General features: G+C 39.8%; 44 protein-coding genes, 4 tRNA genes and 1 other RNA gene. 47 read left to right on the top strand and 2 right to left on the bottom strand.

Annotated elements, in window-relative coordinates:
• The 32 genes from EO125_RS07500 to EO125_RS07345 form a co-directional block, all read left to right on the top strand.
• On the top strand, positions 1-603 hold a 603-nt coding region (locus EO125_RS07500), incomplete at its 5' end, for a UPF0236 family transposase-like protein (RefSeq protein ID WP_206168377.1).
• A gap of 146 nt (positions 604-749) precedes the next feature.
• Positions 750-1,733 (top strand): biotin--[acetyl-CoA-carboxylase] ligase, encoded by a 984-nt coding sequence (locus EO125_RS07495; RefSeq protein WP_127148349.1) that lies wholly within the window; start codon positions 750-752, stop codon positions 1,731-1,733.
• Position 1,734: 1 nt separating this feature from the next.
• On the top strand, positions 1,735-2,502 hold the full coding sequence (locus EO125_RS07490; protein ID WP_127148348.1) for a type III pantothenate kinase: 768 nt from the start codon (positions 1,735-1,737) through the stop codon (positions 2,500-2,502).
• Positions 2,486-3,496 (top strand): tRNA dihydrouridine synthase DusB, encoded by a 1,011-nt coding sequence (dusB, locus tag EO125_RS07485; RefSeq protein WP_206168376.1) that lies wholly within the window; start codon positions 2,486-2,488, stop codon positions 3,494-3,496. Before EO125_RS07490 ends, dusB begins: the two co-directional genes overlap by 17 nt.
• Before the next feature lie 266 nt (positions 3,497-3,762).
• Entirely contained in the window at positions 3,763-5,595 is a 1,833-nt protein-coding gene (locus EO125_RS07480; RefSeq protein WP_127148347.1) for a carbon starvation protein A, read from the top strand.
• Positions 5,596-5,778: 183 nt separating this feature from the next.
• Positions 5,779-6,063 (top strand): 30S ribosomal protein S6, encoded by a 285-nt coding sequence (gene rpsF, locus EO125_RS07475; RefSeq protein WP_126938917.1) that lies wholly within the window; start codon positions 5,779-5,781, stop codon positions 6,061-6,063.
• 21 nt (positions 6,064-6,084) lie between these two features.
• Complete coding sequence (locus EO125_RS07470; RefSeq protein WP_127148346.1) at positions 6,085-6,495, top strand: single-stranded DNA-binding protein; 411 nt, start codon at positions 6,085-6,087, stop codon at positions 6,493-6,495.
• 38 nt (positions 6,496-6,533) lie between these two features.
• Positions 6,534-6,764, top strand: coding sequence for a 30S ribosomal protein S18 (gene rpsR, locus EO125_RS07465; protein ID WP_009353119.1), 231 nt, complete (start codon positions 6,534-6,536; stop codon positions 6,762-6,764).
• Between the two features lie 439 nt (positions 6,765-7,203).
• A complete protein-coding gene (locus EO125_RS07460; RefSeq protein ID WP_127148345.1) occupies positions 7,204-8,619 on the top strand; it encodes an aspartate ammonia-lyase in 1,416 nt (471 codons plus the stop codon).
• A gap of 361 nt (positions 8,620-8,980) precedes the next feature.
• Positions 8,981-9,355 (top strand): CrcB family protein, encoded by a 375-nt coding sequence (locus tag EO125_RS07455; protein ID WP_127148344.1) that lies wholly within the window; start codon positions 8,981-8,983, stop codon positions 9,353-9,355.
• Between the two features lie 4 nt (positions 9,356-9,359).
• Positions 9,360-10,340: a molybdopterin-binding protein gene (locus tag EO125_RS07450; RefSeq protein ID WP_127148343.1), complete on the top strand. Its 981-nt coding sequence runs from the start codon at positions 9,360-9,362 to the stop codon at positions 10,338-10,340.
• A gap of 109 nt (positions 10,341-10,449) precedes the next feature.
• Complete coding sequence (locus EO125_RS07445; protein ID WP_127148342.1) at positions 10,450-11,364, top strand: PLP-dependent cysteine synthase family protein; 915 nt, start codon at positions 10,450-10,452, stop codon at positions 11,362-11,364.
• Positions 11,365-11,426: 62 nt separating this feature from the next.
• Positions 11,427-12,053 carry a serine O-acetyltransferase EpsC gene (gene epsC, locus EO125_RS07440; protein WP_127148341.1) on the top strand — a complete coding sequence of 209 codons (627 nt, stop codon included), beginning with the start codon at positions 11,427-11,429 and terminating at the stop codon, positions 12,051-12,053.
• A gap of 8 nt (positions 12,054-12,061) precedes the next feature.
• A complete protein-coding gene (locus tag EO125_RS07435) occupies positions 12,062-12,850 on the top strand; it encodes a carbon-nitrogen family hydrolase (protein WP_127148340.1) in 789 nt (262 codons plus the stop codon).
• A gap of 94 nt (positions 12,851-12,944) precedes the next feature.
• Positions 12,945-13,020, top strand: a tRNA-Asp gene (locus EO125_RS07430).
• A 47-nt stretch (positions 13,021-13,067) separates the two neighbouring features.
• A tRNA-Phe gene (locus EO125_RS07425) sits at positions 13,068-13,143 on the top strand.
• Positions 13,144-13,158: 15 nt separating this feature from the next.
• Positions 13,159-13,244: transfer RNA gene (locus EO125_RS07420), tRNA-Leu, on the top strand.
• A 5-nt stretch (positions 13,245-13,249) separates the two neighbouring features.
• Positions 13,250-13,324: transfer RNA gene (locus EO125_RS07415), tRNA-Ile, on the top strand.
• A 134-nt stretch (positions 13,325-13,458) separates the two neighbouring features.
• A complete protein-coding gene (locus tag EO125_RS07410) occupies positions 13,459-14,142 on the top strand; it encodes a class I SAM-dependent methyltransferase (RefSeq protein ID WP_127148339.1) in 684 nt (227 codons plus the stop codon).
• A gap of 95 nt (positions 14,143-14,237) precedes the next feature.
• Complete coding sequence (locus EO125_RS07405) at positions 14,238-15,347, top strand: Nif3-like dinuclear metal center hexameric protein (protein WP_127148338.1); 1,110 nt, start codon at positions 14,238-14,240, stop codon at positions 15,345-15,347.
• Between the two features lie 66 nt (positions 15,348-15,413).
• An RNA gene (gene rnpB / locus EO125_RS07400) (RNase P RNA component class A) lies at positions 15,414-15,766 on the top strand.
• 41 nt (positions 15,767-15,807) lie between these two features.
• Entirely contained in the window at positions 15,808-16,122 is a 315-nt protein-coding gene (locus tag EO125_RS07395) for a co-chaperone YbbN (protein ID WP_127148337.1), read from the top strand.
• Between the two features lie 133 nt (positions 16,123-16,255).
• Positions 16,256-17,398, top strand: coding sequence for a hydrogenase small subunit (locus EO125_RS07390; RefSeq protein WP_127148336.1), 1,143 nt, complete (start codon positions 16,256-16,258; stop codon positions 17,396-17,398).
• Positions 17,398-19,299 carry a nickel-dependent hydrogenase large subunit gene (locus EO125_RS07385; RefSeq protein ID WP_127148335.1) on the top strand — a complete coding sequence of 634 codons (1,902 nt, stop codon included), beginning with the start codon at positions 17,398-17,400 and terminating at the stop codon, positions 19,297-19,299. The genes EO125_RS07390 and EO125_RS07385 overlap by 1 nt, the downstream gene beginning before the upstream one ends.
• A 14-nt stretch (positions 19,300-19,313) precedes the next feature.
• The gene (gene cybH, locus EO125_RS07380; protein ID WP_127148334.1) at positions 19,314-20,030 is read left to right on the top strand and encodes a Ni/Fe-hydrogenase, b-type cytochrome subunit; all 717 of its coding nucleotides are present in this window, start codon (positions 19,314-19,316) and stop codon (positions 20,028-20,030) included.
• The gene (locus EO125_RS07375; protein WP_127148333.1) at positions 20,011-20,508 is read left to right on the top strand and encodes a HyaD/HybD family hydrogenase maturation endopeptidase; all 498 of its coding nucleotides are present in this window, start codon (positions 20,011-20,013) and stop codon (positions 20,506-20,508) included. The genes cybH and EO125_RS07375 overlap by 20 nt, the downstream gene beginning before the upstream one ends.
• 50 nt (positions 20,509-20,558) lie before the next feature.
• On the top strand, positions 20,559-20,936 hold the full coding sequence (locus EO125_RS07370) for a hydrogenase expression/formation C-terminal domain-containing protein (protein ID WP_127148332.1): 378 nt from the start codon (positions 20,559-20,561) through the stop codon (positions 20,934-20,936).
• Between the two features lie 463 nt (positions 20,937-21,399).
• Positions 21,400-22,242, top strand: coding sequence for a fumarate hydratase (locus EO125_RS07365; RefSeq protein ID WP_127062052.1), 843 nt, complete (start codon positions 21,400-21,402; stop codon positions 22,240-22,242).
• A gap of 14 nt (positions 22,243-22,256) precedes the next feature.
• Positions 22,257-22,817: a Fe-S-containing hydro-lyase gene (locus tag EO125_RS07360; protein ID WP_127148331.1), complete on the top strand. Its 561-nt coding sequence runs from the start codon at positions 22,257-22,259 to the stop codon at positions 22,815-22,817.
• 144 nt (positions 22,818-22,961) lie between these two features.
• Complete coding sequence (locus EO125_RS07355) at positions 22,962-23,426, top strand: NfeD family protein (protein ID WP_127148330.1); 465 nt, start codon at positions 22,962-22,964, stop codon at positions 23,424-23,426.
• Positions 23,427-23,434: 8 nt separating this feature from the next.
• Positions 23,435-24,442 (top strand): flotillin-like protein FloA, encoded by a 1,008-nt coding sequence (floA, locus tag EO125_RS07350; protein ID WP_127148329.1) that lies wholly within the window; start codon positions 23,435-23,437, stop codon positions 24,440-24,442.
• Positions 24,443-24,459: 17 nt separating this feature from the next.
• Positions 24,460-24,957 (top strand): hypothetical protein, encoded by a 498-nt coding sequence (locus EO125_RS07345; RefSeq protein WP_127148328.1) that lies wholly within the window; start codon positions 24,460-24,462, stop codon positions 24,955-24,957.
• 305 nt (positions 24,958-25,262) lie between these two features.
• Here the strand turns inward: EO125_RS07345 and EO125_RS07340 are convergent, their stop codons facing one another.
• On the bottom strand, positions 25,263-26,495 hold the full coding sequence (locus tag EO125_RS07340) for an FprA family A-type flavoprotein (RefSeq protein WP_127148327.1): 1,233 nt from the start codon (positions 26,493-26,495) through the stop codon (positions 25,263-25,265).
• Between the two features lie 235 nt (positions 26,496-26,730).
• Here EO125_RS07340 and EO125_RS07335 point away from each other — a divergent pair, with 235 nt between their 5' ends.
• The 15 genes from EO125_RS07335 to EO125_RS07265 all read left to right on the top strand — a co-directional run bounded on the left by EO125_RS07335 (position 26,731) and on the right by EO125_RS07265 (position 41,175).
• A complete protein-coding gene (locus tag EO125_RS07335; RefSeq protein WP_127148326.1) occupies positions 26,731-27,621 on the top strand; it encodes a LysR family transcriptional regulator in 891 nt (296 codons plus the stop codon).
• Between the two features lie 11 nt (positions 27,622-27,632).
• Complete coding sequence (locus tag EO125_RS07330; protein WP_127148325.1) at positions 27,633-28,214, top strand: xanthine phosphoribosyltransferase; 582 nt, start codon at positions 27,633-27,635, stop codon at positions 28,212-28,214.
• Positions 28,215-28,298: 84 nt separating this feature from the next.
• A complete protein-coding gene (locus tag EO125_RS07325) occupies positions 28,299-28,862 on the top strand; it encodes a hypothetical protein (protein WP_127148324.1) in 564 nt (187 codons plus the stop codon).
• 67 nt (positions 28,863-28,929) lie between these two features.
• A complete protein-coding gene (locus tag EO125_RS07320; RefSeq protein WP_127148323.1) occupies positions 28,930-29,394 on the top strand; it encodes a hypothetical protein in 465 nt (154 codons plus the stop codon).
• A gap of 262 nt (positions 29,395-29,656) precedes the next feature.
• A complete protein-coding gene (locus tag EO125_RS07315) occupies positions 29,657-30,016 on the top strand; it encodes a helix-turn-helix domain-containing protein (protein WP_009353094.1) in 360 nt (119 codons plus the stop codon).
• Between the two features lie 300 nt (positions 30,017-30,316).
• Positions 30,317-31,303 carry a D-glycerate dehydrogenase gene (locus EO125_RS07310; RefSeq protein WP_127148322.1) on the top strand — a complete coding sequence of 329 codons (987 nt, stop codon included), beginning with the start codon at positions 30,317-30,319 and terminating at the stop codon, positions 31,301-31,303.
• Between the two features lie 138 nt (positions 31,304-31,441).
• Positions 31,442-33,142, top strand: coding sequence for a glutamine--tRNA ligase/YqeY domain fusion protein (locus EO125_RS07305; protein ID WP_127148321.1), 1,701 nt, complete (start codon positions 31,442-31,444; stop codon positions 33,140-33,142).
• Positions 33,143-33,151: 9 nt separating this feature from the next.
• Positions 33,152-33,757 carry a hypothetical protein gene (locus EO125_RS07300; RefSeq protein ID WP_127148320.1) on the top strand — a complete coding sequence of 202 codons (606 nt, stop codon included), beginning with the start codon at positions 33,152-33,154 and terminating at the stop codon, positions 33,755-33,757.
• 258 nt (positions 33,758-34,015) lie between these two features.
• A complete protein-coding gene (locus tag EO125_RS07295; protein ID WP_127148319.1) occupies positions 34,016-34,582 on the top strand; it encodes a DUF3793 family protein in 567 nt (188 codons plus the stop codon).
• 11 nt (positions 34,583-34,593) lie between these two features.
• On the top strand, positions 34,594-35,010 hold the full coding sequence (locus EO125_RS07290; protein ID WP_127148318.1) for a flavodoxin domain-containing protein: 417 nt from the start codon (positions 34,594-34,596) through the stop codon (positions 35,008-35,010).
• Positions 35,011-35,201: 191 nt separating this feature from the next.
• Positions 35,202-35,996 (top strand): DUF3100 domain-containing protein, encoded by a 795-nt coding sequence (locus EO125_RS07285; protein WP_127148317.1) that lies wholly within the window; start codon positions 35,202-35,204, stop codon positions 35,994-35,996.
• 1 nt (position 35,997) lies between these two features.
• Positions 35,998-36,459 (top strand): hypothetical protein, encoded by a 462-nt coding sequence (locus tag EO125_RS07280; protein WP_127148316.1) that lies wholly within the window; start codon positions 35,998-36,000, stop codon positions 36,457-36,459.
• Between the two features lie 162 nt (positions 36,460-36,621).
• The gene (locus EO125_RS07275; protein ID WP_127148315.1) at positions 36,622-37,941 is read left to right on the top strand and encodes an amidohydrolase; all 1,320 of its coding nucleotides are present in this window, start codon (positions 36,622-36,624) and stop codon (positions 37,939-37,941) included.
• A gap of 89 nt (positions 37,942-38,030) precedes the next feature.
• Positions 38,031-39,548 (top strand): NAD(P)/FAD-dependent oxidoreductase, encoded by a 1,518-nt coding sequence (locus EO125_RS07270; RefSeq protein WP_127148314.1) that lies wholly within the window; start codon positions 38,031-38,033, stop codon positions 39,546-39,548.
• A 463-nt stretch (positions 39,549-40,011) separates the two neighbouring features.
• The gene (locus EO125_RS07265; protein WP_240630456.1) at positions 40,012-41,175 is read left to right on the top strand and encodes a cation diffusion facilitator family transporter; all 1,164 of its coding nucleotides are present in this window, start codon (positions 40,012-40,014) and stop codon (positions 41,173-41,175) included.
• Between the two features lie 288 nt (positions 41,176-41,463).
• Here the strand turns inward: EO125_RS07265 and sstT are convergent, their stop codons facing one another.
• A complete protein-coding gene (sstT, locus tag EO125_RS07260; RefSeq protein ID WP_127148313.1) occupies positions 41,464-42,684 on the bottom strand; it encodes a serine/threonine transporter SstT in 1,221 nt (406 codons plus the stop codon).
• Positions 42,685-42,875: the final 191 nt, after the last annotated feature.

The raw sequence follows: 42,875 nt of genomic DNA, 5'->3' as shown, positions 1-42,875 counted from the left end.
CTTCCAAATAGTGAGTTTATTTTAGATAGATTTCATCTATTTAAATATATGACAAAGATATGTGGAAAACGAAGCCGAAAAGAGTTATTTGCAAGCTTAGAAACTAATGATAAGGCAAGATTTGAAGCGTATGTGGAGCAAATGAAAGAAACGCATCCACATCGTATGAAACAGATTGTAGCAGGCGCTACGTACATCGAGAACCAATGGGATTACGCGCGGGCTAGCCTACTTAGACCTGATATTCGCAGTAGTACAGAGGCACATGTGAGTCATACTTTATCTGCACGTTTAAGCTCTCGCCCACTTGGTTGGAGTAAAAAAGGGGCTGAAACGATCGCTAAGCTACGTGTACTCGCTGACAACAACGAATCTATCCAAGAGTTCGTCATGAGCGCATACAGAGGCGATACTTTCAATTATTTTAGTGGTGTAGAAACTACAAAAGTTCTATCTTCTGTGAAAGTAACCGCTAAGAAAATGCGCAAGCCATATTCATACATTACGTATTCGCCAACACCTAGAATTGGAATCCCAGGTGTAGAAAAGAAAAGTAACGGATGGTTACAAGCAATTAAACATAGTGGACGCAGGATTCTTTAGTAACGAGGAACCCTCTTTTAAATCTAGGTAATTATTTTTCCAACAAAAACTTGACACCGTCAATGCGTAGAAAAGACTTGCAATTTATGTGGGACCTCTGTACAATCGTATTGTAAACCTCGCTACAGGTAAGGAGGCGACAAGCCGTGAGAGATGAAATACTAGACTTTTTAAAAGAAAACAGAGATCAATTTGTATCAGGACAAGCTATGTCAGAGGCGTGCCATGTATCGCGCACAGCGATTTGGAAACATATAGAGGTGCTACGCAAGCGTGGGTATGTGATTGAATCCTTCACAAAAAAGGGGTATCGATTGCTAGAAGAGCCGAATCTGATTAGTCCTGAAGAGATGGAAGGGGTACTGCAAACAAAATCCTTTGGTCGTTATTACGTGTACGAAGAACGATTAGAATCTACGAATAGTATTGCTAAAGCATTAGCTATGGACGGAGTTCCAGAAGGTACTGTAGTGTGTGCAGAAGAACAATCTTCTGGTCGTGGTCGCTTATCTAGAGGTTGGTATTCACCATATGGAAAAGGGCTTTGGTTTAGCTTAATTCTAAGACCTAAATTTTTACCTATGGAAGCTTCAAAGTGTACATTGATGGCAGGTGTTGCCTTGGTAAAAGCATTCCGTGAGTTGGGACTTTCAGAGGCGGGCATCAAATGGCCTAACGATATATTGGTAGGATCTCGTAAAATGGTAGGCATTTTAACAGAAATGAATGGTACCATGGAAGAGATTAACTACATTGTGTTAGGGATTGGTATCAATACACATACGACTATTGAGGAAGTCAGTGAGGACTTGAAGGATAAGGTTATGTCCTTTGCCATAGCGGGTATAGAGGTGGATCGTAAAGAAGCCTTTGCTGTGATTTTAAAAGCCTTAGAAGAGCAGTATGAAAAGGTATGTAATGAAGGTTTTGATTCTACTTTAGAAGAATGGAAACAGTATAGCGTAACTTTATATAAAGAGGTGTTGGTAAAAGCGCCAGATAAAGATTATATTGGGTACGCAAAAGATTTAGATAGAGATGGAAATCTGATCGTTCAATTAGAGGATGGACGTGAGGAACGTATCATAGCAGGGGATGTGTCTATACGTTCCACTGAAGGAGGATATTAAGATGTTATTAGTGGTAGACGTAGGGAATACGAACATCGTATTAGGCGTGTATAAGGACAAGGAAATTATGGCTCATTGGCGCATTTCCACAGATCGTGGGAGAACCACCGATGAATATGGCATGTTGTTGAGCAATTTATTTCTTCATGATCCAAAAGTGAATAAAGAGGATGTGGAGGCAGTCATCATTTCTTCTGTAGTTCCTCCGTTGAACCCTACGTTAGAGCGTGTGTGTTTACGCTACTTTCATAAGAAACCATTATTTGTAGGACCGGGTATCAAGACGGGGATTTCTATTAAATACGAAAATCCTCGTGAGTTAGGTGCTGATTTAATTGTTGATGCGGTGGCTGCCTATGAAAAATACGGAGGTAATTTAATTATTATCGACTTTGGTACAGCGACGACATATTCTGCGGTATTAGAGGGCGGTATATACTTAGGTGGTGCTATTTCTCCAGGTATTGGCATCTCAGCAGAAGCCCTGTTTGGTCGCACTGCTAAGTTACCAAGAATTGAAATTAAAAACCCTGGTCCTGTCATTGGTCGCAATACAGTTGGTGCTATGCAGGCAGGCGTATTATTTGGATATGTTGGACAAGTGGAAGGCATTGTGGCTCGTATGAAACGAGAAATGCCAGAAGATACAAAGGTAGTGGCTACTGGAGGTTTAGCCCCTCTCATTAGTGCAGAAACCGATGTGATTGACCACATTGATCCAATGATGACATTAGAAGGATTACGACTTATTTATGAAAGAAATCAATAATACATCCTGGCACATAGGACATGTCACAATTCCAGGCCGTATTGGGTTAGCGCCCATGGCAGGATTTAGCGATGTGTCCTATCGCTTATTAGCAAAAGAAATGGGGGCCTCTTTCGTATGTACGGAGATGGTCAGTGCCATGGGGATTAAATACAATAATGAACATACAAAAGAATTGCTTTATATGGAAGAAGTAGAACAGCCAGTTTCCATGCAAATTTTTGGATCAGACCCAGAAGCCATAGGGATTGGAGCAAAAGTAGTAGAGGAAGCAGGAGCACCTATAGTCGATATTAATATGGGCTGCCCTGTGAAAAAAGTAGTATCTTCTGGAGATGGCTCGGCACTTATGAAAACTCCAGAGTTGGCGATGAAGGTGGCGCAAGCAGCTGTAAAAGCAGTACAAATTCCAGTGACTGTTAAACTGCGTCTAGGATGGGATGATACATCCATCAATGTAGTAGATATGGCACAACGCATGGAATCCGTAGGAGTTGCTGCGGTAGCTGTTCATGGCAGAACAAGAGAGCAAATGTACAGCGGCAAGGCGAATTGGGATTACATTAAAGAGGTGAAATCAGCCTTAACTATTCCTGTTATCGGCAATGGTGATGTCAATTCCCCAGAAAGTGCCAAAGCCTTATTAGAGTATACAGATTGTGATGCGCTGTTAGTAGGACGTGCCGCTCAAGGTAATCCATGGCTATTTCGACAAATTAAAGAGTATTTAGAAACGGGACACTATTGTCCCAATCCAACGGGTGTGGAACGAATTACTATGCTATTACGTCATTATGAGTTGCTATGTCACTATAAAGGTGTGGACTTAGCCACACGAGAAATTCGCACGCATGCTAGTTTCTACATTAAAGGTTTGCCAGAAGCAGCTCGTTGGAGAAATGCTTTGAATGTAGCAATGGGGAGGGAATCATTTATCTCTGTAGTAGAAGAGTACAAACAATTTTTATGTGACTACAATATAAGGACAATATAACAGATTCTGTCTACTGTATATGGCCATGAAATATTGGAATATTGAGAATAAAGAATCTTCATATTCACGATAAACCTAGAAAATAAAAGGATAGACGAAATATATCTCCTAATTATTATGAGAATAGTACATTGACACTGATGAATGATATAACTATAATTAAACTGGAAATACCAATTTACTTTTTTGCATAGATCATAGGGTGGTGTCATGTGATACATAGGTATGTGAGTGCATGACTCATCCAACATTTAGGGGGTGTATGTATGGTCATGAATGGTATTTATTTAGTTATTGCCTCAGCGTGTATCTTAATGTTAGGATATCGTTTTTATGGGGCATTCATAGCGGCGAAGGTGTTAACTTTAGACAAGTATCGAATGACGCCGGCTATGGTTCACAATGATGGACACGATTATGTGCCTACTAACAAATGGGTTACATTCGGTCATCACTTTGCAGCGATTGCAGGGGCGGGTCCTTTGGTTGGTCCAGTTATTGCAGCGCAATTCGGGTACTTACCAGGTACTCTATGGATTTTAATCGGTTCCGTATTTGCCGGTGCAGTCCATGATATGGTTATTCTCTTTGCATCTATTCGCTACGATGGCAAATCTATTGCGGATATTACTCGCGAAGAGATTAGCAAAATTGCTGGTTTAGGAGCTATGTTAGCCACATTATTCTTACTTGTTATTACATTAGCAGGTATGGCGGTAGTGGTAGCCAATGCACTTCATAATTCAGCTTGGGCATTTTTCTCAGTATTTGCAACGATTCCTATTGCTATTTTTATCGGTATTTATCTACAATGGTTGCGCCCTGGAAAAATTCAAGAAGCTACAATTATTGGGGTAGCCCTTATCTTTGCAGCTATCATCTATGGTCCAAATGTAGCGGCTAGCGAATATGCATCTTGGTTCATTTATGATTTAAAAACCATCGAAATTATGTTAGCTGTCTATGGTTTCTTTGCAGCAGCATTGCCAGTATGGTTGTTATTAGCGCCTCGTGATTATCTATCCACGTACTTAAAAATTGGTACTATCGGCGCATTGGCATTGGGTATTATCATTGTAATGCCAGAAATTCAAATGCCAGCAGTAACAGATTATATTTGGGGTGGCGGTCCTGTATTAAAAGGTTCTGTATTCCCATATATCTTCATTACCATTGCTTGTGGTGCTTTATCTGGTTTCCATACAGTTATCGCTACAGGTACTACTCCTAAAATGTTAACCAACGAAAGGGAAGTATTACCGATTGGTTATGGTGGTATGTTAACAGAATCCTTTATTTCCATGATGGCTATGATTGCTGCTACAGCATTACATCCAGATGATTATTTTGCGATTAACTCTACTGCGGAATCTTTCAGGGCATTAGGACTTCAAGTTCATGAATTGCCAGTATTATCTGCCCTTGTAGGGGAAGACTTGATGCATCGTCCTGGTGGCGCTGTATCCTTAGCGGTAGGTATGGCACATATCTTCTCTCGCCTTCCTAATATGGATCATTTATTGGGATATTGGTATCACTTCTGTATCATGTTTGAAGCCTTGTTCATCATGACATTGATTGATGCAGGTACTCGTGTAGGTCGTTATTTGTTGCAAGAATTGCTTGGCTTGTACTGGCCTAAATTCAATGACCAACATTGGGCTCCTGGCGTATATGGTTGTGCTGCATTGATTTGTATTATGTGGGGTTATCTAGTATTACAAGGTAACATCGGTACAATTTGGCCATTATTTGGTGTATCTAACCAATTATTAGGTACTATGACATTGGCAGTAAGTACGACGATTATCATGCGTTTAGGTAAAAAACGATACGCATGGGTAACCGGAGTGCCGACCATACTCATGGCGATAGTGGCTGTTGCGGCTGACTATGAAAACGTATTCTTTAACTATGTTCCAGCTGGTAAATGGATCTTAGTAGCTTTCTCCGTAGCTATGTTCATTATGATTTTGGTTGTATTAGTAGAAGCTATCCGTAGCTGGATTCGCTTATCTACATTACCACAAGATATGAGAACGCAAGAAGAAGTAGAAGCGGAAAGTTATGCTAAATTAACAAAACAAGCAGAAGCATAATCTAGCGCATACGATTCCTATTATCATGAGATAGACATGGCTCCATTGGAGCTGTGTCTATTTTCATGTTTTCCTTGCAATTCTAGGTAGAATGGTGTACAATAATAAGGCTTATTGATGGTAAGCATCTTCCTACCCCTATGTGAGATAGGGGCGTTAGTCCGAAAGAGGAGGTGATTTTGTATGAACAAATACGAAGTCATGGTGATTGTGAAACCAGCTGATGAAGAGACAAACAAAGCGACTTTTGACAAAATTGAAGCTTTAATTGCTCGTGTTGGCGGTACAGTTGAGAAAGTTGACGTTTGGGGTAAACGCCGTTTAGCCTATGCAGTAAACAAACATACTGATGGCGTATACGTATTGATTAACTTTGAAGCAGCTCCTGGCGAAATCAAAGAAATCGACCGCGTACTTAAAATCGACGATAACGTTCTTAGACACCTGATTGTAAAACACGAACAATAATAGCCTGAGGAGGTTAGGAATATGAATTCTGTACAACTTTTAGGAAATTTAGCTCGTGACCCTGAGGTGCGATACACAAAAACTGGTCGTGCTGTTGCTACTTTTACAGTGGCTGCATCCAATACCTATGTGGATCAAAACGGTGAGACTAAGGAACAAACTGCGTTTGTAAACTGTGTAGCTTGGGGGAAATTAGGAGAAGCTGCGGGAAATTTGCGTAAAGGTAGCCGTTGTTTTGTGGAAGGTCGTATTACGACTCGTTCTTACGAAGCACAAGATGGCACAAAACGATATGTAACGGAAGTAGTTGCTAATTTCGTAGGCCAAGCCTTGGATACGCAAACATTTGATGCCTTTGGCGGTGGTGCATCTAATTTTGATGATTTTGGTGCAGGTTCCGGAGCAGGTGCAGGTGAAGAAATTCCGTTCTAAGCTAAGAACTCCACAACTATATCAAAGGAGGTTTCTCAATGAGAAGAGATAGAGGCAGAAAACCAAGAAGAAAAGTATGTAACTTCTGTGTTGACCATGCTGATCAAATCGACTACAAAGATATTGCTAAACTTCGTCGTTTTACGACTGAACGTGGCAAAATTCTTCCACGTCGTATTTCTGGTGTTTGTGCTAAACATCAACGTAAATTAACACTTGCTATTAAACGTGCTCGTGCAATTGCGTTGTTGCCATTCACAGCAGAATAATTCAATACAAAATGAAAACCCAGTAACTAGCCTAGTTACTGGGTTTCTTGTTTTCTAAAAGGGAGTTAAAAGGGTATAGTTTGACTTTGTTGGCTCCCGGTTGGCACCACTTTTTCATATTTTTTAACGTGCGGTTGGAAGTATTTTTTATGAAGAGTGATGAAATCTAGATAGTGTAGTTTCGTATTTACTTGTATCGTAGGCATATTAGGAATAGTCAATATTCCTATATAGTCTATAGAAATTATCGAAAATGAATAAAATTAATAACTTCTATGACTTTAAGTTGTTTATTAAGGCGTACAAGGGAGCATTATTCGTAACTAGAAAGTATCTCTCTATTATGTATACAAAATGCATGTTATAATATAAGCACACCACATGAACAAAGGTTATATAAGTGATGATAACAAAGATGGTGTATGAAATGAGGTATACTATGAGAAAAGAACATGATTTTCTAGGTGAATTAGAAGTTGCTGATGAGTTGTACTATGGTGTACAAACATTGCGTGGTATTGAAAACTTTTTTATTACAGGCAAGCAAATCGACTACGACTTTGTGAAAGCTATGGCTATGGTAAAAAAGGCATGTGCCCTAGCGAATATGAGCACAGGTCGATTAGATGAAAAAATTGGTCAAGCCATCAGTCGTGCGGCAGATGAAGTGGTACGGGGTAACTTTAATGATCAATTCCCAGTGGATCCTATCCAAGGGGGAGCAGGAACTTCTTTCAATATGAATATGAACGAAGTATTGGCAAACCGTGCATTGGAAATTTTAGGCTATGAAAAAGGACAATATGACATTGTATCGCCTAATAACCATGTAAACATGGCACAATCCACAAATGATACATTCCCTACAGCCATCAAAGTATGTGCTATCATGAAAAGTAAGCCCTTATTAGCTTCACTTCGTCGTTTAGCAGATGAATTAGATAAAAAAGCAGAAGAGTATAAAGAAATTTTAAAAATGGGTCGAACTCACTTGCAAGATGCTGTGCCAATTACATTAGGTCAAGAAATGGGTGCCTATGCATCTGGCGTGCGTCGTGGTATTCGTCGTATTAAATCTGCCATGTTAGAAGCCCATACAGTTAATATGGGGGCTACTGCTGTGGGTACAGGGTTGAATGCAGAACCTACGTATATCAAAGCTGTTGTAGATGAGTTATCTCGTGTTGTAGGTGAACCGTTTATTACGGCGGATAATCTAATTGATGCGACCAATAATACAGATGTGTTTGCGGATATTTCTTCTGGTCTGAAAGTCACAGCCCTAGTATTGATTAAAATGGCTAACGATTTCCGTTTAATGGCATCTGGTCCTCGTTGTGGCATTGGTGAACTAAAATTACCACCGCGCCAACCAGGTTCTTCCATCATGCCAGGTAAAGTAAACCCAGTTATCGCAGAAGTGTTGAACCAAACTTGTTACCAAGTTATTGGCAATGATTTGACGATTTCCCTAGGTGTAGAAAATGGACAATTTGAGCTGAATGTAATGGAGCCAGTCATTGCGTATAACTTGTTCAACTCCATGTGCTACTTAAAAAATGCGGTGAACACATTTGTAGATAAATTATTGGTTGATCTTGAAGTGGATAAAGAGCAATGCGAATATTGGTTAGAACGTTCTGTTGGTATCGTCACAGCCTTGTTGCCACATATTGGTTATGAAAATGCCTCTGCATTGGCGAAAGAAGCGTTGGAAACTGATCGCAGTGTAAAAGAAATTATTCTAGAACAAGGATTGTTGACAAAAGAAGAAATGGACTATATCCTGTCTCCAAAAGAAATGACACGCCCAGGTATTGCGGGTCAAGATTTAGTAAAACATCCTGGCAACTAAATATGCACACGAAGAACTGCTTAGACATAGGCAGTTCTTTTTTGATGTATAAGAGTAGCAAATCTAGGTCATTCGTGTGGTTGTACTTTAGTATGGCTATTTTAGATAAGAACTCTGTAATGAGTACAAGAAGGGATACTAGTATAGAGAAGGTCTGAGTCTGGTATGTGGGTCAACTAATACTCTGTGAGAGGCTCAATATATATAAGGTTGGTATAACATATAATGAAAAATGTAGCATTTGCTTATAATATAACATATAACTATAACATCTTATATATAAATCGAGAAAGAAATTCTTCTACTTTAGTACATAATCCGCCTAGGGTGGTGTATAATAAAGACATAAAGGAGTTTGATTATGAACGTATATATAGCAGTGGCTATTGGTGGGGCCATTGGTGCCATGACGCGGTATGGCATTGGACAGTACATGGTCACGAAAGGTGCGCTGTATCCTTGGGGGACAGTACTAGTGAATATGATAGGTTCCATGCTAATTGGCTTAGGTATGGCATATATTGAAGGGCAACCCCATGTGTCACCTTGGGTTAAACTGTTATGTATTACAGGTTTTTTAGGTGGGCTTACAACTTTTTCTACCTTTATCTTTGAAGGATATATGCTACAAGAAAAAGGGTTGTGGCATATGCTGTCCTACATGGGTGGACAGGTATTAGTTGGGTATGGCCTATGCGGGCTGGCTTTCACCATTGGTAAAAGAATGTGGGGATAATACGATGAAAGAAATACATGTAAAAGATGCAGTGGGACACGCACTTTGCCACGATATTGTGCGCATCGTTATTGGGGAAGTAAAAGATACACCGTTTAAGCGGGGGCATATCATCCGTGAAGAAGATGTGGCATTGTTGTTGCAATTAGGAAAAGAGCATATTTATGTGATGGAAGAATCCGACTATAATTTGGTTCATGAGGAGCAAGTAGCAGAAGAATTATATCGCTTCTGTGAACATCCATCCATCAGTCCTACTCCTGTACAACAGGGTAAGATTGAAGCGGTAGCGAACCATGACGGTGTATTGACCGTGGATGTGGAAGGACTTTACGGGATTAATAGCATCGGTGAATTGACCATCGTCACGCGCCTCCATGGAACACCTGTGAAAGCAGGACAACCAGTGGCTGGCATGCGATGTATACCATTGTTATTAGAGGTATGGCAGCTTGAGGAAGCAAAACGATTGCGTGAAGGCAAAAAGTCTATCATACAAGTCCACCCATTTGTGCGTAAAAAAATGGGCATTGTTACCACTGGTAGTGAAGTCTATGCAGGGCGTATTCAAGATGCTTTCACAGCGGTGATTCAAGACCGTGTGGCGGACTATGGTGTGGAATTAGTAGCACATGAAATTGTGCCAGATAATACAAATCAAATTGTGGAGGCCATAGACAAAGTAAAGTCCCAAGGGGCAGAGATTATTTTCTGTACGGGTGGCATGAGTATAGATCCTGATGATTTAACGCCAGGTGCTATTGCACGTCGTGCAAAAGAAGTGGTGACCTATGGATTGCCGGTGTTGCCAGGCTCTATGGTGTGTATTGCTTATTTAGAAGACGGTACTCCAGTATTAGGCGTACCAGGAGGGGTGCTATATAATAATCCCAGCGCCTTCGATGTGATTACGCCACGCTTGTTAGCAGATGTGAGGGTGACGAAAGAAGATTGCATCCGCATGGGCCATGGTGGATTTCAATGAAAATAATTGGAATTTTGAGAAAAATATAGTTGACAAAAATAAATCCCATCTATAAAATAGGAATAAATTTAAGTGTTTTATAGTGAAGTCTAAGTAGAGGAGAATCATTATGGCTGTTGTAAAAAATGCAATTGAATTAATTGGAAATACACCAATATATCAAATCCCAGATACTAATGTATATGTAAAGCTTGAAAAATATAATGCTGGTGGTAGTGTCAAAGATCGTGCCGTTCTTGGTATGTTGCAAGATGCAAAAGAAAAGGGCTTAATTAAAAATGATACTATTATTGTGGAAGCTACTAGTGGGAATACAGGTATTGCCTTGGCGATGCTAGGGGCTATGCTGTCTATTAAAACGATTATTATTATGCCTGAAAGCATGAGTAAAGAGCGCCGTGAATTAATTAAAGCTTACGGAGCACAGTTAATTTTGACACCAAAAGAATTAGGTATGAAAGGGGCCCTTGGGAAAGCACAAGAAATTCTTGATAACTATCCAAATGCAGTAACACTAGGTCAATTCGTAAATCCTGCAAATCCAACGGCACATTATGAAACAACGGCAAAAGAAATTTTGCGTGATGTACCGAACGCAGGCATCTTTGTAGCGGGTATCGGTACAGGTGGTACTTTCACAGGTGTTACAAAAGCCTTGAAAGAGCAACATCCGTACATTAAAGCGGTTGCGGTAGAACCAGAAGGGTCTCCTGTTATTTCTCGTGGTACTGGTGGAGTTCATAAAATTCAAGGAATTGGTGCTGGCTTTATTCCAGAAAACTTTGACTCTTCCTTGATGGATGAAGTGCAAACCGTAACGGACGAAGATGCTATTGAAGAAGTAGGTAATTTTATGCGTGAAACTGGCATAGGTATTGGTATTTCTTCAGCAGCAGCTATTGTGGTGGCTCGCCAATACGGTCGTAAATTCCCAGATGTAGATGTCGTTGTTGTAGCTCCAGATGGGGTTGAAAAATATCTATCTATGATTCAATTTGACAGTGTAGATTGGATTCATTCGTAATCGATTGTGATACAAAAGATAGCATGGTCTAGGCCATGCTATCTCTGTATAGGGAGGTATTTATGAGAGAGGTATGGAATTCTATTCGATACAATATACAGCGTGTATTACAATCAGATCCAGCTGCCACCTCTTGGTTTATGGTGGTATGGACATATCCGCATATAACAGCTTTATTTTGGCATTTTTTTGCTCACCGTCTTTATCGAAATGGCTGGTTTACTTTGGCTCGACGAGTGGCATTGCATGCACGTCGTGTAACGGGCATAGAAATTCACCCAGGGGCTCAAATTGGAAAAGGGTTGTTTATTGACCATGGGATGGGTGTTGTTATCGGTGAAACAGCTATTGTAGGAGATAATGTAACTCTCTTTCACGGGGTGACCCTAGGTGGTATGGATTCTCGCAAGGTTAAACGCCATCCTACAGTGGAAGATGATGTGCTCATTGGGGCAGGTACGAAGGTACTGGGAGATATTACGGTAGGCAAAGGTTCTAAGATAGGCTGTAATCTTGTGATCAAACGAGATGTGCCGAAGAATGTGATAATTTTTGAAACGGAGCCAGAACATATTGTATATCGTCGACCTAAGGTGAGCCGGTTTCATACAGATAGTTATGTACCGCGGCGCCATGCTTTGCCATTAGAGCCGAATGAGTTTACAGACCATATGGCGTGGCATATCTAGGAGGGACTATGAAAGAGTTGCGAGTAGGCATTGTTCAATTAGCTACAGAGATTGGGCAAGTGGATAAAAATTTTGAGGTCCTAATAGAGAAGGTGCGAGCTGTGGCTAAGCAGGGTATTGATGTAGTGGTATTGCCAGAAACTTGGAATACAGGTTTTATGACGGGACCAGACTTGCATGCCTTAGCTGATGAAGAGGGGCAACGGAGCCAATCTCTGTTGAGTGAATTGGCGCAATCGGAACATGTGAATATCTTTGGTGGGTCAGTAGCTGTTAAAGAAGGAGACTCTATTTACAATAGAACCTATGTGTATAACCGCAATGGAGAATTGCTCTCTACCTATGATAAGATGCATGGATTTAGTCCCGCCAAAGAAGACAAATTCTTTACCGGAGGTACGGCTATTCATCAATTTGAATTAGAAGGGGTGCTTTGTTCCAGTGCCACATGTTATGATATTCGATTTCCCGAGTTAATTCGTAAATCCGCATTACAAGGAATAGAGCTATTCTTTTTACCTGCTCAATGGCCACTGTTACGATTACATCATTGGAAAATATTGAATCAAGCGAGAGCTATAGAAAATCAAATGTATTTTTGTAGTGCCAATGGTTGTGGAACTATTGGTAAATTACCAATGGCAGGACATTCCATGGTGGTAGATCCGTGGGGTGAAGTGCTGCTAGAATGCGATGAAATACCGCAAATACAAACAGTGACTATCGATATAGATATAGTGAAAGATATCCGTTCTAAAATCAATGTATTTCGTGATCGGAAACCCAATTGCTATTAAAAGTATGTCTATGCATTTTAGGAATATATAAAATTGCCCATAGGTGTTGCCAAGATGTAATACCTATGGTATAGTATATGAGTACTTAGTACACGGCCCCGTGGTGTAGCGGTTAACATGTCGCCCTGTCACGGCGAAGATCGTCGGTTCAAATCCGATCGGGGTCGCCATTTTTTTTACCTATTTTTAAGTACAGGTAACGATGTACAGATATTTTGCCTCGGTAGCTCAGTCGGTAGAGCAACGGACTGAAAATCCGTGTGTCGGCAGTTCGATTCTGCCCTGAGGCACCATATACATATCCTCATGCGGATGTGGTGGAATGGCAGACACGCCATCTTGAGGGGGTGGTGAGCGTACGCTCGTATGGGTTCAAGTCCCATCATCCGCACCAAACGAGGGCCTATAGCTCAGGGGTAGAGCAACCGGCTCATAACCGGTCGGTCCCTGGTTCAAATCCAGGTGGGCCCACCATAGGAGACCATCTCACTTTGTGAGATGGTTTTTTTGTTATCTATAAGGGTTCGTTGTATAATGAAAGCATGAGCTTTATAGTATTTCAAAGTAAGAAACTGCGTAGAAGATGTAATTAGAATGTGAGATAGGCTATGGCACTTTCAAAACGATTAGAACAAGTATTACATATGATTCCACGGTGTCGGACGGTGGCAGATGTGGGTACAGATCATGGATATTTGGCAGTAGCTTGTATAGAAACAGAAGTGGCGCAACGAGTTATCGCCATTGATGTTAATCAAGGACCGTTAGAGTCTGCCAATGGATTCGTGAAAGAACGAAAGTTAGAACAATCTATCGAATGTCGATTAGGAGATGGATTGGGAGCCACAAAACAAGGCGAAGTAGATTGTGCCGTTATTTGTGGCATGGGTGGAGAGTTGATGCAACACATCATCACGGTAGGACCAGAACTGTTGGAAACGTATGTGTTGCAGCCACAAAGTCATCGACGAGAGTTGAAACAATTTTTAGTAGATCAAGGGTATGGCATTGTTCAAGAAGAATGTTTGCTAGAGGGCAATCAGTATTATGATATGTGGCTAGTACAGCGAGGTGTTATTTCCGTGTATGATGAGTTACCGAAAGAATCGGTGTTATGGGAATATGGTGCCTTGCTACAACGAGAGCAATCTGAAGTTTGGAAACAGCACATACAGCGTAGAATTAAAACCTTGCAATCTATTGTGCAACATATGCGGAATACAACGAAGTCTAACGATGTTGTTGAGACGATGGAACAAGAATTGCAAGCCTTACAAGGTATTTTACAATAGGTATTGGTGAGACTTTCACCGTGAAAAAATCTAATCGTCGATGAGTATGAAACTTTCTATAAGGCATACTTTGAGATAGTGGATAGGAGGTATATATGGTTACTATGAAAGATATTGCTGTTGCCATTGAACGACGGGCACCGTTACATTTGCAAGAATCTTGGGATAATTGCGGCTTGCAATTAGGGCATATGGCAAGCGAGGTGCGCCGTGTGTTGACGACCTTAGATGTAACACCAGACGTCGTAGTAGAGGCTATCGAAAAAGAGGTAGACTGTATTCTGTCCCATCATCCTATGATTTTTAAGAAATTACAATCCATTGACTTAGGAACGACGCAAGGAAAAATGATAGGAGACTTGCTGCAACATGGGATTAGTGTATATAGTGCCCACACGAATTTAGATATTACGAAAGAAGGGCTCAATGACGAAGTGGCACAACGGTTGGGCTTAACAGAAATCCGTGGTTTGGTGGAAACAGATCGTGAGGAAGCGTATAAAGTAGCTGTCTATGTACCAGTCACACATAGTGATCAAGTACGTCAAGCTATGGGTGATGCTGGTGCGGGTCATATTGGCAACTACAGTCATTGTAGTTTTTCCGTTACCGGTGAAGGACGTTTCTTGCCACTGGAAGGGACGAATCCTTTTATTGGTCATGTAGGCGCAATCGAAACTGTTCAGGAAGAACGACTGGAAACAGTGGTACCTAAGAAATTACTAAGAACGGTTCTGGCCGCAATGGAAGAGGCTCATCCCTATGAGGAAATCGCTTATGATGTGGTTCCTTTGCACAATGTCTATGAAGCCCATTATATTGGACGCATAGGTGAGTTAGCATCACCCCTATCTTTACAAGCGTTGGCAAAGTTATTACAGACTGTACTTCCTCATAGCCAATTGCGATGGGGGGGAGCTAAGGTAGAACAAGTGCGACGAATTGCTTTATGTACAGGAAGCGGTGCAGAGTTTATTAAAGCTGCAACTAAACAAAAAGCCGATTTATATATTACCAGTGATGTGAAGTACCACGACATGCAAATGGCGAAGGAGCTTGGTATCCTTGTGGTGGATGCAGGCCATTATGGTACGGAATATATGAGTCAAACGATTCTGAAACAATACCTAACAGATGCTTTTACAGAGGAAGAAGTACAAGTCATAGAAAGTGAAGTACAAGAAGATTTTTTCTTTAAAGTCTAGGATATTTCGGGTATAATAAAGAGAAGAGCTATTGACCACTTGGGTGGTCTATGCTAGACTAAAACAGTAAGTATGAAAGGCGATTGCAAGTCCTATGACTTGAGGAAAGTCCGAGCTCCATAGGGCAGGATGCCGGCTAACGGCCGGCGTGGGTGACCATAGGGAATAGTGCCACAGAAAAGTAAACCGCCACCTTCGGGTGGTAAGGGTGGAACGGTCGCGGTAAGAGCGCACCAGGTACATGGTAACATGTATGCTCGGTAAACCCCATCCGGAGCAAGGCCGAATAGGAAAGGGTTAAGGGTTGCCCGCCTACCTTTCGGGTTGTGCCGCTTGAGCGTATAGGTAACTATGCGCCTAGAAAGATAATCGCCACTGCGAAAGCAGGACAGAACTCGGCTTATTGATTGCTTGCTCAGAACCGCTCTTCGGAGCGGTTTTGTTATTGTAGGAGGTATGTATGAAATTAGACTCAGTAACAACATATGAAGAATTAATGGAAATTGTGAATAGTCATGACATCGTATTGGCTTGTTTTGTAGCAGATTGGTGTGAACCGTGTACACCTATGAAAGATGAACTAGACAAACTACAAGAAGAATTGCAAAGTATTGCTAAAATGGTAGCGATTCCTATTGATCAATCGAAAGAAATTGCTTTACGAGAAGATGTGCAAGGGGTACCGACGATTATTTGCTATAAAAAAGGAAAAGAAAAAGATCGTATCGGTGGCTATAAACAAGCAGCCTCCGTACGTAAGTTATTAAAACTATAAATTAGGGGTATAAAATTATTTTTATAAAATAGTGATTTATATTCCATAGAATACAAGTGTTTCGTGGTACACTATACCTATTATAGGATTGTATATAGACGCTATAAAGTTATTGCAAGAAAGGGGCTTTTTTGTGAAAGATAAGTTAAATAGTCTTTGGAACTTATTCCAAGAACGTAAATTAAGCCGACGTACATTTATGAAATCCTGCGTAGCCTTAACGGCTATTTTAGGATTGCCACCAGTGTTGACCAATAAAGTGGTGGCCGCAGCAGAAACAAAAGAATTACCTACAGTCATTTGGCTACATGGTCATGAATGTACAGGATGTGACGAATCTTTCATTCGTTCCACATCGCCTTTCGCATCTGATGTGATTTTAAATATGATTGCCTTAGAGTATGATGATACCTTGGCTGCCGCAGCAGGGGAACCATTTGAACATCATTTACATCACTTGTTAGAAAGTAAAAAGGGTAAGTATGTATTGGCTGTTGAAGGTGGTGTGCCATTGGATGAAAATGGCTCCTACTGCCAAGTGGGCGGACGTCCATTTGTAGATGTATTGAAAGAATGCGCTGAGGGTGCTGCTTTCATCATCGAATATGGCTCTTGTGCAGCTTGGGGCGGTATTCAAGCGGCGAAACCGAACCCAACCAATACAGTATCTGTATCCTCTATTGTAAAAGGTAAAAAAATTATTAAAGTACCTGGATGCCCTCCGATTCCAGAGGTCATGACGGGTGTGATTATGCATTATGCTTTATTTGGTGAAATTCCACCTCTTGACGTAGAAGGAAGACCAAAACAATTCTATGGTAATCGTATTCACGATACATGTTATCGTCGACCTTTCTTTGATTCTGGTTTATTTGTAGAACATTTTGATGATGATGCGTCCAAAGCAGGTTGGTGTTTATACAAAGTAGGTTGTCGTGGACCAGAAACATATAACTCTTGTGGTAACTTGCGTTGGTGGAATGGGTTGTCCTATCCAATTCAATCTGGACATGGTTGTATTGGTTGCTCTGAAAAGGGATTCTGGGACAATGATAACTTTTACCAACGATTGCCACATATTCATACCCCAAATACCATCACTGATGTGGATACATTAGGTACAATTGCTGGATTTGGCGCATTTGGTGCTGTAGTGGCTCATGGTGGTATTACCTTAGCAAAACATAAATATGATTCTATTCAAGAAGAGAAGAAATATTTAGCAGAACAAGAAGCAAAACAAAAAGAAGTGGAACAGAAAGGTAGTGACCAATAATGAAACGAGTTGTAGTCGATCCAGTGACCCGTATTGAAGGTCACTTACGTGTAGAAGTGAGTGTTGATGAGTCCACAGGTAAAGTGCAAGATGCCCTATCCAGTGGTACAGCTTGGCGAGGTATTGAATTAGTAGCTAAAAACCGTGATCCTCGTGATGTATGGGCTTTTGTACAACGGATTTGTGGCGTATGTACATCTACGCACGCCTTAGCATCCCTTCGTGCTGTAGAGGATGCATTGGGCATCCAAATTCCTAAGAATGCAAACTATATTAGAAATATCATGCATAGTTGTTTAGATACACACGATCATATTGTGCATTTCTATCATTTACATGCTCTTGACTGGGTAAGTCCAGTGGAAGCGTTAAAAGCAGATCCTAAGAAAACAGCAGAATTGCAACAGTACGTGTTAGATACCTATAATGTAAGTGGATTACAACCTACAGAATTAGCATCTAGTACATCTGCGTATCCAAAAGAGTTTCCTAAAGGGAATGCAACCTACTATGCAGCAATCCAAACGAAAGTAAAGAAAATTGTAGAAAGTGGTCAATTGGGGATTTTCTCCGCTCAATGGTGGGATCATCCAGATTACCAATTATTGCCACCAGAAGTGCATTTGATGGCCATTTCTCATTATTTGACAATCTTGGATCGTCAACGTGATATTGTAACACCACATGTTATTTTTGGAGGTAAAAACCCACATCCACATTACATCGTAGGTGGTATGCCATGTTCCATTTCCATGGATGATATGAATGCTCCAGTGAATGCAGCACGCTTGGCTAGTGTGGACGAATCTATTTCCTTAGCGAAAGATTTAGTAAACTATTTCTACTTACCTGATTTATTGGCTATTGGTCATTTATATGTGAAAGCTGGCATGGTAGACGGCGGTGGATTGGCGAAAAAACGTGTCCTTGCGTATGGTGGCTATCCAGATGATGCATATACAGGTATAAAAGATGGCGATTTCTTTAAAAAAGCTCTTGTTCGTGCGAATGGTGTAGTAGAAAACTTCGAGCTTGGCTGGGAAAAAGCAACGTTCACAGCCCTAGAAGGAGAAGATTTGATGAATCCTGACTTCTTGTCGGAAGAAATCAATCACTCTTGGTTTGAATATCCAAATGGCGAAATGTCCTTGCATCCAATAGAAGGTGTAACGAAACCAGCTTTCACAGGGCCTAAAACAGGTACCAATAAAAAATGGGAATTCTTGGATGAAGAGAAAAAATATTCTTGGATTAAATCTCCTACATTCAAAGGTAAAGCTTGCGAAGTAGGTCCATTGGCGAAATATATCGTTGTCTATGTAAAAGTAAAACAAGGCATCATCAAGAACCCTACATGGGCAGAGAAAATGATGGTAGACCAAATTGATGCCGTATCCAAGGTGCTAGGCGTACCAGCACATGTGTGGTTATGCTCCACAGTGGGCCGTACAGCGGCTCGTGGTTTAGATGCACAAGTAGCAGCGAATTTGAGCCAACATTTCTACAATCGCTTGGTGGAAAATATTAAAACTGGTGATACTGTGGTAGCAGATACACGGAAGTTTGACCCTAATTCTTGGCCAAAAGAAGCAAAAGGGGTAGGCTTATTAGATGCACCTCGTGGTGGCTTAGGTCACTGGTGCGTTATTAAAGACGGTCGTGTAGATAATTACCAATGTATCGTGCCAACAACTTGGAACGCATGTCCAAAAACAATTGCTGGCGAACATGGTGCATATGAAGCGAACATGATGGATACAAAAGTGAAAATTGCTGATAAACCATTAGAGATTTTGAAAGGTATTCACTCCTTTGACCCTTGCTTGGCATGTGCTACACACTTGTACAATAAAAAGGGCGAAAAAATAGTATCTGTCAATACAGATGCCCTATGTAAATAGGGAGGAGGCTGTCTATGTTACCATTAAATAAAAAGCCTTATCGTGTATTTAGTTTATGGCTCCGCATTTTCCATTGGACCATGGTGCTTTGTGTAACGGCTCTATTTTGGACGGGCCTATACATTGGGAATCCAGGTTTCCAAGCTACACCAGGTAGTGTGGAACCGACTATTGCAGTAGGCGGTTGGTTCTCTATGGAGATGATTCGTAAAATTCACTTTATCGCAGCATTTATCCTAATTGCTGCACTTATATTCCGTATTTATGGTGGAATTCGATATCGTGGCGATAGATTGTTTCCTAGATTTCATAAAAAGTCGTATTGGATTGGTCTGTGGGATACAATTCAGCATTATTTAATGCTACCACAACAACGAGAGCATCGTTTCTTGCGTAATTCTATGGCTCGTACTAGTTATTTAGGAGTATATGTGATGCTGTTCCTAGAAATTTGTACAGGTCTTGCTATGTTTGCACAAGTATATCCTAATACGTGGATTGCACAAATTTTTAATCCTGTGAATCTATTGTTTACAGAATATGAAGTGCATATAATTCACCATTATATTGCTTGGGGATTTTTATTGTTTACAATTATACATGTGTACATGGCATTCCGCGAAGATGTTATGGAAGAATCTGGAGAAGTATCTAGTATGGTTTCAGGGATGAAATTCTACCCTACGGACCCAGAAGATATAGAGGATTTATATGGACCAAATAAAAAGTAATCCCATCGTATTATTAGGGGTAGGCAATATTTTGCTTACTGATGAGGGATTCGGTGTCCATGTGGTGAACCAATTACGGGAGGATTATGTATTTAATCCTCCTATTACCATTTTGGATGGGGGAACCATGGGCATGGAACTGCTTACCTATATGCGAGGTATGACAAAATTGCTATTAGTAGATGCCATTAATGGTGGTGATGCACCAGGCACAGTATACGAATTTCCCCATGAGGAAATGAATACCTATTTTACAGAAGCTATTTCTGTGCACGAAGTGGGGATGCAAGATATTTTACGCATTCGTGCCTTACAAGAAGAACCATTAGAGGATGCGGTTGTTATCGGTGTAGAACCTGAAAGTTTAGAACTAGGGCTCGACTTGAGTGAGACCATACAAGTGGTGGTGAAAGACGTGAAAGAGCGGATTTTAGCTGTCTTAGCCTCTTGGAATGTAACAGCTACTCCCGTTGAATAGACGATGAAATAAGATATAGCTAGTATGACTAGCATATATAAGGAGACGATATGCAAAATGAATTTGGACGAGTGCAAGCAGTCTTTCAAGAGTTGAAAAATGCTATGCAACACTTGCGTCAAACAGGGGAAACCTATACGATTTATGTGGAAAACACGGGGCTCACTATGGAAGAGCAAGTGGAAGTATTGGAAACATTGGGACGTGGTGATGTGACGATCTATCTGAAAGATACAGATCAACCGGTAGAGTGGTATGAGTCTACTATCCGTGGCGTTTGGATTGGTACTTTTCGCAATGGGCGAGATGAAGCCATCCTCTATACCATCGAAGTGTGTCGCTATCCGACCCTAGCAGGTGCCTATGACGAAGATATCATCAGCGGAGAAGAAGAGTTGCAAGAATGGATAGAAGCAGCACAGTTATAGCAGGGTGAACTATTGAAAATAGATGACTCTTTTTATGAAAATTGATGGGTATAGGTATATCAATAAAGCATAATTGACCTTGTTTGTGATAAAAAACACAGGAAAATGAAGTAAAAAAACTCTCTCATTATTATTTAGTGAGAGAGTTTTTCATTTTAAAAAGAACAAAAATGGGAGTTAAATACTAGGAATGGACTTAATTTTGTGAATAGAAAAGTTTAAATATAAGGAATAGATATAGGGTTTGTAAAAGGTGGATATATGTCTAATGCAGTAGGACCTAAGTGTTTTGAAATTAACTATATAGAAATGTATAAATTACTCTATTTATAAAAATGATAATAAATATTATCATAATAAACAGTTATAGAACCTATTCTTAGGGAATTGAAAAAGGTAAGGCAATGGTGATACAATAATACACAAGAGAAAGGTCTCTGTTTTAAGTTGAGGAGGGATTACTTTGCGTAACATTCACGTTGAGAAAGTAACAGAAAAGGTAGCAGAATTATGTATGAATGCAGCATATCATCTTCCAAAAGATATGTACAATGCATTAAAAAAAGGCTATGAGTGTGAGAAATCTCCAGTAGGTAAAGGCGTATTGGATCAAATCATTAAAAATGCGGAAATCGCTGATGCTGAAGATCGTCCAATCTGCCAAGATACTGGTCTTACAATCGTATTCTTAGAAGTTGGTCAAGACGTACATTTCGAAGGTGGCGATCTTGAAGAAGCTATTCAAGCTGGTGTAGCAAAAGGCTACGTAGATGGATACCTTCGTAAATCCGTTGTTGCTGAACCATTGTTCAATCGTGTAAACACTAAAAACAATACTCCAGCAGTGATCTACACAAAAATTGTTCCAGGCGATAAAGTTGACATTAATGTTGAATTAAAAGGCTTTGGTTCTGAAAACAAATCTGGCGTTAAAATGCTAGTACCTGCTGATGGCGTTGAAGGCGTTAAAAAAGCAGTTCTTGAAATCGTAAAAAAAGCTGGCCCTAACCCATGCCCTCCAATGGTACTAGGTATTGGTATCGGTGGTACTATGGACTACGCAGCATTCCTTTCCAAAAAAGCTCTTCTTCGCTCTGTAGAAGAACGCAATGCACATCCTGAGTATGCAAAATTGGAAGAAGAAATCAATGCAATGGTTAACAAAACTGGTATCGGACCTCAATTAGGTGGTTCTACAACAGCAGTTTCCGTTAATATCGAGTGGGCAGCAACACATATCGCTGGTCTTCCTGTAGCAGTAACTATCTGCTGCCACGCTAGCCGTCATGCTCACGGTGAAGTTTAAGAGGGGGAATAACCATGGCAGAACAAATTCGTATTCAAACACCTTTAACAGAAGAACAATCCCGTAAATTAAAAGCTGGTGATATGGTTCTTATCTCTGGTAAAATCTACAGTGCTCGTGACGCTGCACATAAAGTAATGACGGAAGCATTAGCACGTGGCGAAGAATTACCAATCGATTGGAACGAAAAAATCGTTTACTACTTAGGCCCAAGCCCAGCTAAACCAGGAGACCCAATCGGTTCCGCTGGTCCTACAACATCTGGCCGTATGGACGCTTACACACCAACAATGCTCGATCAAGGTATCAAAGGCATGATCGGTAAAGGTTCCCGTAAACCAGAAGTTATCGAATCCATGAAGAAAAACGGCGTAACTTACTTTGCAGCCGTTGGTGGTGCAGCAGCTTTAATTGCTAAATCCATTAAAAAATATGATGTTATCGCATATGAAGACTTAGGTCCAGAAGCGTTGGCAGAATTAACTGTAGAAGATTTCCCAGCAATCGTTGTTATCGATAGCGAAGGAAACGATTTCTACGAAATCGGTCAAGCTCCTTACCGCGAAGACGTTTAATCACTAAACAACTAAGAGGCTCTCTTTGGAGAGTCTCTTTTTTGTATCCTATGGTGGACTAGAGTAGAAGTGGATTTCATCGAATCTACATACAGAGTGTGTTATAATACAAGTAGATAGGTATTTACTAGGAAAGGAGAGACTATGATAGGACTGATTCTAAGTGGTATTATTTTACTCCTCATCGAGATGATGGTTCCAGGATTTGGTATCTTTGGGCTCACCGGCCTATTGCTATTTCTTTGGGGCATCTACGACTGGATGGGTGGTGGCCCTACGGCGGTATTGACAGTGACCGTACTATCGGTACTGGGCGTGCTCTTGTTGTGGTGGATTGTGTCAGTGTTCCCTAAGACACGACTGGGAGAGCGATTAACATTGCGCTTACAATCTACTAAGGAAAAAGGATATGCAAGTCATCCGGATCCTAATCGTTGGTTAGGAAAGATTGGACATACAAAAACGGTATTACGACCAGCAGGGACGGTTATTGTGGAGGATACTTTTCTCGATGCAGTCACTGATGGCGAATTTTATGAACCTGGTACAGAAGTAACTATTGTATCTGTTACAGGTGGTCGTATTGTAGTGAGAGCTACAGAAAGATAGGAGGCATTATGGAAACAATTATTGGAACTGTGGGATTCATTATTTTTCCCATTATTCTCATCATCGGCATTTCTCTATTTTTACATTTTGTCCCATTAGGACTTTGGGTATCTGCCTTAGCAGCGGGCGTTAACGTCAGCATTATGACCCTCATTGGCATGCGTCTGCGCCGTGTATCTCCATCTCAAATCGTTCTCCCTTTGGTGAAAGCCAATAAAGCGGGCTTAGATGTGACGGTAGACCAATTAGAGGCCCATTATTTAGCAGGTGGCGACGTGGACCGTGTAGTTGATGCATTGATTGCCGCAGAACGTGCGACTATGGAGTTAACCTTTGAACGCTCGGCTGCCATCGACTTAGCAGGTCGTGATGTATTAGAAGCTGTACAAATGTCGGTAAATCCAAAGGTCATTGAAACACCGATTATTTCTGCAGTAGCGAAAAACGGTATTGAATTAAAAGTTCGTGCTCGCGTTACAGTACGTGCCAATATTGATCGTTTAGTAGGCGGTGCTGGGGAAGCCACAATTATTGCTCGTGTTGGGGAAGGTATTGTTACGACAGTAGGTTCTTCTGAAGAGCATACGGATGTATTAGAAAATCCAGATCACATTTCTCGCACCGTATTGAACAAAGGATTAGATGCGGGTACAGCCTTTGAAATCTTATCCATAGATATTGCCGACGTGGATGTAGGACGTAACATTGGCGCCCAATTGATGACAGACCAAGCGGAAGCAGATAAAAAAATCGCCCAAGCGCAAGCAGAAAAACGCCGTGCTATGGCGGTGGCCCAAGAACAAGAAATGCGTGCCCATACGCAAGAAATGCAAGCGAAAGTAGTGGAGGCTCAAGCAGAAGTGCCAAAAGCCTTGTCTCAAGCATTGCGTGAAGGTAATTTAGGCGTAATGGACTACTATTCTATGAATAATATTATGGCGGACACTAAAATGCGTGAAAGTATTTCTGAAGGTGACTATGCAGCTACTATTGATGGTAAAGGCACACATGAATAAGGTAGAGGAGGTATCCGATGATGGAACTAGGGATACTCATTCTGATTATTTTAGGATCCTTTATATTTAAAACGGGGAAATCCAACGAAGAGTCCCCACAAAAATCAGTTCCGAGTAAAGATATGACTTGGGAGGAAATGGAAGAGTATTATGGGATTACACTTTCACGGAATCCTGTAGAATCCGTGAAAGTAGATCCTGATGTAACGACGGAGACTACGTTAGAGGAATCTGTGACTACATGTAAGACAGTAAATGCAGATATGTATGAGGCGTCAGCAGTTTCAAACTCGAATGATGCAGAGGCAATCCACGGTGCAGTTCATGAAGGAACAGAAACGATACGACGGAAATTTACTGGAAAACCTATGGAAGAAGTGCGGAACGAGGAACCTTGTTATCATAGGAACTCTAGAAGCGAATCCCTACGATTGGCGGCACGGCGAGGCATGGTATGGTCTATGATTTTAGAAGAATCTAAAGGTGTGCGTATGTTACAGCGTCATAATCGATAACAGTTTCCTACCGCCGATACAATAAGGGTATATCGATGCAGTGAGATATGTGTACACACTCGAGTGAAACTTACAATTCGGCTAGGTAATATGCTATATAGCACATATAAAGATGAGCTGTCATGAAGGAAGAGATTCCTATCATGACAGCTCATTTCTTTGTTTTGAATTTGTTAGATACGCTTACAATCAATACATTTAGTATGCATCTAGTTCCCATCAAGACAGATTATCAACTGGTTGTCATCTGTAACCTGAATGTGCATATCAAAAGCGACCCTAGTCACTAGAGTCGCTTGTATTGATTATAAAGTTTTAATATCTGTTTCTTTTAAGGAGGTAACAATAGTATCAGCTAATTCTTCAAATAATGGCAATTGTTCATCGTGTAATGCGCCTTTAATATCTAGTGGTGTACCAACGATTTCCATATTTTTGAACTCATTTGTGAAGTATTCAACCATACGTTTCATTGCGCCAGATGCCCAAGAGTGGTTACCTACGATAGATACTTTATGGTTATGGAAGTTTAATGCATGTAATTCATGTAATAAGTTTTCCATAGTCAAATATAAACCTAAGTTGTAGGTTGGGGCCATACATACTAAATGACTATATTTCCAGGCATCAGAGATGATGTAAGATGGATTTGTTTTAGATACATCATAAATACGGATATCTGTTACACCGCGTAGGGATAGCAATTTTGCTAATTGTTGTGCCATTTCCGCTGTGTTACCATACATGGAACCAAAAGCGATGACAACCCCTTTTTTCTCAGCATTGTATGTGCTCCAGTGCATATATTTGTTAAGAATGTAAGAGATTGTATCAGGAGTTCTCCAGATTGGTCCATGAAGTGGTGCGATGATTTTTACATCTAAAGCAGATGCTTTTTTCAATGCATTTTGCACTTGTGCACCATATTTACCTACGATATTTGTGTAGTAACGACGAGCTTCATCTTCGTATACGCGATCGAAATCTAATTGATCAGCGAAGATGTTGCCATTGATGGTGCCAAAGGTACCAAATGCATCCGCCGAGAACAATGTACCAGTCGTTGCTTCGTAAGTGCAAGTTACTTCTGGCCAGTGCACCATTGGCATAGTATAACTGTGAAGTGTATGGTGACCAAGATCGATAGTGTCCCCTTCTTTTACTTCGTAATAGTTCTCAGGAGCTGGACGTCCATAGAATTGTTCAAAGAAACGAAATGTAGTTTTGTTACCTACCATTTTTACATTTGGGTAACGGTCTAGTAATTCGACTAATGTTGCACAATGGTCTGGTTCCATGTGATTTACGATTAAATAATCTAATTCACGACCGTTTAATAAATGTTCTACATTGTCAAAGAATTCTTGACGAATGCTATCATCTACAGAGTCTACGATACATGTTTTTTCATCATCAATAAAATAGGAATTGTAGCTTACCCCATTTGGAATTGGAAATAGGTTTTCAAAACGTTCTGTACTCCAATCGTTACTACCAATCCAATAAATATGATCAGTCAATTTTTGTGCACAATGCATAGTTAAATTCCTTTCATACATACGGGGGATTGTTATGCCCCAGATTTTCTTATCAAATATATATTACTAGTTTATAAGCTAGAACGCAACTATTTTGTATAGGTTTATAAGAAATACATAGATAAAAATCTATTTGCAATTTGACAATAGTAATAAATATAGGTAAACTTATAAGCATATATAATAGTAAAAATTAATTGAAAGTATATTATATTTGTAGTAGATTGAGGTTGTTATGTCTGTGTCAGCAGAATTACTGCGTGCCTTTGTGGGGGTAGGGTTACATTTATCGTTCTCGAAAGCGGCAAAAGCGAATGGCGTTTCTCAATCAGCCATTAGTCAAAGTATTAAGCAATTAGAGAAAGATTTGGGAATCCCCCTATTTGAAAGGACAACAAAATCTGTAGCATTTACCAAAGCTGGTCGTGAGCTTTTTGAAACTGCTGTAGAAGCGTTTTCTATCTTGGATAATGGAATTGTTAAATTGCAAGAACGCTTATCAAGGGAGTATAAAAGTTTACATCTAGCTGCTACAGATACCTTGAGTAAACACTTTTTATTACCTACTTTCAAAAGTTGGCAAGAAAAGCAATTAGATATTAGCTTGCGTGTCACCAATCGACCATCTCGTGAATGTGTGGGCATGATTGAAGCAGGAGAGGCACAAATTGCGGTGGTGCATGCCTATGATGGTTTGTATGATAATAATCATCTTGAAGTGATGGAATTAGAGTCAATGCAAGATATCTTTGTAGGTGGAACGGTCTACAAAGATGAATCGAAGATTTGGACCATTGATGAAATTATGGCTGAGCCATTGCTATTGCTTACTATGGGAGCTAGTAGTCGTACTTTTTTTGATGCAGTAACCCATAATCGGTGTACAAGCCCAGCCTTTGAATTGGGAAGCTTAGATGTACTCATAGACTTAGTAGAAATTAATTTAGGCATTTCCTTGGTGCCAGAATTGGTAGCGAGAGAGAAATTGAAACAAGGTTCTTTAGTGGAGCTAAAAACGAACTTGCAGATTCCTGAACGACGTATTGTACTGGTGCGGTCAAGAATGGATGCACTAACAGAAGGCGTTTCGCAATTTATAAATATATTGAAAGACAGAAAACAATAAGGAGGATCATCGTGGAATTATTAAAACAACGTATTGATGCAGAAGGTATTGTATTGAACAATCGAGTGTTAAAAGTAGATGGATTTTTAAATCATCAAATTGATCCTAAATTGTTTGTTCAGATTGGTAAGGAAATTGCTAAACAATTTGAAGGACGTGGTATTGAACGTATTGTGACTATTGAAGCATCTGGTATTGCTATTGCGTTACAAGTAGCGATTGAGTTAGATGTACCTTTGGTATTTGCTCGTAAGAAAAAATCTATTTTGATGACAGAAGATGTGTATCATTCAGTAGTTTACTCTTACACAAAAGAAGAAAATTATGATGTAACCATCTCTAAAAAATTCTTGCCTTCTGGTGAAAAAGTGTTGATTATTGATGATTTCTTAGCTAGTGGTGAAGCAGCTATGGGATTAGCAAAACTAGTAGAAGGTGCAGGGGATACAGTGGAAGGCATTGCCATTGTTATTGAAAAGTCCTTTCAACCTGGTCGTGAGCGGTTAGTAAAAGCTGGTTATGATGTACACTCCTTAGTGCGCATTGCACGATTTGAAAATGATCGTTGTATCTATGTGGAAGAAGAAAACTAATAATGATTGAAAAGAACCTTGTTTTTGTGGTATCATTATGGTAATGATTTTTAATTTGGATGTAGTGGATATGGAGATAAAACAGTGAATAAAAAAGCAGAATTATTTCAACAGTTTATTAAAGAAAATGAATTAACAAATCTTTTTACTCTTCGTGAGATTGAAAATGACCCATATAATACAGTAGTATTTGATGCAACTGTAGAATATAATGATATTGTGTTCCCACTATTTGTTGTATTGGATGACACACCATTTGGTTTTGTGCGTTTAGAAATTGCTGGAGGTCGTTTTACACCAGAACAACGTAAAGCAACATTAGATGTGTTGAATCAATTAAATAGCGAATTCAAATGTTTTAAACACTATTTAATGGAAGAAAATGGTTACGAAGCAATTCTTCTAGATGTAAGCCTAATGAGTGGAGATAACTTTGATCCGGAACTAGTGGCGTACACTATTTTTGAAGTATTGTATCCGCATACACAAAAAGATTTAACTCGTATTATTGCAGCTGTGGAAAGCGTAAAGGTAGAAGCAACTGGTGAAGAAGAAACTCCAGCAGTAGAAGCAGCAACTCCAGTAGTAGAAACAGCAACTAAAAAAGATAGCAAACCACGTAAAACTACAAAATCTAAAAAAGAGTAAGGTTTATTGAAAATTAATTTATATGGGCATTGTGACAAACAATGCCTTTTTTTAACGAGGTGTACCTATGAATGAAAAAGCTAGAGTATTTGAACAATTTCTCATTGATGAGAAACTGACATGCTTTGAGAAACGTGAAGTTGGAGATGAAGATCACACAGTTGTATTTCGCTCCTATGTACAAACAGAATTAGGGGATATTCCTGTGTTTCTGTTGTTAGATGACACAATATATGCTACGATTCGTTTATTGATTGGTGCAGGTGTTGTGACCAAGGAAAACCGTCAAGATATTTTGACATTCATTAACCGTGAAAATAGTACGTATAAAAGTTTTAAATACTATATCGAAGAAGATGATGATAGCGTGTATTTAGATTGCATCAATCAGAGTGCTAATTCTAATTTTGATCCACGACTGTTATATGTATTGATGACTCAAATTGTAGAATATATCCCTGGAAAAATTCAAACTATTGGCGAGGTATTCCAAGTTGAGCAATTACCACCACCTGAACATGCACATGAATGATATAAATAGTTTGTGAGTGAAAATGATTAAAATAGAATAAAATCTATTTTCTTTGATTAAAATAAATCAAAACTACACATGCACATGTGGGATAAACAATTCAATTCGTGTAATATAATTCAAAAATGCTAAAAAACATAGAGAGATACACAATTCGTGAGATGTGAAATAGTGGTTTTCTATAGCAAATCTATTGTATCTCATGCTATAATAGGGATAGGTTATTTATACTATAGATTCACGTAGTATAAGGGGTGATACAATGGCATTAGGTGAAAATTTAAGACATGCCCGTAAACGGATTGGGCGGAGTCAACTAGATGTGGCTCGTGATATTGGTATTAGTAATGCTGCCCTGTCAAATTACGAAACAGGATATCGAGAGCCTGATTTGGAAACCTTAAAGCGATTAGCTAATTATTATGATGTAACAATTGATGAATTAGCTGGCAATGCAAGCATGGCCAGAGAAATTCTTTACGATTTGAGTAGCATTGTAAAAAATGGGCGCATCGCACATAATGGTGTAGAATATGTATTAAGTGATTCACAACGATTAAAATTGAGACGCCAAATTGCACATGCATTTGAAATGTTCAATGAAGGAAAATCCAATTGGTAGGATAAACATGTTATTCTAGGGACGTTTGTGGGATAGCATATCATCGTATAGAAAGCGTAGCAGCTCTCGGGTACGTTTGAGAGTGCAAGTTAATGTATCTACAAAATGAAAAGCACAGTTCTATGAAAATAGTTCTGTGCTTTTTTATTACCAAACCAGATGTGATATAATTTAGCAAGAAGAACCATTTTCTTCCCTATTAAGATTGTGAAGGCATGGCGAGTCCATTGCCTATATGTATACGTATATGGCAAGCAACCTCTTGCCTAGACATAGTGATTGATGAAAGTGAGGTATACCATGGATAAACCAGTAGTAGTGGTACCAGGATTGGTGCGTAAAGATGCACTCGTCTATTTAAGCGAACATGTAAGGGTGCGCCAGTGGACAAAAAAAGAAAAAATGCCTAAAGATCTATTAAAAGAATGGCTGCGTGATGCAGATGGTTTATGGAGTATTAATCATTTTACTGTGGATGAAGATTTGATTTCACAGGCACCGCATTTGAAGGTCATCGCCCAAGCCTCTGTAGGCTATGATAACGTGGATGTAGATGCGTTAACAACACGTCATATACCTTATGGCAATACGCCAGATGTATTAACAGAAACCACTGCGGAGTTGGCTTTCACATTGATGGCAGCAGCGAGCCGTAGAATTTATGAAAATGCTCAGTTCGTTAAGGATGGTAAATGGGCAGAACGACCTTCGAATATAAAAGGGAAGGATTTAAGCCGTATGACATTGGGTATTATTGGTATGGGTAAGATTGGTGTGTCTGTATCTCGTAGAGCACGTGCTTTTGGAATGACTGTACAATATCATAATCGTAACCGTCGCAATGATGATAGCTTGCTGATGACCACCTATGTGTCATTAGGCAAATTGCTCACTACTAGCGATATCATTTTAGTGATGGCTCCGTTGACAGAGGAAACCTATCATTTAATTGATGCAGAGGCTTTTGAAATGATGAAAGAAACGGCTTTATTTGTGAATGTCGGTCGTGGAAAAATTGTGGATACAGATGCATTAGTGCACGCATTAGAAACAGGTCAAATTGATTACGCTGCTCTTGACGTAGTAGACCCAGAACCAATAGGACCAGACCATCCATTGCTTAGAACAGGTAAATGCTTAGTGGTGCCACATATTGGGTCTTTCACGGATCGTACGCGCAAGGAAATGGCTATGTTAACAGCCAATAATTTGATTGCTGGTGTACAAGGTAAACCATTGTTGACCTGTGTCAATGAAAGTGTCAATTATGCGTCTACTGAGGAATAATTGGTAGAGATACATACTAGGGAATTGGATATGAGTATGGGCAATATGTCGATGAAAGATAGCAATTCCTATGGTATAATAAAGAGAATGTGCAATGCGTGCACGTGTGTATAATCAATAGCAGAGAGGAAGAATCACATGGAATCGAAAGAGACGATGATGAGTATAGAAGAAACAACGCCTCAAACAGTTAATTTTATTGAAGCGATTATTAATACAGACAATGAAGAAAATACCTATGGAAAACGTGTACATACACGATTCCCTCCAGAGCCAAATGGGTATTTACATATTGGTCATGCGAAATCCATTTGTTTAAATTTTGGTCTTGGTAAATCCTATCAAGGACTCACAAATTTGCGCTTTGACGATACAAATCCAGTGAAAGAAGATGTGGAATATGTAGAGTCCATCGAAGAAGATGTAAAATGGTTAGGCTTTGAGTGGTATGGGGATGTACATTATGCATCGGACTATTTCGGTAAACTATATGAATATGCTCAAGTGTTGATTAAAAAAGGTAAAGCCTATGTAGATGATCAAACACCAGAAGAAATCCGTGCTACTCGTGGCGATTTTACAACTCCAGGTACGAATAGTCCCTACCGTGATCGTAGTGTAGAAGAAAATTTACGACTCTTTGAAGAAATGAAAGACGGCAAATACAAAGATGGGGAAAAAGTGTTGCGTGCCAAAATTGATATGGCAGATCCGAACATTGTCATGCGTGACCCTGTATTGTATCGCATTTTACATGCAGAACATCATCGTACAGGTTCTGAATGGAATATTTACCCTATGTATGACTATGCCCATCCAGTATCTGATGCTATAGAACGTATTACTCATTCTGTATGTACCTTAGAATTTGAAGTACATCGCCCATTGTACAATTGGGTGTTAGAAGATTGGGAAGATATAGAAAAACCAAAACAAATTGAGTTTGCTCGTTTAAATGTAACGAATATGGTGATGAGTAAACGTAAATTGCGCCAATTAGTAGAATTGAACCTTGTAAGCGGTTGGGATGATCCTCGGATGCCGACGATTTCCGGCTTGCGTCGCCGTGGTTATACACCAGAGTCCATTCGTGATTTCTGTGAACGCATCGGTGTTGCTAAAGCAGATAGCATGGTAGAAGTAGGTCTATTAGAATTCTGTATCCGTGAAGATTTGAAATTAAAAGCACCTCGCTACATGGCGGTATTAGACCCTGTGAAAGTTGTCATCACCAACTATCCAGAAGGTCAAACAGAAACTCTTGTTATTGAAAACAACACAGAAAATGAAGACATGGGTACTCGTGAAGTGACATTTGGTCGTGAAGTGTACATCGAACGTGGTGACTTCATGGAAGAACCAGTGAAAAAATTCTTCCGCTTAGCACCTGGCAAAGAAGTACGCTTAAAAGGGGCCTACATCATTGAATGTCAATCTGTAGTAAAGGATGACAATGGCAATATCACTGAAATTCATTGTACATATGACCCAGCTACAAAATCTGGCACAGGCTGCCAAAAGAAAGTGAAAGGTATCTTGCATTGGGTAGAAGCATCTACGGCTGTAGATATGGAAGTTCGCCTTTATGACTATCTATTAAAAACAGATGATGAAACAGCGGACAAAGATTTCTTGCAACAGTTAAATCCAAATTCTTTAGAAGTAAAATCTGCTAAAGGGGAAGCTGCATTCCGTACGACACAAGCAGGGGACCATTATCATTTCTTGCGTACAGGTTATTTTGTAACAGATAAAGATAGCACAGCAGATCATATCATAATGAATCGTACCGTAGGTATGCGCGATACATGGGCTAAAATGCAAAAGAAGCAAGGTTAGGCGAATACCATGAGTAGAAATATACCATATCTTTTATGTGGAGTAGCTTTCACGTGTATTATGACCAGCATGATGACTAGCGTAGAGGCAGCAAATACGTCATCTATACAATGGCCGTCCACGATGTTGGTGCAGGAAGGGGCTAGTAGCAGTATCCTTTCGTCTGGGGTAGCACAATCATTAAAAATTGGATTGCGTGATATCGGGATTGATATGAGTACATCCTATCAAATACTGGATAAGCGAGACAATAATTATTACTATGCTCGTTACGGTGAAGGAACTTTGCTCTATGGGTTTGGTCCGCAGAAAGATGGTTGGCATCCTACTACTGTGCCAGTGGGATCTAATTATACCCTATCTATGATTCAAGATTATGAAGCATATGTACAGGAGCATCCAGAAATATTTACACTAGTCGTTCCCTTTCGTGAAACAAAAAAGAATATCTATGTTGGTGAAATCATCGTGAATACATGGTTTAAGCAGGTAGAATATCCTATGTATGTGCAGATTGCATTCCTAGCTGATAGCACAGGGGCTCCTCGTTTGCGATATGTATTGACCCATGTGAAAGACGACATGCTGAGAAAACAATTACAATATGTATTATAAGAAAAAGTTGCAAACTTTGAGATTGACTATTACCATGGGAGCCTGTGGGATAGTGAAATTGCAAAGGGTGCAACTTTTCCTTTTAAAATGAAAAAACTTCTCATACTTATTGACAGAAGTTAGGATTATTTGTATTATAATAATAGAAATAATTTTCATTATTTTAAATCATCTTTCGAGATGATATATATCCGGATTATCTATTTGCTGTGAGAGCAAGTGTTCTCCCCAAAATACGTAAAAAGGCAGGTACGACAAATGGAATCCATCGAGCAGATTATTGGTTACCATTGTGCGCCCGCAATTAGAGGTATTAAAGTAGCAAATCTTGTTGCATTACCTCAGCATTTAGGGGCAACGATGGTAGAAAAAACACATGAGTATAATGATAAATTTAATCAAAAAGGACTGTTCTTTTATGAACTGTGCCATTGTGAAAAACGAAAATTATTACTCGTATTTCGTGAACGTATGCTTGAGGACTATTTGCGACAACCTGAAGTGCTAGCATTTTTACAAAATTATGGATATGAATCCTATGAAACATTGGCAGATTGGCTATTACATTTGCGTGAGCGCATTGAAATGAGCGATGTGTTTCCTCATGAAATCGGTGTGTTTTTAGGATATCCATTAGAAGATGTAAAAGCGTTTATTCAATTCCGTGGAGCAGGCTATAAAGTCTGTGGTGACTGGAAGGTATATGGAAATCAAGCGTCAGCTATGCACGCATTTCATTGTTTTCGAATGTGCCGTGACTACTGTCACGCACAGTTGAATAAAGGAAAATCTTTAGAGTCTTTGGTTGCCGTAACGGCATGCTAGGAGGTAACATTATGATCGCTGTAATTTATTGGTCTGGAACTGGTAACACTGCTGCAATGGCAGAAGCTGTAGGTAAAGGCATCGCTGATGCTGGTCAAGAAGTGGTAGTAAAATCTGTTTCGGAAATCACTGCTGATGAAGCTGCAGGCTATGAAAAATTAGCATTAGGTTGCGCTGATATGGGTGCGGAAGAATTAGAAGATGGTGAATTTGCACCATTCTATGAAGCATTAGAACCTAAATTGGCAGGTAAAAAAGTAGTATTGTTCGGCTCCTACGGTTGGGGTGGCTCTTGGTTAGATGACTGGGCTGGTCGCGTAGAAGGTGCTAACGGCGTTGTAGTTGATAAATTACCAGTACTAGGCGAACCTGATGATTCTGGTAAAGAACAATGTGAAGCATTAGGTAAAGCACTAGTAAATGCATAAGCCAACCATACGGCATATGATAACCCAATATACTAGATCTTAATCATAAGGGGTGGATAGATATATCTATTCACCTCTTATTTTATTTTAGCAACGGTATTGCTAATTCGGAATCCATCACACGTTGACCGTATACATTAAACTTTAATATAATAAAGAAATCATATTGGTATTAGTATAGGAGGTATTGTATGCAAGTATTACAAAACTGGAAATTACATGCATTGGCTCTTGTGATCACCATCATTGCAGAAATGATTGGAATCCAACGATTTGGAGCTGTGGTATTTTTACCGCTTTTATATGCATTGATTATGGGTCTCTTTGTATCCATTCCATCATTCAAAATTTTAACGGTGGAAACCATGGAAAAATCAGCCGATTACCTTGGTATTGCAGTAATGCTTTTAATGGTGAAAGTAGGCTTAGGGATTGGTCCCAATTTAGAAATTTTGTCTACCGCAGGGTTGGCTCTTATGCTACAAGAGTTAGGTCATTTCTTTGGTACGATTTTATTCGGCTTACCAGTGGCATTATTAGTAGGAATGCGCCGTGAAGCGGTGGGTGCTTGTTACTCTGTAGACCGGGAACCTAATGTAGCGATTATCATAGATAAATTCGGCTTTAGCTCTCCTGAGGGCCGTGGCGTAATGGGGATGTATATCTGTGGCGTATTGATCGGAGCTATGTGGGCCTCTGTACTAGCAGGATTCTTTGCGCAAATGGGCTGGTTCCATCCATTGGCATTGGCTATGGGGGCTGGCGTAGGTAGTGCCAGTATGATGGCTGCTTCTACAGCACCTATCATTGCTGTATATCCAGAATATGAAACTCAAATTGCAGCCCTAGCAGGAGCGGCTAATTTATTGACTACCGTACTAGGTGTGTACTTTGGTATTTTCGTATCCTTACCTGTGATGGAAAAAACATATAATTTCTTTACAGGCCGTACACGTGAACAAGATTTAGCAGAGGAGGGACAATAAGATGACTATGAGTGAAAAAATTACACAATTTGTCATTGTCATATGCATTGCAGCTATTATGACTGCTGTAGGTAATATCATTGATGGCAAACATCTATTGGGCCCAAGCCTTGTAGGGGTCTTTGTGATTGCTGGGTTAGCAATTATTGGTGCGATTATTTCCTATTTGCCATTAGCCAATCGCTTCCCTATGGTCTTCTGGGTGTCTTTAGTAGGGGTTATTGCCTCCTTGCCAATCATGCCAGGGCAAGCATGGATTATTGCACAAACAAAAGAAGTAACGTTCTTGGCTACAACAACACCAGTATTAGCCTATGCAGGTCTTTCCTTAGGAAAAGATTTAGGAGCATTCCGCCGTCTATCCTGGAGAATTATTCCAGTAGCCTTAGCGGTAACTGCAGGTACATTTATTTGTGCTGCTGCAGTAGCTCATTTTGTATTACATATGCAAGGTGTGATTTAAATTCAACTATAACCATATAGGTTATAGTTGAACTGAATGAAAGAGAGTTGATGATTTCCTATCAACTCTCTTTTTGATTTCGTGGTACAATAGAGTTCAAGAGTTATACATAAATATCTTTTAGTGAAAGGTATTTTCATAGAATGTAAAAGGAGACCGATTATGTTAACGAAAGAAGAAGTAAAACAACGTGTGTGCGATGCTATTGTAGCAGGACAAGATCGATTGCGTGCATTAGCGAGTGCCATTATGGATGAACCAGAATTGGGTTATAAAGAGCATAAAACATCTCAAAAAGTACAAGATATGTTTACAGAGCTAGGGATTTCTTTTACGACTGGTCATGCGATTACAGGTGTGAAAGGTCGTTTGCAAGGGGGAAAATCTAAGAAGACGGTGGCCATGATTGGTGAATTGGATGCCATTGTATGTCACCGTCACCCAAAGGCAGATCCTATGACAGGGGCAGCCCATTGTTGTGGACATAATGTGCAAATTGCCAATTTATTTGCAGTAGCCATGGGCTTACAAGCAGAAGGGGTTATGGAAGCTCTTGGTGGAGATGTAGTTTTATTTGCTGTGCCAGCAGAAGAGATGGTCGAAGTAGATTATCGCAATACATTGCGTGAAAAAGGGACAATCAAATACCTTGGGGGCAAACAACAACTTATCTATGAAGGAGCCTTTGATGATATCCATATGGCTATGCAAATGCATGTGGAAACGGCAGATACACCTACGGGAGAGATGAATTTAGGTAGTACCTCCAATGGATTTGTGGCGAAACTGATCGAATACCACGGTAAAATTGCTCATGCGGCGGCAGCTCCTCATGAAGGGATTAACGCATTAAATGCAGCTTTGATGGGGGTGATGGGGGTACATGCTATTCGTGAGACTTTCAAAGAAAGCGATTATTTCCGTTTCCATCCTATCATTAATCAAGGAGGAACCTTGGTCAACTGTGTACCAGATTATGTGCAAGTAGAAAGTTATGTACGGGCATCCAATGTACAAGCGATTGTGGATGGCAATCAACGAGTGAATCGTGCCTTGAAAGCTGGAGGCGATGCAGTGGGGGCTACTTGTGTTATCCATGATCTACCGGGCTATTTACCAATGCGTGATAATCCGGATATGAACAATTTGTTACGGTCCAACTCAGAACCGCTATTTGGTACAGATAATGTGCGTCAACGGGTGCATATGACAGCAAGTACAGACATGGGGGATGTATCCCATTTAATGCCGGTTATCCACCCTTGGGTGGGATGTATTGAAGGAGTGCTCCACAGTGCGGAATACAATATCACCGTACCAGATGTAGCCTATATTAAAACGGCTCAAGCCTTAGCCATGACGATTGTTGATTTATTATATGATGAGGCACAGGTAGCGGAAGAGATTCTAGAAAACTTTGAAGCTCCTTTAACAAAAGAAACGTATATTGAATTGTTAGATTCCATTGCCAGTGGAAAATAATAAAAATTCTCATATCTAAAATAGTCGATGTATGATATACTATATACAAAGAATAAAGAGTATCCATTGGTTTAGAAAGGATGACGTAAATGAAACAATATGATGTAATCGTAATTGGTACTGGTGGTGCTAGCTTAGTAGCTGATGCAGCATTAAAAGCAGGTAAACGTGTAGCTGTTATTGAAAAAACAGGCTTTGGTGGCACTTGTTTAACACGTGGTTGTATTCCTACAAAAGTAATGGTTACTGCTGCGGATGTAGTACATGAAAGTCATGGTTGGAAAAAAATTGGTGTAGAAACTGCCACACCGACTCTTAACTGGGATGTAGTGAGTGAACGGGTTTGGAAAGCCATCAATAAAAGCAAAGGGGTCAAAGAGTTTTATGAAAGCTTTGACAATGCTGATGTATACCATGGAGCAGCTACTTTCATCAGCGATAAAGTATTATATGTAACATTACAAGATGGCTCAAAAACAGAGGAAATTACAGCATCGACTATTATCATTGGTACTGGTGGTCATTCTAAAGTGAATCATGTGGACGGTTTAGAAGAAGCAGGATACATTACCAGTGAGAAACTATTTGGCAATGACTACCCAAAAGTACCATATAAACGTTTAGCTGTATTTGGTGGTGGTCCTATTGGTACAGAATTTGCTGGTGTGTTTGCAGCCGCAGGCACAGAAGTAACCTTGATTCAACGTAATGTGCGCTTATTGCCAAAAGAAGATGAAGCAATTTCTGCTCATATTTTAGAAGAAATGAAAGCCATTGGAGTGAACGTATTAACAGATACTGTATGCGACAATGTGCGAGTAGACAATGCTGATAAAGTAATCACTGTGAAAAACCGTACTACAGGTGAAGTGTCTGAAATTCGTGTAGATGAAATTTTGGTGGCTACAGGTATCGCTCCGTCTGTAGAAGATTTGCACCTAGAAAATACTCATATTGAACAATTACCAGGTGGCTGGATTAAAACAAATGAATTTTTAGAAACATCTGTAGAAGGTGTGTATGCATTAGGTGATGTGAATGGTAATGCAGCCTTCCGTCATCGTGCCAACTATGAAGGGGATATTATTTCTCATAATTTATATCGTGCCACATCTCCAACAGACTATCGTTGGGCACGCTATGATTTGATTCCTATGGTGACGTTCACCTATCCAGAAGTAGGTCGTATTGGCATGACAGAAGCGGAAGCAAAAGAAGCTGGTTATGATGTAGGGGTTGGTATCAACCATTACTCTAACTCTGCGAAAGGCATGGCTCTTGGTATTGATAAAGGTGATGTACATGATGGGTTTATCAAAGTAGTGGTAGACAAAGCTACGAATCGTCTATTAGGGGCTCATATCGTGGGACCACAAGCATCGATCTTGTTCCAACCATATGTACATTTAATGAATAGTGGTGAAGTGAAATTAGTTCCTGTTCATGAAGAAATCGGTTCTACTACAACGAAAGAACTACGTGCACAAGGATTGACACGGTACTTGGATCCACAATCTGTGATTTCCATTGGTGAGGCGATGGCTCCACATCCAACATTGTCAGAAGTGTCTATGTGGACGCAAGTGTTCTATGAACATAAATGGTAATCTATTGAAAAGATATATATTAAAAACTGTGGTGATGGAATAATCTGTCACTACAGTTTTTTTATACTATCATATGATGACAATTGATATGTAGCTGTGCTGCTCATAAAGAGACCGAACATGAGTTTTTATAGTATCACATGATGATAATTGATGTATTGTATAGTATCTGTAAGCAAAATATATCCATTCTGCATAGACTGATACGAGTATGACATGAAATGCTATTAAAAGGAGCGATGTAAGATATCATAAAAAATATATGTTACCATGTTGTATGAGTATATGACATAGGTTATAAGTATTTTGAAATCAATAATTCTCAATTAAAATTATAGTTGATAATAGTTGAATGATAGTATATAATGAGAAAGTAAATGAGAATAAAACTACCTCTAAGATATAGCATATTAGAATGGGGTAGAGTCATACGTGTATGTTAAATGGATGAAAGAGGTGTAGTATGACAGAAGTATTAATCCGTTTATTTGTAAACAACAAAGATGAAGTAAAAGATACTAGTGTGCGCCAACAATATGGTATTATGGCCAGTATCACAGGTATTGTGGTGAATGTATTAGTTTGCTTGGGCGAATTAATCATAGGTTTTCTTATCGGCTCCATTGCGATGATTAGTGATGCTATCCATAATGTGGCTGATGCAGGGGGATCTTTAGTATCCTTTTTGAGTTTTAAATTATCTGGACGTAAAGCGGATGCAGAACATCCCTATGGACATGGTCGAATGGAGTATTTGTTATCCATTGGTTTTTCTATCTTACTGTTTGTAGTAGCTGCTCAATTAGGTATTGAAGCGGTAGAGCACATTATGAATCCCGAGGTAGTGGAGTTTTCTATGTCCGCATTAGCTGTTATGTTAGGGGCTATGTCTTTAAAGATTTGGTTATCCTTCTTTTTGCGTTCCATTGGTAATCGTATTGATTCTCCTATCTTGCGTGCCAATGGGAAAGAAGCTTTATCTGATGTATGGGCGACCGTAGCGATTGCTATTGGCTTATTGTTAGGCGGTATATTCCAATTGAGCGTTGATGGATATTTAGGCTTAATTGTGGCACTTATCATTGCAAAAGCTGGTTTTGAAGTGCTGAAAGAAGCGACAGATCGTTTATTAGGATTTGAGCCTACTGCTGAACGTGTGCAAGAAATTATTAATTTTGTAGAATCTAAGGCTGGTATCTTAGGAACTCATGATTTAATGATTCATGATTATGGTCCAGGCCACGAGTATGCATCTATCCACGTAGAAGTAGATGCGAAACAAGATGCGATGACCATCCATAATATGATTGATCGTATAGAACGACAAGCTTTGAAAGAATTGCAATTAAAATTGACCATCCATATGGATCCAATCGTTGTCAATGAGCAAACCCTAGCTTTGCAACAGCGTTTAGTAGCAGTGATTCAAGCCTATGATGACAGTTTTTCTTTATACGATATTCGAATCGATGTGGAAAATAAAAAAATTGGGTTTGATGTGCAAGTACCGCATAGTGTGACATATACGAAAGAAGAACTTTCACAAAAATTGAGACAATTAGTGGAAGCGGTACTGCCAACATTCGTAGTGAAACCCAATGTAGTACACGGATATACAGGGGCATAATGGTAAGTAGACAAAATCTAGGAACTATAAACAATGCATAGAATACATTAAAGGCAAGTTGAATGATAGATGTCAGCTTGCCTCTAACTGTGGGGAAGTTTATTGCTGTCCCCAAAACTTAATAAAGAGCTAAAAATATTATACAAGGGATACTAAAAGGACTGGTGCAGATTGTACCAGTCCTTATTAGTGCTTATTTTCATAAGCCATATGTAATTATAAATTCTATTGGGCATCCCATACCAAAGAACAAGTAGACCTTTCAAAAAGTATGTGTGAAGTATACGGTTATACTTTGTCTACTGGGTAGCCGTGACGCGAATAATCTACAGCTGCTGTAAATAAGATATCTGTAGAAGAGTTCAAGGCTGTTTCTGTGGAGTCTTGGATGACTCCGATAATGAAGCCAACGCCTACGACTTGCATGGCTACGTCGTTGGAGATACCAAATAGAGAACAAGCTAATGGAATCAATAATAGGGAACCACCAGCAACACCAGAGGCACCGCATGCGGAAATAGTGGCTAATACACTCAGGAGAATGGCAGTAGCAAAATCAACGTGAATCCCTAGTGTGGAAACAGCAGCTAATGCCATAACAGTAATGGTGATAGCAGCACCACCCATGTTGATGGTAGCACCTAGGGGAATCGAAATAGAATAGGTATCAGGGGTAATGCCTAAACGTTTTGCTAAATCCATATTAACTGGAATATTGGCAGCAGAACTACGAGTGAAGAAAGCAGTCACACCAGATTCACGAAGGCAGCGGAACACCAATGGATATGGATTGCGTTTCATAACAAAGGCTACGATGATTGGGTTGATAATAAGTGCTACTGTAAACATACAACCAAGTAATACTAGCAATAATTTACCATAAATAAGAAGCGCACCTAAACCATTTTCACCGATGGATTGAGCCACTAAGCCCATGATACCAAGAGGTGCAAATTTAATAATCCATTGTACGGCCAGTGTAATCGCATCAGAGATGGAAGCCATCACATCTTTTGTTTCGTTCGCTGCATGACGTAGAGCGAATCCGAATAATAAAGCCCAACCTAAAATACCGATATAGTTACCACCCAAAATAGCTTTCACTGGGTTTTCCACTACATTGGTGAGTAGTGTTGAGAGCACCGCTGTAATACCACTTGGAGGAGCAGTATCTGCAGGGGAGGCTGTTAGTAATAATGACGTAGGAAATAGAAAGCTACCTATTACTGCAATGGCTGCAGAAGCAAAAGTACCAATAATATAGAGTGCGATAATGGAACGCATCCCTGTTTTTTGCCCAGAACGATGGCGACTAACTGCGGCAATGACTAAGAAAAATACCAATACTGGTGCCACACCTTTCAAGGCACCCACGAAGATAGTACCCAATAGAGATAACTTCACTGCATTTTCTGGAGACCATACGGCAATACCGATGCCGATTAAAAGACCTACACAGATTTGCTGGATGAGGCTAAATTTATTGATGAATTGAAATAATGCCCTCATAGAAAACTCCTTATACTTATAAATACTTAAAAACGAGTACAAATATCTACTCATAAAAGACATAAAGACATTATAAACGGATTATGTACTTTTGGCAAGAGAAAAAAATATAAATGACGGTGTCAAGTTTTTGTTGGAAAAATAATTACCTAGCTTTAAAAGAGGGTTCCTCGTCACTAAAGAATCCTGCG

Origin of the sequence: Veillonella sp. VA139, from assembly GCF_003992005.1 — a bacterium.
Classification (GTDB): Bacteria; Bacillota; Negativicutes; order Veillonellales; family Veillonellaceae; genus F0422.
Note: the sequence above shows the minus strand (reverse complement) of the source record. Positions and strands in the feature narration are given on the sequence as shown.

Bases quoted from the DNA above. Each gene is read 5' to 3' on its own strand.
- EO125_RS07385 (WP_127148335.1), top strand. From the start codon at position 17,398: ATGAAACGAGTTGTAGTCGATCCAGTGACCCGTATTGAAGGTCACTTA.
- EO125_RS07395 (WP_127148337.1), top strand. From the start codon at position 15,808: ATGAAATTAGACTCAGTAACAACATATGAAGAATTAATGGAAATTGTG.
- floA (WP_127148329.1), top strand. From the start codon at position 23,435: ATGGAAACAATTATTGGAACTGTGGGATTCATTATTTTTCCCATTATT.
- EO125_RS07355 (WP_127148330.1), top strand. From the start codon at position 22,962: ATGATAGGACTGATTCTAAGTGGTATTATTTTACTCCTCATCGAGATG.
- EO125_RS07275 (WP_127148315.1), top strand. From the start codon at position 36,622: ATGTTAACGAAAGAAGAAGTAAAACAACGTGTGTGCGATGCTATTGTA.
- EO125_RS07480 (WP_127148347.1), top strand. From the start codon at position 3,763: ATGGTCATGAATGGTATTTATTTAGTTATTGCCTCAGCGTGTATCTTA.
- EO125_RS07370 (WP_127148332.1), top strand. From the start codon at position 20,559: ATGCAAAATGAATTTGGACGAGTGCAAGCAGTCTTTCAAGAGTTGAAA.
- EO125_RS07410 (WP_127148339.1), top strand. From the start codon at position 13,459: ATGGCACTTTCAAAACGATTAGAACAAGTATTACATATGATTCCACGG.
- EO125_RS07285 (WP_127148317.1), top strand. From the start codon at position 35,202: ATGCAAGTATTACAAAACTGGAAATTACATGCATTGGCTCTTGTGATC.
- EO125_RS07280 (WP_127148316.1), top strand. From the start codon at position 35,998: ATGACTATGAGTGAAAAAATTACACAATTTGTCATTGTCATATGCATT.
- EO125_RS07435 (WP_127148340.1), top strand. From the start codon at position 12,062: ATGAAAGAGTTGCGAGTAGGCATTGTTCAATTAGCTACAGAGATTGGG.
- dusB (WP_206168376.1), top strand. From the start codon at position 2,486: ATGAAAGAAATCAATAATACATCCTGGCACATAGGACATGTCACAATT.
- EO125_RS07315 (WP_009353094.1), top strand. From the start codon at position 29,657: ATGGCATTAGGTGAAAATTTAAGACATGCCCGTAAACGGATTGGGCGG.
- EO125_RS07320 (WP_127148323.1), top strand. From the start codon at position 28,930: ATGAATGAAAAAGCTAGAGTATTTGAACAATTTCTCATTGATGAGAAA.
- EO125_RS07300 (WP_127148320.1), top strand. From the start codon at position 33,152: ATGAGTAGAAATATACCATATCTTTTATGTGGAGTAGCTTTCACGTGT.
- EO125_RS07375 (WP_127148333.1), top strand. From the start codon at position 20,011: ATGGACCAAATAAAAAGTAATCCCATCGTATTATTAGGGGTAGGCAAT.
- rpsF (WP_126938917.1), top strand. From the start codon at position 5,779: ATGAACAAATACGAAGTCATGGTGATTGTGAAACCAGCTGATGAAGAG.
- EO125_RS07460 (WP_127148345.1), top strand. From the start codon at position 7,204: ATGAGAAAAGAACATGATTTTCTAGGTGAATTAGAAGTTGCTGATGAG.
- epsC (WP_127148341.1), top strand. From the start codon at position 11,427: ATGAGAGAGGTATGGAATTCTATTCGATACAATATACAGCGTGTATTA.
- EO125_RS07360 (WP_127148331.1), top strand. From the start codon at position 22,257: ATGGCAGAACAAATTCGTATTCAAACACCTTTAACAGAAGAACAATCC.
- EO125_RS07405 (WP_127148338.1), top strand. From the start codon at position 14,238: ATGGTTACTATGAAAGATATTGCTGTTGCCATTGAACGACGGGCACCG.
- cybH (WP_127148334.1), top strand. From the start codon at position 19,314: ATGTTACCATTAAATAAAAAGCCTTATCGTGTATTTAGTTTATGGCTC.
- EO125_RS07265 (WP_240630456.1), top strand. From the start codon at position 40,012: ATGACAGAAGTATTAATCCGTTTATTTGTAAACAACAAAGATGAAGTA.
- sstT (WP_127148313.1), bottom strand. From the start codon at position 42,684: ATGAGGGCATTATTTCAATTCATCAATAAATTTAGCCTCATCCAGCAA.
- EO125_RS07450 (WP_127148343.1), top strand. From the start codon at position 9,360: ATGAAAGAAATACATGTAAAAGATGCAGTGGGACACGCACTTTGCCAC.
- EO125_RS07470 (WP_127148346.1), top strand. From the start codon at position 6,085: ATGAATTCTGTACAACTTTTAGGAAATTTAGCTCGTGACCCTGAGGTG.
- EO125_RS07270 (WP_127148314.1), top strand. From the start codon at position 38,031: ATGAAACAATATGATGTAATCGTAATTGGTACTGGTGGTGCTAGCTTA.
- EO125_RS07455 (WP_127148344.1), top strand. From the start codon at position 8,981: ATGAACGTATATATAGCAGTGGCTATTGGTGGGGCCATTGGTGCCATG.
- EO125_RS07295 (WP_127148319.1), top strand. From the start codon at position 34,016: ATGGAATCCATCGAGCAGATTATTGGTTACCATTGTGCGCCCGCAATT.
- EO125_RS07310 (WP_127148322.1), top strand. From the start codon at position 30,317: ATGGATAAACCAGTAGTAGTGGTACCAGGATTGGTGCGTAAAGATGCA.
- EO125_RS07335 (WP_127148326.1), top strand. From the start codon at position 26,731: ATGTCTGTGTCAGCAGAATTACTGCGTGCCTTTGTGGGGGTAGGGTTA.
- EO125_RS07305 (WP_127148321.1), top strand. From the start codon at position 31,442: ATGGAATCGAAAGAGACGATGATGAGTATAGAAGAAACAACGCCTCAA.
- EO125_RS07490 (WP_127148348.1), top strand. From the start codon at position 1,735: ATGTTATTAGTGGTAGACGTAGGGAATACGAACATCGTATTAGGCGTG.
- EO125_RS07290 (WP_127148318.1), top strand. From the start codon at position 34,594: ATGATCGCTGTAATTTATTGGTCTGGAACTGGTAACACTGCTGCAATG.
- EO125_RS07345 (WP_127148328.1), top strand. From the start codon at position 24,460: ATGATGGAACTAGGGATACTCATTCTGATTATTTTAGGATCCTTTATA.
- EO125_RS07340 (WP_127148327.1), bottom strand. From the start codon at position 26,495: ATGCATTGTGCACAAAAATTGACTGATCATATTTATTGGATTGGTAGT.
- EO125_RS07445 (WP_127148342.1), top strand. From the start codon at position 10,450: ATGGCTGTTGTAAAAAATGCAATTGAATTAATTGGAAATACACCAATA.
- rpsR (WP_009353119.1), top strand. From the start codon at position 6,534: ATGAGAAGAGATAGAGGCAGAAAACCAAGAAGAAAAGTATGTAACTTC.